The sequence below is a fragment of the Sphingomonas sp. NPDC092440 genome (assembly GCF_044754985.1).
Taxonomy (GTDB): Bacteria; Pseudomonadota; Alphaproteobacteria; order Sphingomonadales; family Sphingomonadaceae; genus Sphingomonas.
On the sequence record NZ_JBIVQA010000010.1, the window covers coordinates 1 to 54253 of the forward strand.

The 54253-nt window shown below is 68.7% G+C and carries 56 protein-coding genes and 1 tRNA gene (1 of these 57 cut by a window edge); 24 read left to right on the forward strand and 33 right to left on the reverse strand.

Going from position 1 to position 54253, the window contains the following annotated elements; translation table 11 throughout:
- Positions 1-185: 185 nt before the first annotated feature.
- The gene (locus ACIQCS_RS16895) at positions 186-1985 is read right to left on the reverse strand and encodes an ABC transporter transmembrane domain-containing protein (protein WP_345848206.1); all 1800 of its coding nucleotides are present in this window, start codon (positions 1983-1985) and stop codon (positions 186-188) included.
- 274 nt (positions 1986-2259) lie between these two features.
- Here ACIQCS_RS16895 and ACIQCS_RS16900 point away from each other — a divergent pair, with 274 nt between their 5' ends.
- Positions 2260-3507, forward strand: coding sequence for a polyhydroxyalkanoate depolymerase (locus tag ACIQCS_RS16900; RefSeq protein WP_345848204.1), 1248 nt, complete (start codon positions 2260-2262; stop codon positions 3505-3507).
- A 285-nt stretch (positions 3508-3792) separates the two neighbouring features.
- Here ACIQCS_RS16900 and ACIQCS_RS16905 read toward each other — a convergent pair whose 3' ends face one another.
- Complete coding sequence (locus ACIQCS_RS16905) at positions 3793-4167, reverse strand: YkvA family protein (protein ID WP_280278993.1); 375 nt, start codon at positions 4165-4167, stop codon at positions 3793-3795.
- Positions 4168-4244: 77 nt separating this feature from the next.
- Positions 4245-5195 (reverse strand): glucokinase, encoded by a 951-nt coding sequence (locus ACIQCS_RS16910; protein WP_345848202.1) that lies wholly within the window; start codon positions 5193-5195, stop codon positions 4245-4247.
- A gap of 241 nt (positions 5196-5436) precedes the next feature.
- Here ACIQCS_RS16910 and ACIQCS_RS16915 point away from each other — a divergent pair, with 241 nt between their 5' ends.
- On the forward strand, positions 5437-5916 hold the full coding sequence (locus ACIQCS_RS16915; protein ID WP_345848200.1) for a hypothetical protein: 480 nt from the start codon (positions 5437-5439) through the stop codon (positions 5914-5916).
- Positions 5917-6257: 341 nt separating this feature from the next.
- On the opposite strand, the gene ACIQCS_RS16920 is transcribed toward ACIQCS_RS16915, so the two are convergent.
- From ACIQCS_RS16920 to ACIQCS_RS16960, 9 genes are all read right to left on the reverse strand, one after another.
- Positions 6258-7436 (reverse strand): acetyl-CoA C-acyltransferase, encoded by a 1179-nt coding sequence (locus tag ACIQCS_RS16920; protein ID WP_294053094.1) that lies wholly within the window; start codon positions 7434-7436, stop codon positions 6258-6260.
- Between the two features lie 14 nt (positions 7437-7450).
- Positions 7451-8002 carry a carboxymuconolactone decarboxylase family protein gene (locus tag ACIQCS_RS16925; RefSeq protein ID WP_345848197.1) on the reverse strand — a complete coding sequence of 184 codons (552 nt, stop codon included), beginning with the start codon at positions 8000-8002 and terminating at the stop codon, positions 7451-7453.
- Positions 7999-8454, reverse strand: a complete 456-nt coding sequence (locus ACIQCS_RS16930) for a MaoC family dehydratase (protein WP_345848194.1) — start codon at positions 8452-8454, stop codon at positions 7999-8001. The genes ACIQCS_RS16925 and ACIQCS_RS16930 overlap by 4 nt, the downstream gene beginning before the upstream one ends.
- A 218-nt stretch (positions 8455-8672) precedes the next feature.
- On the reverse strand, positions 8673-9050 hold the full coding sequence (locus ACIQCS_RS16935; RefSeq protein WP_401531359.1) for a VOC family protein: 378 nt from the start codon (positions 9048-9050) through the stop codon (positions 8673-8675).
- 36 nt (positions 9051-9086) lie between these two features.
- Positions 9087-10235 (reverse strand): mechanosensitive ion channel domain-containing protein, encoded by a 1149-nt coding sequence (locus ACIQCS_RS16940; RefSeq protein ID WP_345848191.1) that lies wholly within the window; start codon positions 10233-10235, stop codon positions 9087-9089.
- A complete protein-coding gene (locus tag ACIQCS_RS16945; RefSeq protein ID WP_345848189.1) occupies positions 10232-11251 on the reverse strand; it encodes a DNA topoisomerase IB in 1020 nt (339 codons plus the stop codon). The genes ACIQCS_RS16940 and ACIQCS_RS16945 overlap by 4 nt, the downstream gene beginning before the upstream one ends.
- Positions 11252-11404: 153 nt before the next feature.
- On the reverse strand, positions 11405-12493 hold the full coding sequence (locus ACIQCS_RS16950) for an acyltransferase (protein ID WP_345848187.1): 1089 nt from the start codon (positions 12491-12493) through the stop codon (positions 11405-11407).
- Positions 12490-13842 carry a putative O-glycosylation ligase, exosortase A system-associated gene (locus tag ACIQCS_RS16955; protein WP_345848185.1) on the reverse strand — a complete coding sequence of 451 codons (1353 nt, stop codon included), beginning with the start codon at positions 13840-13842 and terminating at the stop codon, positions 12490-12492. Before ACIQCS_RS16955 ends, ACIQCS_RS16950 begins: the two co-directional genes overlap by 4 nt.
- Positions 13835-13987 carry a hypothetical protein gene (locus tag ACIQCS_RS16960; protein ID WP_171012629.1) on the reverse strand — a complete coding sequence of 51 codons (153 nt, stop codon included), beginning with the start codon at positions 13985-13987 and terminating at the stop codon, positions 13835-13837. The genes ACIQCS_RS16955 and ACIQCS_RS16960 overlap by 8 nt, the downstream gene beginning before the upstream one ends.
- Before the next feature lie 87 nt (positions 13988-14074).
- On the opposite strand from ACIQCS_RS16960, the gene ACIQCS_RS16965 reads away from it, so the two are divergent.
- Together ACIQCS_RS16965 and ACIQCS_RS16970 are read left to right on the forward strand one after the other, a co-directional pair.
- Positions 14075-15319, forward strand: coding sequence for a TIGR04063 family PEP-CTERM/XrtA system glycosyltransferase (locus ACIQCS_RS16965; RefSeq protein ID WP_345848184.1), 1245 nt, complete (start codon positions 14075-14077; stop codon positions 15317-15319).
- The gene (locus ACIQCS_RS16970; RefSeq protein WP_345848182.1) at positions 15316-16410 is read left to right on the forward strand and encodes a hypothetical protein; all 1095 of its coding nucleotides are present in this window, start codon (positions 15316-15318) and stop codon (positions 16408-16410) included. Before ACIQCS_RS16965 ends, ACIQCS_RS16970 begins: the two co-directional genes overlap by 4 nt.
- A 66-nt stretch (positions 16411-16476) precedes the next feature.
- Here ACIQCS_RS16970 and ACIQCS_RS16975 read toward each other — a convergent pair whose 3' ends face one another.
- Both ACIQCS_RS16975 and ACIQCS_RS16980 read right to left on the reverse strand, forming a co-directional pair.
- Complete coding sequence (locus ACIQCS_RS16975) at positions 16477-16794, reverse strand: hypothetical protein (protein WP_345848181.1); 318 nt, start codon at positions 16792-16794, stop codon at positions 16477-16479.
- Positions 16791-16988 (reverse strand): hypothetical protein, encoded by a 198-nt coding sequence (locus ACIQCS_RS16980; RefSeq protein ID WP_345848179.1) that lies wholly within the window; start codon positions 16986-16988, stop codon positions 16791-16793. Before ACIQCS_RS16980 ends, ACIQCS_RS16975 begins: the two co-directional genes overlap by 4 nt.
- A gap of 94 nt (positions 16989-17082) precedes the next feature.
- Between ACIQCS_RS16980 and ACIQCS_RS16985 the strand changes: the two genes are divergently transcribed.
- Positions 17083-17703 (forward strand): S24 family peptidase, encoded by a 621-nt coding sequence (locus tag ACIQCS_RS16985; protein ID WP_345848177.1) that lies wholly within the window; start codon positions 17083-17085, stop codon positions 17701-17703.
- 28 nt (positions 17704-17731) lie between these two features.
- Here the strand turns inward: ACIQCS_RS16985 and ACIQCS_RS16990 are convergent, their stop codons facing one another.
- Positions 17732-17917 carry a hypothetical protein gene (locus tag ACIQCS_RS16990; protein WP_345848175.1) on the reverse strand — a complete coding sequence of 62 codons (186 nt, stop codon included), beginning with the start codon at positions 17915-17917 and terminating at the stop codon, positions 17732-17734.
- Positions 17918-18075: 158 nt separating this feature from the next.
- Between ACIQCS_RS16990 and ACIQCS_RS16995 the strand changes: the two genes are divergently transcribed.
- The 3 genes from ACIQCS_RS16995 (at position 18076) to ACIQCS_RS17005 (ending at position 21254) form a co-directional block, all read left to right on the forward strand.
- On the forward strand, positions 18076-18288 hold the full coding sequence (locus ACIQCS_RS16995; RefSeq protein WP_179188372.1) for a hypothetical protein: 213 nt from the start codon (positions 18076-18078) through the stop codon (positions 18286-18288).
- Positions 18289-18492: 204 nt separating this feature from the next.
- Positions 18493-20265, forward strand: a complete 1773-nt coding sequence (locus ACIQCS_RS17000) for an SLC13 family permease (protein WP_345848174.1) — start codon at positions 18493-18495, stop codon at positions 20263-20265.
- A 14-nt stretch (positions 20266-20279) separates the two neighbouring features.
- The gene (locus ACIQCS_RS17005) at positions 20280-21254 is read left to right on the forward strand and encodes a quinone oxidoreductase (RefSeq protein WP_345848173.1); all 975 of its coding nucleotides are present in this window, start codon (positions 20280-20282) and stop codon (positions 21252-21254) included.
- A gap of 68 nt (positions 21255-21322) precedes the next feature.
- Here the strand turns inward: ACIQCS_RS17005 and ACIQCS_RS17010 are convergent, their stop codons facing one another.
- Positions 21323-22153 (reverse strand): hypothetical protein, encoded by an 831-nt coding sequence (locus ACIQCS_RS17010; RefSeq protein ID WP_401531363.1) that lies wholly within the window; start codon positions 22151-22153, stop codon positions 21323-21325.
- Positions 22150-23574 (reverse strand): aldehyde dehydrogenase family protein, encoded by a 1425-nt coding sequence (locus ACIQCS_RS17015; protein WP_345848170.1) that lies wholly within the window; start codon positions 23572-23574, stop codon positions 22150-22152. Before ACIQCS_RS17015 ends, ACIQCS_RS17010 begins: the two co-directional genes overlap by 4 nt.
- Positions 23575-23820: 246 nt before the next feature.
- Between ACIQCS_RS17015 and ACIQCS_RS17020 the strand changes: the two genes are divergently transcribed.
- Entirely contained in the window at positions 23821-26388 is a 2568-nt protein-coding gene (locus tag ACIQCS_RS17020) for a TonB-dependent receptor domain-containing protein (RefSeq protein ID WP_345848168.1), read from the forward strand.
- 85 nt (positions 26389-26473) lie between these two features.
- Here the strand turns inward: ACIQCS_RS17020 and ACIQCS_RS17025 are convergent, their stop codons facing one another.
- From ACIQCS_RS17025 to ACIQCS_RS17035, 3 genes are all read right to left on the reverse strand, one after another.
- Positions 26474-26932: a hypothetical protein gene (locus ACIQCS_RS17025; protein ID WP_345848166.1), complete on the reverse strand. Its 459-nt coding sequence runs from the start codon at positions 26930-26932 to the stop codon at positions 26474-26476.
- 158 nt (positions 26933-27090) lie between these two features.
- On the reverse strand, positions 27091-28503 hold the full coding sequence (glnA, locus tag ACIQCS_RS17030; protein WP_345848164.1) for a type I glutamate--ammonia ligase: 1413 nt from the start codon (positions 28501-28503) through the stop codon (positions 27091-27093).
- A gap of 93 nt (positions 28504-28596) precedes the next feature.
- A complete protein-coding gene (locus tag ACIQCS_RS17035) occupies positions 28597-28935 on the reverse strand; it encodes a P-II family nitrogen regulator (protein WP_086131131.1) in 339 nt (112 codons plus the stop codon).
- A gap of 277 nt (positions 28936-29212) precedes the next feature.
- Here ACIQCS_RS17035 and ACIQCS_RS17040 point away from each other — a divergent pair, with 277 nt between their 5' ends.
- Positions 29213-29425 (forward strand): hypothetical protein, encoded by a 213-nt coding sequence (locus ACIQCS_RS17040; protein ID WP_280278968.1) that lies wholly within the window; start codon positions 29213-29215, stop codon positions 29423-29425.
- A 336-nt stretch (positions 29426-29761) separates the two neighbouring features.
- On the opposite strand, the gene map is transcribed toward ACIQCS_RS17040, so the two are convergent.
- Together map and ACIQCS_RS17050 are read right to left on the reverse strand one after the other, a co-directional pair.
- Positions 29762-30586 carry a type I methionyl aminopeptidase gene (map, locus tag ACIQCS_RS17045; RefSeq protein WP_345848159.1) on the reverse strand — a complete coding sequence of 275 codons (825 nt, stop codon included), beginning with the start codon at positions 30584-30586 and terminating at the stop codon, positions 29762-29764.
- Positions 30583-31518 carry an MBL fold metallo-hydrolase gene (locus ACIQCS_RS17050; protein ID WP_345848156.1) on the reverse strand — a complete coding sequence of 312 codons (936 nt, stop codon included), beginning with the start codon at positions 31516-31518 and terminating at the stop codon, positions 30583-30585. The genes map and ACIQCS_RS17050 overlap by 4 nt, the downstream gene beginning before the upstream one ends.
- 46 nt (positions 31519-31564) lie before the next feature.
- Here ACIQCS_RS17050 and ACIQCS_RS17055 point away from each other — a divergent pair, with 46 nt between their 5' ends.
- Entirely contained in the window at positions 31565-32320 is a 756-nt protein-coding gene (locus ACIQCS_RS17055; protein WP_345851997.1) for a molybdopterin-binding protein, read from the forward strand.
- A 19-nt stretch (positions 32321-32339) separates the two neighbouring features.
- On the forward strand, positions 32340-33632 hold the full coding sequence (locus tag ACIQCS_RS17060) for an amino acid permease (RefSeq protein WP_345848155.1): 1293 nt from the start codon (positions 32340-32342) through the stop codon (positions 33630-33632).
- Here the strand turns inward: ACIQCS_RS17060 and ACIQCS_RS17065 are convergent.
- Positions 33594-35183 carry an NAD(P)/FAD-dependent oxidoreductase gene (locus ACIQCS_RS17065; protein WP_345848154.1) on the reverse strand — a complete coding sequence of 530 codons (1590 nt, stop codon included), beginning with the start codon at positions 35181-35183 and terminating at the stop codon, positions 33594-33596. The genes ACIQCS_RS17060 and ACIQCS_RS17065 overlap by 39 nt on opposite strands.
- A gap of 139 nt (positions 35184-35322) precedes the next feature.
- On the opposite strand from ACIQCS_RS17065, the gene ACIQCS_RS17070 reads away from it, so the two are divergent.
- Positions 35323-35733 (forward strand): VOC family protein, encoded by a 411-nt coding sequence (locus ACIQCS_RS17070; RefSeq protein ID WP_345848153.1) that lies wholly within the window; start codon positions 35323-35325, stop codon positions 35731-35733.
- A gap of 132 nt (positions 35734-35865) precedes the next feature.
- Here ACIQCS_RS17070 and ACIQCS_RS17075 read toward each other — a convergent pair whose 3' ends face one another.
- Complete coding sequence (locus ACIQCS_RS17075; protein ID WP_345848152.1) at positions 35866-37251, reverse strand: M20/M25/M40 family metallo-hydrolase; 1386 nt, start codon at positions 37249-37251, stop codon at positions 35866-35868.
- A 119-nt stretch (positions 37252-37370) separates the two neighbouring features.
- Between ACIQCS_RS17075 and lgt the strand changes: the two genes are divergently transcribed.
- Positions 37371-38207, forward strand: coding sequence for a prolipoprotein diacylglyceryl transferase (lgt, locus tag ACIQCS_RS17080; RefSeq protein WP_401531406.1), 837 nt, complete (start codon positions 37371-37373; stop codon positions 38205-38207).
- Here the strand turns inward: lgt and pncB are convergent.
- Positions 38204-39508 (reverse strand): nicotinate phosphoribosyltransferase, encoded by a 1305-nt coding sequence (gene pncB, locus ACIQCS_RS17085; RefSeq protein ID WP_345848150.1) that lies wholly within the window; start codon positions 39506-39508, stop codon positions 38204-38206. The genes lgt and pncB overlap by 4 nt on opposite strands.
- A 46-nt stretch (positions 39509-39554) precedes the next feature.
- Complete coding sequence (locus ACIQCS_RS17090; protein WP_345848149.1) at positions 39555-40292, reverse strand: NrtR DNA-binding winged helix domain-containing protein; 738 nt, start codon at positions 40290-40292, stop codon at positions 39555-39557.
- A 79-nt stretch (positions 40293-40371) separates the two neighbouring features.
- On the opposite strand from ACIQCS_RS17090, the gene ACIQCS_RS17095 reads away from it, so the two are divergent.
- From ACIQCS_RS17095 to ACIQCS_RS17120, 6 genes are all read left to right on the forward strand, one after another.
- Positions 40372-40956 (forward strand): isochorismatase family cysteine hydrolase, encoded by a 585-nt coding sequence (locus ACIQCS_RS17095; RefSeq protein WP_345848148.1) that lies wholly within the window; start codon positions 40372-40374, stop codon positions 40954-40956.
- The gene (locus ACIQCS_RS17100) at positions 40956-41501 is read left to right on the forward strand and encodes an RNA 2'-phosphotransferase (protein WP_345848147.1); all 546 of its coding nucleotides are present in this window, start codon (positions 40956-40958) and stop codon (positions 41499-41501) included. The genes ACIQCS_RS17095 and ACIQCS_RS17100 overlap by 1 nt, the downstream gene beginning before the upstream one ends.
- A gap of 163 nt (positions 41502-41664) precedes the next feature.
- Positions 41665-41738, forward strand: a tRNA-Gly gene (locus ACIQCS_RS17105).
- A gap of 94 nt (positions 41739-41832) precedes the next feature.
- Entirely contained in the window at positions 41833-43284 is a 1452-nt protein-coding gene (locus tag ACIQCS_RS17110; RefSeq protein WP_345848146.1) for a DUF5597 domain-containing protein, read from the forward strand.
- 42 nt (positions 43285-43326) lie between these two features.
- On the forward strand, positions 43327-44163 hold the full coding sequence (locus ACIQCS_RS17115; RefSeq protein WP_345848145.1) for a diacylglycerol kinase family protein: 837 nt from the start codon (positions 43327-43329) through the stop codon (positions 44161-44163).
- Positions 44160-44906, forward strand: coding sequence for a metallophosphoesterase (locus tag ACIQCS_RS17120; RefSeq protein WP_345848144.1), 747 nt, complete (start codon positions 44160-44162; stop codon positions 44904-44906). The genes ACIQCS_RS17115 and ACIQCS_RS17120 overlap by 4 nt, the downstream gene beginning before the upstream one ends.
- Here the strand turns inward: ACIQCS_RS17120 and ACIQCS_RS17125 are convergent, their stop codons facing one another.
- From ACIQCS_RS17125 to ACIQCS_RS17135, 3 genes are all read right to left on the reverse strand, one after another.
- Complete coding sequence (locus tag ACIQCS_RS17125) at positions 44907-45287, reverse strand: VOC family protein (protein WP_280278950.1); 381 nt, start codon at positions 45285-45287, stop codon at positions 44907-44909.
- Between the two features lie 82 nt (positions 45288-45369).
- On the reverse strand, positions 45370-46749 hold the full coding sequence (locus ACIQCS_RS17130; protein ID WP_345848143.1) for a DUF1501 domain-containing protein: 1380 nt from the start codon (positions 46747-46749) through the stop codon (positions 45370-45372).
- 12 nt (positions 46750-46761) lie between these two features.
- Positions 46762-48453 (reverse strand): DUF1800 family protein, encoded by a 1692-nt coding sequence (locus tag ACIQCS_RS17135; protein ID WP_401531370.1) that lies wholly within the window; start codon positions 48451-48453, stop codon positions 46762-46764.
- Positions 48454-48704: 251 nt separating this feature from the next.
- On the opposite strand from ACIQCS_RS17135, the gene ACIQCS_RS17140 reads away from it, so the two are divergent.
- From ACIQCS_RS17140 to ACIQCS_RS17155, 4 genes are read left to right on the forward strand one after another with little or no spacing between them, the layout of a single operon-like run.
- Complete coding sequence (locus ACIQCS_RS17140) at positions 48705-49265, forward strand: MarR family transcriptional regulator (RefSeq protein ID WP_345848139.1); 561 nt, start codon at positions 48705-48707, stop codon at positions 49263-49265.
- 36 nt (positions 49266-49301) lie between these two features.
- Positions 49302-49997 (forward strand): DUF4166 domain-containing protein, encoded by a 696-nt coding sequence (locus ACIQCS_RS17145; RefSeq protein ID WP_345848137.1) that lies wholly within the window; start codon positions 49302-49304, stop codon positions 49995-49997.
- A gap of 26 nt (positions 49998-50023) precedes the next feature.
- A complete protein-coding gene (locus ACIQCS_RS17150) occupies positions 50024-50392 on the forward strand; it encodes a hypothetical protein (protein ID WP_345848135.1) in 369 nt (122 codons plus the stop codon).
- On the forward strand, positions 50389-51996 hold the full coding sequence (locus ACIQCS_RS17155) for a DUF4166 domain-containing protein (protein WP_345848134.1): 1608 nt from the start codon (positions 50389-50391) through the stop codon (positions 51994-51996). Before ACIQCS_RS17150 ends, ACIQCS_RS17155 begins: the two co-directional genes overlap by 4 nt.
- Here ACIQCS_RS17155 and ACIQCS_RS17160 read toward each other — a convergent pair.
- The 4 genes from ACIQCS_RS17160 to ACIQCS_RS17175 form a co-directional block, all read right to left on the reverse strand.
- On the reverse strand, positions 51993-52478 hold the full coding sequence (locus ACIQCS_RS17160) for a hypothetical protein (RefSeq protein WP_345848132.1): 486 nt from the start codon (positions 52476-52478) through the stop codon (positions 51993-51995). The genes ACIQCS_RS17155 and ACIQCS_RS17160 overlap by 4 nt on opposite strands.
- An 83-nt stretch (positions 52479-52561) precedes the next feature.
- Positions 52562-53119 carry a 30S ribosomal protein S9 gene (gene rpsI / locus ACIQCS_RS17165; protein ID WP_345848130.1) on the reverse strand — a complete coding sequence of 186 codons (558 nt, stop codon included), beginning with the start codon at positions 53117-53119 and terminating at the stop codon, positions 52562-52564.
- Positions 53119-53598 (reverse strand): 50S ribosomal protein L13, encoded by a 480-nt coding sequence (gene rplM, locus ACIQCS_RS17170; RefSeq protein ID WP_280278941.1) that lies wholly within the window; start codon positions 53596-53598, stop codon positions 53119-53121. Before rplM ends, rpsI begins: the two co-directional genes overlap by 1 nt.
- A 133-nt stretch (positions 53599-53731) precedes the next feature.
- A protein-coding gene (locus tag ACIQCS_RS17175) for a hypothetical protein (protein ID WP_345848128.1) crosses the window boundary here: on the reverse strand, positions 53732-54253 show its 3' portion. Its footprint extends 237 nt past the window's final position; 522 of the gene's 759 nt are visible here — the last part of the coding sequence; its start codon lies beyond the right edge, outside the window; it ends in the stop codon at positions 53732-53734.

Here is a 54253-nt window from a genome sequence, read left to right on the forward strand (position 1 = left end):
AGATGACGTGACATCCATCCCCTCCGCCAAACTCATCTACCACACATATTACGACAATAACTCAAACAGATATATAGGTTCTCAACCTAGGGTCACGACTCAATCAGCAAACTCCGTCATCCCCGCCTGCGCGGGGATGACGGGTGGGTTTCAAGGACCTGTTTGGGTTCTCGCCCTGGCGCGGGTCAGGCTTCGTGAAACTGCAGCGCGGCCAGCCGGGCGTAGAGGCCGCCCTTCGCGACCAGCTCGGCATGGCTGCCGGTCTCGACGATGCGGCCCTCGTCCATCACGATGATCCGGCCGGCGGCGCGCACCGTGGCGAGGCGATGGGCGATGACGAGCGTGGTGCGGTTCGCCATCAGCCGCTCGAGCGCGTCCTGGACGAGGCGCTCGCTCTCGGCATCGAGCGCGGAGGTGGCTTCGTCGAGCAGCAGGATGGGGGCGTCGCGGAGCAGCGCGCGGGCGATGGCGACGCGCTGGCGCTGGCCGCCGGACAGGCGCGCGCCGCCTTCGCCGAGGAAGGTGTCGAGCCCCTGGGGCAAGTCGCGCAGGAAATCGGCGGCATTGGCGGCGCCGGCGGCGGCCCAGATCTGGTCGTCGGTGGCATCCCAGGCGCCGTAGCGCAGATTGTCGCGGGCCGAGGCGCCGAAGATCACCGTCTCCTGCGGCACCATCGCCATGCGCGCGCGGATATCGGCCGGATCGGCTGCCCGGACCGGTACGCCGTCGACACGGACTTCGCCGGCATCGGGATCGTAGAAGCGCTGGAGCAGCTGGAAGAGCGTCGACTTGCCGGCACCCGAGGGGCCGACCACCGCCACCGTCTCGCCGGGGCGGACGTCGAGCGAGAAGTCGGTGAGCGCGGCGCTGTCCGGACGGGTGGGATAGCGGAAAGTGACTCGGTCGAAGGCGAGCGCGCCCCGGGGCGGCTGGGGAAGCGGCACGGGGCTGGCCGGAGCCGCGATGTCGGGCTCCTGATGAAGCAGCTCGGCAAGGCGGCTGGCCGCGCCCGAGGCCCGCAGCAGGTCGCCATAGACTTCGGTGAGCGCGCCGAACGAGCCGGTGACGAGGCCGGCGGTGAGGACGAACGCCATGATCGATCCGCCCGAGAGCCGGCCGGCGGCGACATCGGCCACCGCGGCCCATACGATCAGCGTGATCGCCGTGAACAGCGAGCCGATCACCAGCGCCGTCATGATCGCGCGCAGGCCGAAGCGGCGCTTGCCCGCCTCGAAGGTGCGGGTGACGGCGCCCTGGAAGCGCTCGGCCTCGCGCTGCTCCTGCCCGAAGGCCTGGACGATGCGCATCGCGCCCAGCGTCTCGGAAGCGATCGCGCCGACATCGGCCACCCGGTCCTGGCTGGTGCGCGAGAATTGCCGCACCCGGCTGCCCAGCCAGACGATCGGCAGGATGGTGACCGGGATGCCGACGACGAGATAGGCGGCGATCTTGGGCGCGAGCGCGAAGAGGTAGATGACGCCGCCCGCGCCGGTGAGCAGGTTCCTGAGCGCGATCGAGACAGTGGAGCCGACCACCTGCTCGACGATCGCGGTGTCCGCGGTGAGGCGCGAGGCGATCTCGGACGGGCGGTTCTCCTCGAACCATTTGGGCGGGAGGCGGAGCAGGTTGCGGTGCACCGCCATGCGCAGGTCGGCGACGGTGCGCTCGGCCAGCCAGGAGACGAAATAGAAGCGGACCGCGGTGAACGCCGCCAGCGCCACGACGACGAGCAGCAGCCCCTGGAAATAGATGCCGATCCGGCTGGTGTCCGCCCCGGCGGCGAAGCCATGGTCGACGATCTTCTGGAAGGTGCGGGGGATCAGCAGCGTCGTCAGCGACGAGCCGACCAGCGCGACGATCGCGACCAGCAGCTGAAGCGGATAGCGCCGCGTGAAGCCCCACACGACCAGGAGATTGGAGATCTTGCGCCGCTGCGCCCCATCGGACGGGGGAAGCGCGGGCGCAGGCGGGACGGGTTCGGCCATGCGCGGCGGACTAGCGCGATTGGAGAGAGAGGGGAACCGTCCTTTGCCGGGACGGGGCGGCCGGATATCCACAGGAATTCCGGAACGGCCAGTTCGTCGTGCATGCAGAGGGGCTTAGCCGGATGCCGGCCGGAATTTCGTGGTTGCGGTATGGGCGCGGGGCATCGTTCCGTCGCATTACGGCCTCGCCTGACGTTGCGCCGCAGCACGGCTCGCCTATAACGCTAACATAGCCGCCGCCGTTTTTGGGGAGGGGGACGGCGGAAGGGACGCAATGCTGTACGACGCTTATGAGATCCAGCGCTCGCTTCTCGCAGGTGCGAGCGCGCTGGCCAATTTTTCCGCCGGCCTGCTGAACAACCCTGCCAATCCGTTCGCCTATTTCGGCGGCGGGCCGGTGCTCGCCTCGGCGCTCGAGGTGTTCGCGCATGCCTCCGCGCCGCGCGGCAAGCCGGAATTCGGGCTCGATCGCACGGTGATCGATGGCCGGCAGGCCGCCGTCCATGAGGAAGTGGTGCTGCGCAAGCCGTTCGGCCAGCTCAAGCGCTTCGTGCGCACCACTGAAGACGGCGCGCGCGTGGCGGGCGGTCCCAAGCTGCTGATCGTCGCGCCGATGTCCGGCCATTATGCCACGCTGCTGCGCGGCACGGTCGAGCGGATGCTGCCGGTGGCGGACATCTACATCACCGACTGGCGCGACGCGAAGCTGGTGTCGCTCGCGCACGGTCGCTTCGACCTGGACGACTATATCGATTACCTGGTCGAGTTCCTCGCCTTTATCGGCAAGGACGGCGATCCGCGGCCGCACGTGCTGGCGGTGTGCCAGCCCTCGGTGCCGGCCTATGCCGCGGTGGCGGTGATGAGCGCCGACGCGCATCCGAACCGTCCGGCGACGCTCACCATGATGGGCGGCCCGATCGACACGCGCGAAGCGCCGACCGCGGTGAACACGCTCGCCACCGAGCGGCCGTTCAGCTGGTTCGAGCAGAATGTCATCGCGACCGTGCCGATGAGCTATGCCGGCGCGGGGCGGAAGGTCTATCCGGGCTTCCTGCAGCTCGCGGGCTTCATGACGATGAACCTCGGCAACCACATGATCTCGCACTGGGAGATGTTCAAGCATCTCGTCCAGGGCGACGACGAGAGCGCCGAGGCGACGATGAAGTTCTACGAGGAATATCGCTCGGTCTGCGACATGACCGCCGAATTCTACCTCCAGACCATCGACACGGTGTTCCAGGCGCATGCGCTGCCCCGGGGCACGATGACGCATCGCGGGCGCAAGGTGGATCCGGCGGCGATCCGCGACGTGGCGATCCTCGCGATCGAGGGCGAGAAGGACGATATCTCGGGCATCGGCCAGACCAAGGCGGCGCTGACCATCGCGACTGCGCTGCCCGAGGAGATGAAGCATTATCACCTTGCCGAGGGCGTGGGTCATTACGGCATCTTCAACGGCTCCAAATGGCGCAACCGCATCGCGCCGATCCTGGAGCAGTGGATGACGGCGCATTCCGCTTAGGTTGAGGGCTCAATTCTTCTTTCGTCGCCCGGCCTTGAGCCGGGCCCCCACTGGCTTGCGGAGGGAAGAAGAAGCGGGATCCCGGCTCGAGGCCGGGATGACGACGGGGTTGAGGACTCATGTTCCTCTCTCGTCATCCCCGCGAAAGCGGGGACCCATCTCCCGGACGTGCCGCAATCTTCACCGGCGTATTTGCGGAGAGCGCACGAGACGGGTCCCCGCTTTCGCGGGGATGACGCGGTTTGCTGATTGAGTCCCCAACCCGGGGCTCGGGGCGACGCTTGCCTAATTATACTCGCTGGTCGCGACCACGCTCCAGATCAGCCACGCCACGCTTGCCCAGATCGCCAGGATGATCAGCACGCCGGGCCAGCTCACCGGCCGCTGCGTCTCGATCTCGGCGCGGGCGCGGTGCTCGGCGAGGAGCGCGGGCGGGATCAGCTTCTCGAACAGCCAGACGCCGATCGGAATGACGATCGCATCGTCGACAAGGCCGAGGACGGGGATGAAATCCGGAATCAGGTCGATCGGCGACAGCGCATAGGCGGCGACCAGCACGCCCACCAGCTTGGCGATCAACGGCGTGCGCGGATCGCGCACCGCGAACCAGATGGCGTGCGCTTCGGTGCGGATGCGGTGCGCTAGCGAGGGGCCGGTCATGGGGATGGGGTGGCTCGGGCGGCCCCCAGCGTCAAGCGCCATCCGTCGCGTGGGGCAACCTCGCGGGGCGGGCGGCGTCAGGCGTTCCCATAGGCTGCCGCCGCGCCGATCAGCTCGAGATCGTTGCGGTTGACCAGCGCTACCGGGACTTCGGCCAGCTGGCGGCGGAACACGGCCTTGCTCTCCATCCGGCGACGGAAGCCGGGGTCCATGAGATGGGGGTGGAGGGCGCGGCTGATCGCGCCGGTGAGATAGATGCCGTCCCAGGCCCCGAATGCGAGCGCGAGATCCCCGGCAAAGGCGCCGAGATGCTCGACGAACATGCGCACCACCGCCGCCGCGACCGGATCGCGCGCGGCGCCGCGCGTGACGTCCTCGGGCGAAGCCACCTTGGTGCCCCCCGACAACGCCGCATAGGCGAGGCACAGTCCAGGTGCGCTGACCAGCGCCTCCACGTCGAGCGCATGGCCGCGCACGCGGCAGAATTCGGCGAACTTGCGCTCGTTCGCCGTCTCGGCCGCGAAGGCGATGTGACCGGCCTCGCTCTGCACCGGGACGAGCCGCCCGCCCGCGCTGATCAGCGCGGCGACGCCAAGCCCGGTGCCGGTGCCGATCACCACATAGTTGCCGCCGGGCTCGACGGCGCGGGGCGGGGGGCCGTGCAGCGCGGTGAAGGCGCTGGGCGGCAGGGTGGTGAGCGCCAGCGCATTGGCGGCGCATTCGTTGAGCGCGCGGGGCGGCGCGCGCAGCACCGCCTCGACGCCGGAGAGCGAGATATACCAGCGGCTGCCGGTCAGGTTGATCAGGTCGCCGCGCGCCGCGCCGGCCACTGCCAGCACGCTCGGCAATCGCGCATCCTGCAGGCCAAGCCCGCTAAGATAGGAAACCAAGGCGCTGGTGAAGGTCGGATGCTCGCTGGTCGAGAAGCGGCGGATGTCGCGCGGTGCCGGCCCGGCTTCGCCGCCGGTCAGCCCAAATCGCACCGACTGGCGGCCGATATCGGCCACCAACGCCAAGTCTTCGCCCATGGGCGCACCCCCTGTCCTGTCGGCCCCGCTTTGCGAGGTCCGGATGCCGCTATCGATAGCCGTTGTCGTATGAGCAACAAGATTACGATTGGCAGCGTTGTCAGAGCGTAAAACGAACAGGGCCGCCCATGCAAGCGGCTTTGTTACAGCCGGATTTACATCGTTACATGGGAGTTACAGCAGGACTGCGCGTCGACCTTCGGCATATCCTCTCGCCGGATCCACTATGGGAGAGAGATGGATGAAGGCGTTTTTCGCGATTCTGCTGGCGGCCGGCCTGAGCCATGCCGCGCCTGCCCTGGCCCAGCAGGCGCCGCCATCGCCGCTGCTCGGCAGCTGGGCGGTCGATCTCGAGCGCCTGCCCATGCCGCCCGAGGCGCGGCCGAAGAGCGTGACGATCACCTATGGCGCGCTGGCCGACGGCCGGTGGCAGACCAGGGTCGACATCATCGGCAAGGATTATGAGAACCATACGGCCGGCACCTATACGCCCGACGGCACGCCCTATGTGGTGGAGGGCAGCCCGGAAGCCGATATCGCGGCGGTCAAGCTGCCGGCGCCCAATGTGCTGGTGATGGTGCTGGGCAAGGGCGGCGTTCCCGCCTCGACGCGGATCTACACGGTCGCGCCGGACGGGAAGACCATGATCGAGACCGCCGGCTATATCGGCGCGGACGGCAAGCCGGTGATGCGGACGAACTATTTCAACCGGGTTCGGTAGACGCGTCCGTTACGGGCCAGTCTCGGCGCACGCCACCGCGCCACGTGTAGGCTCCGGCGCGGCGGCAATCCCGCCGCCATCAACGGAGAATGCATAATGTCGCTTGCCGAATTGTGCCTGATCCTTGCGGCGTTGTTCGCCTTTGCGACCTTGATCCTCAAGGTCGTCGAGGTGGCGCGCTCCAAGTAAGCACGACGGGAGGGGCTCGGTCTGGCAGCCGGGCCCCGAACGATTTGGGCCCCGGTCGCTGGCACGACCGAGGCCCATATCAACGGGACGAACCCAATGACGCTTGCAACACCTCTATAGCATTGCAGGTGCCCTTCTTCAACGAAGGGCGATCACAGCACCTCGAACAGGCCGGCCGCGCCCATGCCGCCGCCGATGCACATGGTGACGACGACATATTTCGCGCCGCGGCGCTTGCCTTCGATCAGCGCATGGCCGGTCATGCGGGCGCCCGACATGCCATAGGGATGGCCGATCGAGATCGCGCCGCCATTGACGTTGAGCAGCTCGTTCGGGATGCCCAGCTGGTCCTGGCAATAGAGTACCTGCACCGCGAACGCCTCGTTCAGCTCCCACAGGCCGATATCGTCCATCTTGAGGTTGTAGCGCTCGAGCAGCTTCGGGATCGCGAAGACCGGGCCGATGCCCATCTCGTCCGGCTTGGTGCCGGCGACGGCCATGCCGACATAGCGGCCGAGCGGCGTGAGGCCGCGCTTCTCCGCCACCTTCTCCTCCATCAGCACGCTGGCCGAGGACCCGTCCGACAGCTGCGAGGCGTTGCCGGCGGTGACGGTGCCGTTCGGCAGCACCGGCTGGAGCGACTGCAGGCCCTCGAGCGTGGTCTCGGGGCGGTTGCCCTCGTCCTTGGCGAGCGTGATCTCCTTCTGGGAGACTTCCTTGGTCTCCTTGTTGACCACGTTCATCGTCGCGGTGACCGGCACGATCTCGTCGTCGAACTTGCCCGCGGCCTGCGCGGCGGCGGTCCGCTGCTGCGACTGGAGGGCATAGGCGTCGCAGCGGTCGCGGCCGATGCCGTAGCGGGCGGCGACCACTTCGGCGGTCTGCAGCATCGGCATGTAGATGTCGCCATGCATTGCGAGCAGCTCGCGATCGGGCTCGACGCGCATCTGCGGGGTCTGGACCAGGCTGATCGATTCGACGCCGCCGCCGATGGCGATGTCCATATTGTCGACGATGATCTCCTTCGCGGCCGTCGCGATCGCCATCAGGCCCGAGGCGCACTGGCGATCGACCGACATGCCGGCGACGGTGACGGGCAGGCCGGCGCGCAGCAGCGCGGTGCGCGCGATGTTGCCGGCCTGGCTGCCCTGCTGGAGCGCGGCGCCGAACACGACGTCCTGTACTTCCGCCGGATCGATGCCGGCGCGCTCGACTGCGGCCTTGATCGAATGCGCGCCGAGCGTCGGCGCCGGCGTGGCGTTGAACGCGCCGCGATAGGCGCGGCCGATGCCGGTGCGGGCGGTGGAGACGATGACTGCGGAGCGAGACATGGGCTTATTCTCCTTCAGGCGGCGGGAAAGCGTGCCGCTTGGGTTTCGAGTGGAAGATCGAGCGCGCCGCAGATGAGCGCCACGCCGTGGTAGAAAGCGACGAGCTGGACGATCTCGAATGCCTGCTCGTCGCTGAAATGCGCCTTGAGGTCGGCCCAGGCGCCGTCGCCCAGCCGGCGATCATCGAGCAGGGCATCGACCGTGGCGAGGAGCACGCGCTCCGCGGGGCTCCAGATCGGGGCGTCGGCGGGGCCGTGCACCGTGGCGTGGAGCTGGGCCGCGTCCAGCGCCACGGCCGCCGCGAAAATCGCCGCATGGACGCCCCACTCATATTCGCAGCCGCATCGCGCCGTCGTGCGGTGAATGACGATCTCACGCTGCCGCAGCGGGAGCGGGCCGTCGCGGTCGAGCAGCGAGCCGGCCGAGAATTTCGTCCAGGCACGCTCCGATTTCGCCAGCGTGGTGAACAGCCGCAGCGGCTCGGCACCGCGCATTAGCGCCTGCATCTGGGCATCGAACGCGGGCGGGAACGGCCTTTCGAGGGGAGCGATGCGCGTGCCGCTCATACATACACCAGCGCGATCCACTCGGCGATCAGCGCGGGCTTCGCCTCGCCTTCGACCTCGAGCGCATATTCCTGGACCTGTTCCCAGACGCCGGGCTTGCGCTCGGTGAACTTCAGCAGCTTGAAACGGCCGCGGACGCGCTTGCCCGAGCGTACCGGCTGCATGAAACGGACTTTGTTGCCGCCATAATTGACGCCCATCTTCGCGCCCGCGATCGCCGGCGCATCGGTGCGCGCGGCGAGCATCGGCATCAGCGAGAGCGTCAGGAAACCATGGGCAATGGTGCCGCCGAACGGCGTCTGCGCGGCGCGCACGGGATCGACATGGATGAACTGATGGTCGCCGGTCGCTTCGGCGAACTGGTCGATCATCGCCTGGGTGACTTCCACCCAGTCGGAAACGCGTTCGGTGCCGATGCTCTCGGCCATCTCCTGCACGGTGATCGTCGCCAAGATAGCAGTCCTCTCGCCCTGTTCTGCGCCCATCTAGTGGCGAGGCGGTGGCTCCCGCAAGCCTCAGCCGACCGGAAATTTGAAATTCGCGGCTTACGTAGCGTCGGCCAGGGTCGAAACGCCGCGACGGGATAGGGCGCGTGCAAACCTGATATTCGAAAATGGGTGTTCCCGAGTCGGTTCAAGCCGGAGAACCGGCGTCCCCGAAGCCCAGACGGTCACCCGCCGCTGTTGGCGTGGAGGATGTTGCCGTCGGGATCCTTGAACCAGATCGCGCGGAAATCGCCGATTATATGGACGCCGTCCTCCACCCGGTCGAAGCCGCCCGGATATTCCTCCAGCCGCACGCCCTTGGCGCGCAGATCGGCGGCGATCGCCTCCAGGTCGTCGTGCACGTCGAAGACGACCGCATTGGCCTGGTTGGTGCCGGCGAAGTCGCTGCGATAGACGTTGAGCAGCGTGGTGCCGGTGCGGAGCAGGAACACCTCGCCATGATCCGCGGCCAGCGGCAGGCCGAGCGTGCCGGTGTAGAAGGCCTTGGCGATGGCGATGTCCCGGCAGGGGAGGATCGCGTGGCTGCTATGGTCCTTGAGCATGGGATCTTCACTCCAGATTGTCACCGGCGCGGGCGCTCAGGCCTTCGCGCCCTCCGGATAGGGGAGGACGAACCTGCCGTCGGGCGCGGCGGTATAGCTGGTCTGGGTCGGGTAGGGGATCGAGATGCCCTCGGCGGCGAACCGGCGCAGGATCGCGAACATGATCCTGTCGCGCACGATCTGGGCGTGCGGCACGTCGTCGCCCTCGACGTCGAACTCGATCACGAAATCGATCGAGCTGGCGCCGAAGCCTTCGGTGCTGGCGCGCGAGAGCGTGCCGCCGGCCTGCTCGACGATCTCCCGGAACATCGCCGGCAGCGCCTCGAGCTTCTCGACGGGAGTTTCATAGGCGACGCCGATCGGCAGCTTGGTGCGGGTGTGGTGGCGCAGCGAGAGATTCTCGATCAGCTTGTCGAGCAGCTGCTTGTTCGAGAAGACCAGCTCCTCGCCGATGAAGGAGCGGATGCGCGTGCTCATCAGGCCGATCGACACCACGGTGCCGCTGTTGCGATCGAAGCGGATCTTGTCGCCGACGCGGAAAGGGCGGTCGAAGATGATGGTCAATGCCGCGAAGAGATTGGCAAAGATGCCCTGGGCGGCGAGGCCGATGGCGATGCCGCCGACGCCGAGGCCGGCGATCAGGCCGGTGACGTTGACGCCCAGATTGCCGAGCACCATCACCGCTGCAATGGCGAACAGCACCACGGTGATCAGGATGCGGATGATGCCGAGCGCGCTGGCCAGGCCGGAGCCGTGATAATTGTCGGCGCTGGTCCTGTGCTCGATCGCGCCGAAGATCAGCTCGCGCAGCCAGATCGCGCACTGGAAGGCGGCCGAGATGGTGAAGAGGAACTCGACCGTGCTCTCGACCATGCGCGGGGGACCGGCATAGCCGGTGACCAGCCGGATCGAAGCCATGAGGATGAAGAAATTGCCGGTCTTGGCGACTGCGCGGCCGATGACCGCGTACCAGTTGGCCACGCCCTCGCCCTTCTTGCACACCCGCGCGCCCCAGCCCTTGATCGCCTGGAGCAGGAAGAACACCGCGATGGCGATGCCGGTGGCGATCAGGATCTGGAGCCAGTGCGACTGGGCCCATGTCCAGCTGTCATTGGCGAAGACCTCGGCCTGGATCTGGAGGTCCTCGCTCTGCGGGAAGCCGGTGGCGGTGCGGTTGATGATCATGCGGCCTTTCGGGGCTGTTGGTGCGCGGCGAGATCGTCGAGAAAGGCGATCAGGCCGCGTTCGTAACGATTGAGCCAGCGCGTGGCGCGGGGCAAGCGGAGAGCGGCGCGCCACGCCGCCTGCGCCTCGCGATCCTTGGCGAGATCGACCAGCGCGGGATGGACATAGGATTTGCGGGCGATGGCGGGCGTGTTGCCCAGCGCCTCGGTCACCGGCTCGAGCATCGCCTTGAGGCCGAGATGCGCGCGCGCGCCGGCCAATGCGCGGAAGGCGAGCACGCTGGCGCCCCAGGTGCGGAAATGCTTGGCGGTGAAATCCTCGGCCATGGCCGCGCGGATATAGGCGTTGACGTCGGTCGAGGTGACCGGGTGCGCTTCCCCCGCCTCGTCGAGCCAGCGGAACAGGTGCTGCCCGGGCAGGTCCTGGCATTTCCGGACGAAACGGCTGAGCGAGCCGTCGGTGATCGTCAGCACCCGCAGCTTGCCCGACTTGGCGCGGAACTGGAGGCGGAGCGTGCGGCCCTTCACCCGGGCGTGGCGCTTGCGGAGCGTGGTGGCGCCGAAGCTCCTGTTCGCCTGGACATATTGTTCGTTGCCCACGCGGATGCTGCCGAGATCGAGCAGGCGCACCACGGCGGCGATCGCCTTCTCCCGGCACAGGCCGCGCAGGCCGAGATCGTGCGCCACCCGGGCGCGGAGCTTGGCCAGGTGCGCTCCGAAATCGGCGCAGCGATCATATTTCGCGGCCTCCTGCGCCTCGCGGAAGGCGGTGTGGTAGCGATATTGCTTGCGGCCCTTCTCGTCATGGCCGGTCGCCTGGATATGGCCGTGCGGATCCGGGCAGAACCAGGCATCCGCATAGGCCGGGGGCAGGCCGATCGCGTTCAGCCGGTCGATCGTGTCGCGATCGCCGATGCGCGTGCCGTCGCTGTCCCAATAGCCCCAGCCGTGGCGCACCTTGCGCCGGGTGATGCCGGGCTGCTGGTCGTCGACATAGACGATCTCGGGTTCGGGCATGGTCCTCCTCGCGATGCCCGGTCAATGCGCGGCCTTTCGCTTCGTTCCGGGCGCGGGGCCAGGTTGGGGACTCATGTTCCCCCAGCCGTCATCCCGGTCATTCCTTCAACCGTCACCCCTGCGCCGGCGGGGATGACGGAAATGGTCCCCAACCTAGCGCAGCGCCCGTTTCGGCGCGCTCCGGGGGAGCCGGGCGGCGTTCACCCAGCGCTGCGCCGGCCGCTCGACCAGATGGTAGAGCGCGATCGAGGCGAGCAGCACCAGCAGCAGGAAGCCGCCGACCAGCGGCCAGGGCACGGCATGCTCGTTCTCGACAAAGGCGAGCTTGAACGCGAACCAGAGGAGATAGTGGGAGAGATAGGTCGCATAGCTGATCTCGCCCAGATAATGGATCCAGCCCGCCTCGAGCGGATTGCCGCGGCGCGCGGCGGTGAGCCCCAGTGCCAGCAGCAGCGCGGCGAAGGTGGCGGGCGCGGCGAGGGTCTCGGGCAGGCCCAGCGCCCAGCCGGCGGCCAAGGCGAGGGCAAGCGCGGCGGCGGCCAGCGCGGGCGCGTGCCACCGTTCGCGCCAGCGCAGCCAGAGCGCGGCGATTGCGGTGCCGGCGGCGAACTCGATCACGCAGCGGACCAGGCCGAGGCTGGTGATCTCCTGGCCGAGCGCCCAGGCGCCGCGGCTGGCAAAGATCGCGTGGAGCAGGCCGAGCAGCGCGGCGAGGGCGGCGATCACCGCCCAGCTGGGCACGCGCCGCCAGTCGATCGCGAGGGCGAGCAGCGGGAAGAGCAGATAGGCGGCCAGCTCGCACGAGATCGACCAGGCCGGATCGTTCCAGGTCAGATGCCCGGTGAAGCCCCAGTTCTGGAGCAGCAGCACGTGGAGCGGCAGCTCGTGCCAGGGGAATTGGTCGCTGCCCCGCCCGGTGAGCTCCAGCGCCGCCGCGATCGCCACGCCGACCCCGAGCATGAACAGGTGCAGCGGCCAGACCCGGGCGACCCGCCGCCGCAGGAAGCCCGGCACCGCGGCCGGCCCGCCGGCGCGGATGCGCTCGCTCCAGGTCATCCAGATGACGAAGCCGGAGAGCAGGAAGAAGAAGTCGACTGCCAGATAGCCCTTGGCGAGCAGGTGCAGCTCCGGATCGGGCAGGCCCAATGCGAAGCGGATATGGAAGAACACCACGAACCAGGCCGCGATGCCGCGGACGCTGGTCAGCGCCCGGAGTTCCTCCCTGGCTTGCGCGTCCTTCATGCCAGCGCCGGCCTTGCCTTGCGCAGCGGCCGCCAGCTCGCCTCCTCGCGCTTGCGGGCCATATAGGTGTCGAGCCCGATCTGGGCGCCGATCAGCATGTAGACAAAGGGCTGGAAGGCGATGGCGATGAAAGTGGCCCCCAGCATGTAGACGATGTGCGCGGTCTGCAGCGCCGAGGCGAGCGGCGCGACCCATTCCTGCCCCGGCTCGGGCTTGCGATAGCGCTGGCGCAGCACTTCCATGCGGAAGATGCCGAGCAGGTTGATCGTCAGCCACAGCGCCAGGCCGGGATAGCCCTGCTCGCCGAGCATCTCGAAATAGGCGCTGTGATAGGCGCGGGCCTTGTCCACCTCGAGGCTGCGGCCGACGGTGGCCTGGCCGGCGCCGTCGCTCTCCACGGCTACCTTCTCGTAGCGGATATGGTTCTGGCGATAGGCCTCGAACCCGCCGCCCATCGGATGGGTCTTGGCATAGTCCATCGTCCATTGCCACACGGCGAGGCGGGTGGAGGCCGAGGCATCGGCCTTGTAGGTCTTGATCGTGCCCATGCGCTCGGTGAAGGCCGAGGGCAGGAAAGGCACGGCGACGAGGCCGAGGCAGCCGAGCGCGGCCAGATAGACGAACTTGCGCCTGGTGTCGCGGAGCATCAGCAGCGCGACCAGGCCGATGCAGAGCAGGCCGGTGCGCGTCGAGGTGCCGATCGGGATCAGCAGGCAGGCGAAGATGAGGGCGGCGCAGAAGCCCTTCACCTTCCAGTCGGGCGGGAAGATGGTTCCAAACCGCATGAACCACACGATCAGCGGGATGATCGCGATCGCGACGGTGGAGATGGTCGAGCCTTCGTACAGGCCCGAATTATTGGCGACCATCAGGTTCAGCTCGCCATAGCCGCCGCCCGAGCCGAGCGTCTTGATCCCGCCGACGATGATGATCGACGCGGCGGAGAGGATCATGAACAGCAACAGGCTCTCGATGCGCAGCTTGGTGCGCAGGGTCAGCGGCAGGAAGGCGGCGAAGGCGAGCGCCTTCCAGACCCAGTCCCATTTGTCCAGGGCCTCGACTTTGAAGTCGGCGTTCCTGGTGGTGTAGAAGCAATAGGCGAGCAGCAGGACGATCATCAGCTGGCGCGGCGCGACGCGCACGTCGCGCTTGTCGTCGATCGCCAGCCAGCCGAGCACCGACAGGCCCACCGCGATCAGCGAGATCGGCACCGAGTTGAGCAGGAGATAGGTGAGCCGCTGCGGCGAGACGATGTCGATATAGGCGTAGACGAGCACGAAGAGGAACGGCTTGCGGAAGCCCATCCCGAAAAAGGCCAGCAGGAAGGCGACGAAGACGAGATCACGCACCGGGCTTGCCCCATCGGCTGGGCTTGGCCTTGGACGGCTGGTCGCCGGGGCCGGGTTCATGGTCCAGATCGGGGCGGCGCAGCAGCAGGAAGGCCGCGAGCAGCATCAGCCCGTGCGAGATCGCGAGCGATAGATTGTCGATCATGTGCCCGTCGGCGCTCCTGCTTCGAACCGCCGGTGTAGCGGGATGCGGTTGACGCGGCGTTAAGTGCTCCTGTGCCAATGCGCGGCCATGCGGATCCTCCATATCCTCGATCACGGCCTGCCGCTGCACAGCGGCTATACGTTCCGGACCCGCGCGATCCTGAAGGCACAGATGGCGCGCGGCTGGGAAGTCGCCGCCGTGACCAGCCCGCGCCATGGCAAGTTCGACACCGACGAGGAGACGATCGACGGCATCCGCTTCTACCGGACGCCGCGGGTGAATTCCGGGCCGCCGGTGATCGGCGAGCTGCGCGAGGTCGCGGCGTTCGCGCGGCGGATCGAAGCGGTGGCGCGCCGGTGGCGGCCGGACGTGCTGCACGCCCATTCGCCGGTGCTGGGCGCGATGGCGGCGCAGCGCGTGGCCGACCGGCTCGGCCTGCCGCTGGTCTATGAGATCCGCGCCTTCTGGGAAGACGCGGCCGTGGGCAACGGCACCGGGACCGAGGGCAGCTGGAAATACCGGGCGATCCGCTGGCTGGAGACCAGGGCGGTGCGCAGGGCCGATGCCGTGGCAGTGATCTGCGAAGGGCTGAAGAACGATCTGGTCGCCCGGGGCGGGATCGATCCGGGCAAGATCCTGATCTCGCCCAACGGCGTCGACCTGGGGCTGTTCGGCGAACCCCTGTCTTATGACCGGGCGCTGGCCAGGGAGCTGGGGATCGAGGGTGCCGAGACGATCGGCTTCATCGGCAGCTTCTACGACTATGAGGGGCTCGACGTGCTGATCGACGCGATGCCCGCATTGGTCGCCGCGCGGCCGAAGCTGCACCTGGTGCTGGTCGGCGGCGGGCCGTGCGACGCGGCGCTGACCGCGCAGGCGGCGGCCTCGCCGGTCGCCGATCGCATCCATTTCGTCGGCCGGGTGCCGCACCAGCAGGTCGAGCGTTACTACAGCGTGATCGACGTGCTCGTCTATCCGCGCAAGCATATGCGCCTCACCGACCTGGTGACGCCGCTGAAGCCGCTCGAGGCGATGGCGCAGCGCCGGCTGGTCGCGGCATCGGACGTGGGCGGGCACCGCGAGCTGATCCGCGACGGCGATACCGGCACGCTGTTCCGGCCCGACGATCCCGTAGCGCTCGCCCAGGCCGTGGCCCGGCTCTTCGCCGAGCGCGACGGATGGGACGCGCGGCGCGAGCGCGGCCGTGCCTTTGTCGAGGCGGAGCGCAGCTGGGCGATCAATGTCGGCCGTTATGACTCCGTTTACCAAAGACTCGCCAAGATCGGGGCCATGGAAGACTCGTGGTCGCACACGCCCATGGTGAGCGCATGAACCTGCCGCTGGCGCCCTTGATCGCCGCGGTCGCGGGGGGGCTTGCCGCGCTTGGCGTGGCGATGATCCCCGTGCCCGCGCTCGAGGCGCTGGTGATGGATTCCGGTCTTCCCTCCATCCTCGCCGCGGCCGAGCCGCCGCTGGGCACCACTGCCCGCCTTGCGGTGGCGCTGGGCACCGGGGCGTTCGTCGGCGCGTTCATGTGGCTCTCCGCCTTCATCCTGCTCGGCTCGCGCGGGCTGACCATCGGCGAGGCGGAAGGCGTCGCGCTCGACCCGGAAGAGGTGCCGCTGCCGGTGCTCCGCCGCGCCGATGCGCATCCCGATGCGCCGCCGCGCCCGCCGCTGCTCGCCACTCGCGACCTGGGCCGGCCGTTCCTCGAGATCCGTGCCGCCGCGCCCGCGCCGGCCGCGCCCGAGGACGAGCATATCGATTTCGACGCGATCTTCCCGCCGCGCACGATCACGCCGCCCAAGGCGCCGGAGCCGGTGGTGCAGGCGCCCGGGCCCGCCGCCGCGGCCCCGGTGCCGCCGCCGGCGATGACCACCGCGCCCGTGATCGCGGCGCCGGAAGTTTCCGAAGTTTACGCCACGGGGGCCCCGATTCCCGCTCCCGAGCCGGCCGCCGCGGCGCCGGAAGGTCCCGAAAGTCGCGACATCCACGCGCGCGGCTCCCAGCCGCTTGCCGAGCAGGACCTGCCGGCCGATTTCGACCAGCCGCTCTCGGCCTTCGATCCGCAGGCGATTCCGGCCGTGCCCAAGCCCGCGCCGGTGCCGCTCGCCCCGCTGCGCCGCACGCCGCGCCCGTCGATCTTCGACGAGAGCGAGCGGTTCGAGATCTTCGAGCTGACCCCGGCGGTGCGCCGCCCCGTGCCGGAACCCGCCGCCGAAGCCCCGACGCCGCTGCCCCCGCGCGAGCGGATCATGCGGCCGGAGACCGATGCCTCGATCCATGCGCTGCTCGAGCGGCTGGAGCGCGGCGTGGCCGACAAGGGCCTGGCGCCCGCGGCCCAGCCGCAGCCGAAGCAGCAGGAGCGCGGGCTGGAAGAGGCGCTGGTCACGCTGCGCAACCTGGCACGCCGGACGGCCTGATACCGCACCGGATCGTCTCTTTCGGCATCCCCGCTTTCGCGGGGAGGACATATCCTGGGTGAATGCTCACCGCCCTTCCTCCACCGTCAGCACCTCGAGCGAGACCGTCACCCGATCGTCCGTGCGGCGGACATGCTCGACTGCCAGGTCCGCCACCAGATGGCCGCGCAGGCGCAGTTCCGCATCGGGCAGGCCGGCGATCCAGGCATCGAACGCCCCCGAGGGCGGGGCGGCGAGCGCGAAGAGGTGGCGCGCGCCGGTGAAGGTGGCGCTGGCCCAGCGCGTCCAGTCCGACTCGACCAGCGCGACCGGGCAGCCCGCCGCTTCCGCGCTCGCCTCCAGCGCACGGCGGAGCAGCGTTTCCGCATCGGGGCCGCGGCTCATTGCCCGGCCTCGCGCCGCGGGGGCTGCTGGGCGGCCAGGAACGCCTCGACCCGCGCGACGATGCGTGGGCCGGGTTCCCGGCCGCGGCGCAGGTCGAGCACGAAGCGCGGATCGCGCACCGCCAGCCGGCCGAACTTGGTGGGCGGCATGTCCGTCGCCCGAAGGAATTTCTCGATCTTGCGATGTACCGACATCCGCTTGTCTCCCGTCCGATTCGCTCAAGATCGTTCCTAATTTGTTCTCTATTTCCTACTTGTCTAGGAAAAATCCTACGGGTATGGAGACACTATGGGACCCGAGGCGCAACGAGCCGCGCTGGCGGCGCTGGTGGCGGAGAATGGCGCGAGCCTTTCCGAGCTTTCGCGGCTGCTCGGGCGCAATCTGGCCTATCTCCAGCAATATCTGGTGCGCGGCACGCCGCGGTTGCTGGCGGAGGCGGATCGCGCGTTGCTCGCGCGCTATTTCGGGGTAGCCGAGGCGCGGCTGGGCGGGCCCGAGGCGGCGGGGATGGTCGCGGTGGCGCGGCTCGACGTCGGCGCTTCGGCCGGCCCCGGCGGCCTGGTGGAGGGCGAGGCGCGGCGGCGGCCGGGGAGCTTCGCGCCTGAATTGCTGCGCGCGCTGGGCGTGCGCGCCGAGGCCGCCTCGATGATCCGGGTGAAGGGCGATTCGATGGCGCCGACGCTGGAGGACGGCGACGAGATACTGGTGGACCGCGATCGCCGCCGGATCGAGGGGCGGGGCGGGGTGTTCGTGATCCGGCTCGACGGCGAGCTGATGGTGAAGCGGCTGCGCGCGGGCGTGGGCGGGATCGAAGTGATCTCGGACAATCCGGCCTGGGAAGCGCGGATCGTGCCGGCGGCGCTGGTCGACGTGGTGGGGCGGGTGGCCTGGCTGGGCCGGGCGATCTGATCCTCTCTCTTCGGAAGGAGGGCCCGAACTACCGCCCCGTCCGCATCCGATCGACCAGCCACACCGCGATCAGCAGCGCGATGCCGACGCCCAGGCCGACGACGAAGCCGAACGAGGCCTCGCCGCGGGCGATGCCGGCGAACACGCCGACGATCAGGCTGAGCGCGAGCAGGAAGCCGCCGGCCATCGGCGTCTTGGAGGGGGTCTTGGTCATGATCGCCCCTCTGCCACGTCCCGGGCCGGGACGCCACCTGTGCCGAACCGGGGCAGGCGATACGGCGATTCCGGCATGGTTAGCGGAAATTCAGCATCGCATGGCGCGCGAAGCGGGGCGTTCCGCGAAACTGGCACGATGCGTGATTCCGCACGCGCATGGACATGATGCCTTATCTCGGCGATCGCCGCGAAATCGCCGACGCCAACGAACTCATCGCCCGGTTCGGCGAGCTTGCCGGCAGCGAGGCGGCGGCACTTGCCGACCGCAGCCGCGACCTTGGCAACCACATCCATTTCTGCCGCTGGCGCCAGATCGAGCGGCTGATCGTGCTGATGTCGGTCGGCCGCGCGGTGGGGACGGTGCACTGACGATCCAGGTCCTCCCCCAGCTTGTCTGGGGGAGGGGGACCGCGACGCGAAGCGGCGTGGTGGAGGGGCGGCGGTGGCACACCGCCGACTTCGCCGGCGGCCCCTCCACCATTCGCTGACGCGAACGGTCCCCCTCCCCGAGGCGAGCTCGGGGAGGAATTACCTGGCACGGACCCGAAACCATCGCGCGGCGTTCCTTGCGCGATGAACGCGCCCCAATTGCTTTCCGTCGGCGTGCTCGCCGGCATGATGCTGCTCTTCATCTGGGGGCGTTTCCGCTACGACATGGTCGCGGTGATCGCGCTGCTCGCCGCGCTGGCGCTGGGCATCGTCAGCCCCAAACAGGCCTTTACCGGCTTTTCCGACGACATCGTGATCATCGTCGCCAGCGCGCTCGTGCTCTCGGGTGCGGTGCAGCGCTCGGGCGTGATCGAGCGCGCGATGCTGGTGCTGCAGCGGCGGGTGACGCGGATCCGCTCGCAGCTGCTGCTGCTCTGCGCCTCGGTCGGCTTCGCCTCGGCCCTGGTCAAGAATATCGGGGCGCTGGCGATGATGATGCCGGTCGCCTTCCAGATGGCGAAGCGCTCGAACACCTCGCCCGCCGTCTATCTGATGCCGATGTCCTTCGCCTCGCTGCTCGGCGGGCTGATCACGCTGATCGGCACTTCGCCCAACATCATCGTCAGCCGCGTGCGCGAGGAGATGACCGGGCAGCCCTTCGGCATGTTCGACTATGCGCCGGTCGGGCTGGGGCTGACGCTGATGGGGCTGGTCTTCCTGCGCTTCGCCTATCGGCTGCTGCCGCGCGACCGGCGGGCCGCGCCGACCCTGGGCGAGGCGATCGACATCCAGGACTATGTGACCGAGGCGGAGATTCCCGCCGGATCGCCGGCGGTGGACGAGACCGTCGCCGCGTTTCGCGCGCGCCACGACCAGGAAGTGACGGTCACCGCGATCCTGCGCGCCGGCATCCGCGCGACGCCTTTTCCCGACACGGCGCTGCGGGCCGAGGACCGGCTGATCCTCACCGGCGCGCCCGACAGCCTGGAGCGCGTGATCGCCGGCGACCGGCTGGAGCTGGAGGGCTCGCAGCGCGAGCGGCCGGAGGGCGCCGAGGGCGAGGTGGGGGTGATCGAGGCGGTGATCGGCACCGACAGCCCGCTGATCGGGCGCAGCGCCGGGCGGCTGGGCCTGCACGAGCGCTTCGGCGTGAACCTGATCGCCGTCTCGCGCCAGGGCGAGCGGCTGGCGAGCCGGCTGGGCGCGATCGTGCTGCAGGCGGGCGACGTGATCGTGCTGCAGGGCCCGCTCGAGCTGCTGTTCGAGCGGCTGGGCGAGCTGGGCTGCCTGCCGCTCGCCCAGCGGACGCTGCGGCTGGGCAGTGCCCGCAAGGGGCTGCTGCCCGTCGCCATCCTGGCCGCGGCGATGGCGGCGACCGCACTCGGCTATGTGCCGGTGGCGGTGGCCTTCTTCGCGGCCGCCGGGCTCACCATCCTGCTCGGCGCGCTGCCGGTGCGCGAGGCGTACGACCATATCGAATGGCCGATCCTGGTGATGCTGGGCGCGCTGATCCCGGTCTCCGATTCGCTGCGGACCACGGGCGCGAGCCAGATCATCGGCGACTGGCTGGGGCAGCTCGCCGCGACGCTGCCGCCCTGGGGCGCGGTGGCGCTGATCCTGGCGGCGGCGATGGCGGTGACACCGTTCCTCAACAACGCCGCGACCGTGCTGGTGATGGCGCCGATCGCCGCCACTTTCGCGGGGCAGCTCGGCTATCGCCCCGAGGCGTTCCTGATGGCGACCGCGGTGGGCGCGGGCTGCGACTTCCTCACGCCGATCGGCCATCAGTGCAACACGCTGGTGATGGGGCCGGGGGGCTATCGGTTCGGCGACTATGCCCGGCTGGGTGCGCCGCTTTCGGTGTTGGTGCTGGTGGTGGGGACGCCGCTGATCCTATGGGTATGGCCGGTATTCTGACGGGAGTCGCACAGATGGAACGGATGGCGCGGATCGAGCGGACGGGCGGGCCCGAGGTGATCGGGTGGAGCGATGTCGCGCTGGCGCCGCCGGGCCCGGGCGAAGTGCGGATGCGCAACACCGCGGTGGGGCTCAATTTCATCGACACCTATCACCGCTCGGGCCTGTACCCGGTGCCGCTGCCGAGCGGGCTGGGCGGCGAGGCGGCGGGCGTGGTCGAGGCGGTGGGCGAGGGCGTGACCGACTTCGCGGTCGGCGACCGGGTGGCGACCTTCGGGCCGGGGCTGGGCGCCTATGCGACCGCGCGCAACGTGCCGGCGAAGATCCTGTTCGCGCTGCCCGACGATATCGGCGACGAGACTGCGGCGGCGGCCCTGCTCAAGGGCGGCACGGTGGAGTTCCTGGTCGAGCGCTGCGCCCGGGTCGAGCCCGGCTGGACGGTGCTCGTCCATGCCGCGGCGGGCGGCGTGGGGCAGATCGCCGTGCGCTGGCTGAAGGCGATCGGCGCGACGGTGATCGCGACGGTGGGGCATGGCGACAAGGTCGCGCCGGCGCGCGCGGCGGGGGCGGACCATGTGCTGCTCGCGCGCGAGGACGACATCGCGGCGCGGGTGCGCGAGATCACCGGCGGCGCGGGCGTGGAAGTGGTGCTCGACGGCGTCGGCAAGGCGACCTGGGAGGCGTCGCTGGCGTCGGCCCGGCGGCGCGGGCTGGTGGTGAGTTTCGGCAATGCCAGCGGGCCGGTGGAGGGCGTGGCGCTGGGCGCGCTGGCCCGGGCGGGCTCGCTCTACGTGACCCGGCCGACGATGTTCGACTATTATGTGACGCCGGAGGAGCGCGCCGCGGGCAGCGCCCGGCTGTTCCAGATGCTGCGCTCGGGCGCGGTGCGGGTGGACGTCAACCAGCGGTTCGCGCTGGAAGACGCGGCCGAGGCCCACCGGGCGCTGGAGGCGGGCCGGACGACGGGATCGACGATCCTGCTGCCCTGAGAGAGGGGAGGCTATACTGGGGCTTCCCGATGATCTCCCTCTCTCCGCTTGCGGGGAGAGGGAGGAGGTCAGATGCTGTTCGGATCGACGCGCTGCTGGATCGGGCGGCGCTCGACTCTTTCGGTGGTGGTGCGCGTCTCGGTCTGGCCGCCCCGGGTGATCGTCCAGGCGACGACGCGGGTGCGGCGGCTGACGGTGCCGGCCAGGTCGATCGTCACCTTGATCGTGCCTGAGACCTGGTCGCCCGCATGCGCCTTGCGGGCGGCGTCCAGGCCGAGCGCCTGCCCGCTGAGCTCGGCCGCCGCGACATCGGCCCGGGCCAGCTCGTCGCGGATGGTCGCGGGGTCGACCGCCAGCTCGGCGGTGAAGCCCTTGCCGTCGGGCCTGGCCCTGAGCGGTGCCGGGCGCGCCGCCTGGGCATCGGCATAGGGAGCGCCGTCGACGAGCTTCAGCTGGCCGATCGCGAAGGCATCCACCGTGCGCAGCGCCACGTCGGGGTCGCACTCGACGCGAAAGGCCGTCCAGCCGGCGACCCAATGGCCGCATGCCGCGCGCGTCAGGCCGGCGTCCTTCAGCCATTTGTCGATCCGCCCCTCCAGCTCGGCGCGGTCGCGCAGCTGGCGCGGACCGTCCTGGGGCTGGAGCACGCGGACCGGGAAGGTCCAGTCGCCTCCCTGGCTGCCGGGCGGCAGGCTGAATTCGAGCTCGGCCCCGGCCGGCGTCACCGCGACGATGCGCTCGATCAGCGCGTCGCTGTTCTGCGTGCTGCGCATCGTGCCGGGGCCGCGCTGCTCGACCAGGGTGGTGCGGACGAGCTGGAACCGGTCGCCGGCCTGCTGCGCCGCCGCGAGGGACGGCGCGAGCAGCGCGAGCGGGAGGAGGAAGGCCGCGCGCATCACGCCAGCGCGCCGACCATCGCCTTCACTTCCATGAACTCGGCCAGGCCGAACTTGCCGTGCTCGCGGCCATTGCCCGATTGCTTGTAGCCGCCAAAGGGCAGGTTCGGATCCGGCTGGCCGCCATTCACATAGACCATGCCGGCGCGCAGCCGCGGCGCGACGCGCTTCACGGCGGCAGCGTCGCCGAAGACGACCGCGGACAGGCCGTAATCGGTGTCGTTGGCGATGCGGACCGCGTCTTCCTCGTCCTCATAGGGGATGATCGTCACCACCGGGCCGAAAATCTCCTCGCGGGCGATCGTCATGTCGTTCCGCACGCCCGAGAAGAGCGTCGGGCGGACGAAATAGCCGGTCTCGACGCCGTCCGGCCGGCCGGGGCCGCCGGCCTCCAGCCTGGCGCCTTCCTCCATGCCCCGGGCGATCAGGCCCTGGACCTTCTCCCACTGGGTCTTGTTGACCAGCGGGCCGATATGGCGGCCTTCCTCGGCCGGGTCGCCGGTATGGGTGGCCTTCATCACTTCGGCGGCGGCGGCGGCGACCTGTTCCTGCATGCCCTTGGGCACGAGCAGCCGGGTGGGGGCGATGCAGCTCTGCCCCGAATTCATCAGCACGCTGAACAAGGTGGTCTGCACCGCGCGGCCGAGATCGGCGCCCTCGAGCATCAGCGAGGGCGACTTGCCGCCCAGCTCCTGATGCACGCGCTTGACTGTCTCCGCGGCATTCTTCGCGACGAGCACCCCGGCCCGGGTGGAGCCGGTGAAGCTCACCATGTCGACGCCCTTGTGGCGCGAAAGCGCGGTGCCGACGCCGGGCCCGTCGCCATTGACGAGGTTGAACACGCCCGCGGGCACCCCGGCGGCGGCGAGCACCTCGGCGAAGATCATCGCGCAGCGCGGCGCTTCCTCGCTGGGCTTGAGCACCATGGTGCAGCCGGCGGCGAGCGCGGGCGCGACCTTGGAGACGATCTGGTTGAGCGGCCAGTTCCAGGGCGTGATCATCGCGACGACGCCGATGGGCTCGTGCACGACCAGGCTGTTGCCGATCTGCTCCTCGAACTGGAATTCCTGGAGCGCCTTGGCGGCGGACATCAGATGGCCGAGGCCGGAGCCGACCTGCGCGGTCCGGGCCAGGCTGATCGGGGCGCCCATTTCCTGGCTGATCGCCTCGGCCATGTCGCCGGCGCGCGCCTTGTATTCGGCGAGGATCGCCTCGATCAGCGCCACCCGCTCGTCGACGCTGGTGCGCGAGAAGCTCTCGAACGCCTTGCGCGCCGCGGCGACGGCGCGGTCGACATCGGCCGGCGAGCCCAGTGTGATCTCGGTCACGGCTTCCTCGGTGGCGGGGTTGATCACTTCGTGCCGGGTGCCGCCCTGGCTCTCGACCCACTCGCCCCCGATGAACTGCTTAAGATAGCTGCGCATCACTCGCCTCTCCGATTCGAATTTAAGGTATGGAAATGGCGAGTGCGCGCGGGGCTTGCAAGGCGGAAGCGTGCGCCGGCCGAAGCGAAGCCTCGCCATGGCCGCGGAAACCGGGCCAGTTCGCCTGGCCGGACGGGCAGTCTCCACACAAAATTCGCTGCGCCGCAACAAGGATGTCATGAATGGCGGCCAACGGCTTCGCGACGGGGGGAAGGGGATCGCTCCCCCGCAAACAGGGAGCTCATCATGTCCATCCGCTACGCGTTGCTCGCGCTTGCCAGTCCGATCGCCCTGCTCGCCGCCACCGATGCGGCCGCGCAGGAAGCCGCCAGGACCCAGCCGGAAGCCGCCGCGGCGGCGGAGGACAGGGCCGGCGACAGCGAGATCGTCGTCACCGCGCAGCTGGTCGAGCAGCGGCCGATGGACGTGCCGTTCGCGCTCACCGCGCTGCAGGGCAAGTTCCTCGACGACCTGGGCATCACCGAGTTCGACCGGCTCGGCCAGTTCGTGCCCGGCTTCGACGTGCAGAACCAGAGCCCGAACAATCCCGGCTTCGTGATGCGCGGCATCACCTCGGATTCGGGCAGCGCTTTCAACGAGCCGCGCGTCTCGGTCTTCCAGGACGGCGTGTCGATCTCCAAGTCGCGCGGTTCCTATGTCGAGCTGTTCGACATGGAGCGGGTGGAGGTGGCCAAGGGCCCGCAATCGACGCTCTACGGCCGCGGCGCGCTGATCGGCGCAGTCAACCTGGTCCAGGCCAAGGCCGATCCGCACAATGCCTATGGCTATGTCTATGGCCAATATTCGAACTTCAACGGCTATCGGATCGACGAGACGGTGAACCTGCCGCTCGGCGGCGATGTCGGCATCCGGGTCGCCAGCCGGATCAAGCAGCGCGACGGCTATGTCGCCAACCTGCTCGGCGGCGAGGCTTTCAACGGCATCAAGTCCGAAGCGGTGCGCGGTTCGTTGCGCTGGGCGCTGGGCGCCTTCACGTTCGATCTGATCGGCAACTACCAGCACGACAAGGCGAGCGGCACGTCGTTCAAGTCGATCGCCTACAACCCGACCGACCCGGTCACCGGCGCGGTGATCGGCGATCGCGGGCGCAATTCGGGCGCGGCGCTGGCGAGCCCGGGCAGCTTCGAGCGCGGCCGTCCGCTCGGCCTCGACCGCGATGTGTGGGGCGTCACCGGCATCGCCAATTATGATTTCTCGCCCAACCTCTCGCTCAACGCGATCGGCTCGTACCGCAAGTTCGCCGGCATCGAGATCTTCGACGCGGACGGCATCTCGCTTCCCGCGCTGACCGCGGCGGAGGATGCGCAGGGCAACCAGACCATGGGCACGCTGCGCCTCACCTGGAAGAACGACCGGTTCACGGCGTTCGTCGGCGGCACCTATTTCCGCGAGAACGGCTTCCAGCGCACGCCGTCGCAGTTCGACGAGCGGGTGGCGCTGGCACGGCTCACCAACGCGCTGAACGGCGGCGGTGCCATTCCGGGCCGGCCGGCGAGCGACCCGGCACCGCTGGCGCTGTTCTCGAACACCGCCTTTACCGGCCAGCTGCTCCAGGGCGTGGCGGGTGCCTATGGCGTGGCGCTGTCGAGCGCGCAGGCCCAGGCGATCGCGGCGAACCTCAAGTCCGGCCACCAGGAGACCAGCACCAATTACGGCCGCACCGAGAGCTGGGACCTGTTCGGCGACGTGACCTTCAACGTCGCCGAGGGGCTCGAGATCGGCGGCGGCATCCGCTGGAGCCATGACGCGAAGACCACCGGCTTCTCCTCCGCGGTGAGCAACGGGCGCTCGATCCTGGGCGGGTTCATCGGCGCGCTCGCCCAGCCCGCGGCGACGCGCACCGCTCTGCTCGGCGCGCTGGCCGTGCCGGGCGCCGCGAACATCCCGACCTCGGCGCTCTATCCGGTGCCGCTGTTCGGCCTGGGCCTGCAGCCCAGCGGCTCCAACGGCCAGCTCTACAGCGCCGACCATAAGGACAGCGGCTTCACCTGGCGCGCCACCGCCAAGTACGAGATCTCGCCCGAGGCCAATGTCTACGCCACCTATGCGCGCGGCCGGCGCCCCGAGATACTGAGCGTGAGCGCGCCCGCCGCGCCGGGCGGCGCGGCCCGGTTCAGCGTGCTGCCTTCGGAAACGGTGGACAGCTACGAGGCCGGCCTGAAGACGGCGCTCGCCGACCGCACGCTCTTCATCGACGGTTCGGTGTTCTATTATCGCTACTCGAACTTCCAGACGACCGAGCAGCAGGGGACGGTGTTCGTCACCGTCAATGCCGGCCGGGCCGAGAGCTATGGCTTCGAGGGGCAGGTGAGCTGGCGTCCGGCGCGCTGGGTCAATCTGTTCGGCAGCTATGCCTATAACCATAGCCGCTTCGCGCGCGGCGCGCGCGACGGCAACCGCTTCCGCCTCTCGCCCGATCACAGCGCCGCGCTGGCGGTGCAGTTCAAGGTTCCGGCGGGGCCTGTGACGATCGACTTCACGCCGAGCGTCACCTGGCAGTCCAAGGTGTTCTTCGACGACGACAACGACCTGCCGGCGCTGCAGCGGAACAATCTGGTGCCGGACCTGGTGCAGGACGAAGTGCAGGGCGGCTATGCGCTGGCCGATGCGCGGCTCGGCCTGGAGACCGCGGATGGCCGCTGGCGGTTCGAGGGCTTCGTCACCAACGCCTTCAACCGCAAGTATATCAAGGATGCCGGCAATACCGGCGACGCGCTGGGCATGCCGACCTTCATCGCGGGCGAGCCGCGCATCTATGGCATCGCCGCGAGCCTGCGGATCGGCAAGCGCTAAGCTGTACCAGGGTTAAAAGGGGGATGCGCCCGGTCCCTCGGGGCCGGGCGTATTTTGGCTCGGCGCCTCGCGCGTTCGGGCGGCATCAGGAAGGCGGCGGGTCGTCCTTGTCCGGCGCGGCCGGCGCGGCTCCGGGCACGCCTCCGGGGATCGGAGCGGCGGAGAAGGGGAGGAGGGAGCCGATCTGGCCCGCCACGTTCCCGATCTGGATACCCGGCCCCATCTGGATACCTAGCCCTGGCTGCGAGTCGGGATGGATGGCGAGCGCACTGCCCAGCGGAGCGCCGAGCTTGCCGATGGCATGCCCGAAAATGCCCTGCGGCGCAGCTTGGGGCGAGATGGGCAGGAACGGCAGGCCGATGCCGGGGAATTGCACCGCGAGGCCCTTGATGCCCAGGCCTTCGGCGATCACGTCTCCGGACGGGAGGCCGAGGGGAATGGGCAGCGCGCCGATGGGTGAAATCGGGTCCGGCCCCGGAATTCCGGGCAGCGTCGCGGGGCCCGGCGCCCGCTCCGTGTCGGCGGGGCGATCATCCTCGTCCATCTCGGCTCCTTGTTGCGGGTGGGGCGGATCGGGCCAGCCTAATGCGCGCAGGCGGGGCCCGTCGAGTCCGGCGGCGGCGCGCGAGGCTCCCGAAACGGAAAAGGGGCGCCCGGACAAGCTCCGGACGCCCCCTTGTCCCTTGCCCGAAGGCGCGGCGCTCAGGCCGAATAGTACATGTCGTACTCGACCGGCGACGGCGTCATCTCCCAGCGGGCGACCTCGCCGCGCTTGATCTCGACATAGGCCTCGATCTGGTCCTTCGAGAACACGTCGCCCTTGAGCAGGAAGTCCATATCGGCTTCCAGGCTGTCGAGCGCCTCGCGGAGCGAGCCGCACACCGTCGGCACCTGCGACAGCTCGGCCGGCGGCAGGTCGTACAGGTTCTTGTCCATCGGGTCGCCCGGGTGGATCTTGTTCTGGATGCCGTCCAGGCCGGCCATCAGCAGCGCCGCATAGCAGAGATACGGGTTGGCCAGCGCGTCCGGGAAGCGGAACTCGACGCGCTTCGCCTTGGTGCCCGCGCCGTACGGGATGCGGCACGAAGCCGAGCGGTTGCGCGACGAATAGGCGAGGAGCACGGGGGCTTCATAGCCCGGCACCAGGCGCTTGTAGCTGTTGGTGGTCGGGTTGGTGAAGGCGTTGAGTGCCTTGGCATGCTTGATCACGCCGCCGATGAAATAGAGGCAGGCGTCCGACAGGCCGGCATAGCCGTTGCCCGCAAAGGTGTTGGCGCCCTTCTCCCAGATCGAGATATGGGTGTGCATGCCCGAGCCATTATCTTCCTTGATCGGCTTCGGCATGAAGGTCGCGGTCTTGCCGTACGCATGCGCGACCTGGTGCACGACATATTTGTAGATCTGCATGCGGTCGGCGGTCTGGACCAGCGTGCCATAGGTCAGGCCCAGCTCGTGCTGCGCCGCGGCGACCTCGTGGTGATGCTTGTCGCAGGGCAGGCCCATCTCGAGCATCGTCGCGACCATCTCGCCGCGGATGTCGACGGCCGAGTCGACCGGCGCGACGGGGAAATAGCCGCCCTTGGCGCGCGGGCGGTGGCCGAGATTGCCGGCCTCATATTCCTTGCCCGAATTGCCCGGCAGCTCGATGTCGTCGATCGCGTAGTAGCTGGTCGAATAGCTGTTCTCGAAGCGGACGTCGTCGAACATGAAGAACTCGGCCTCGGGGCCGACATATACCGTGTCGCCGATGCCGAGCGACTGGAGATAGGCTTCCGAGCGCTTCGCGGTGCTGCGCGGGTCGCGGGCATAGAGCTCGCCGGTCGAGGGCTCGACGATGTCGCAGACCAGGATCAGCATCGGGGTGGCCGAGAAGGGATCGATCCACACCGCGTCCAGATCCGGCTTCAGGATCATGTCGGACTCGTTGATCGCCTTCCAGCCCTCGATCGAGGAGCCGTCGAACATCAGGCCGTCGGTCAGCTCGTCCTCGCCGATCACCTTGGCGACCATGGTGAGGTGCTGCCACTTGCCCTTGGGATCGGTGAAGCGGAGATCGATCCACTCGATCTCGTTGTCCTTCACCATCTTCAGAACGTCGCTGGCCGAATTCGCCATTGTTAAGCCCTTTCGCTCGCTTTCGTTGACCCGACGAATCGGGAAAGAATCTTGCCCAAAACGGGCGCTACATCGACGCTATGTTGCGGCGCGTCAAATCGCGTTTTCGTTGCGCTCGCCGGTGCGGATGCGGAGTGCCGTCTCGACGGGGATCACGAAGATCTTGCCGTCGCCGATCCGGCCGGTCTGCGCCGCGGCGGCGACCGCTTCGACCACGCGGTCGGCAAGCGAATCCTCGACCACTACCTCGAGCTTCACCTTGGGAAGGAAGTCCACGACATATTCAGCGCCGCGATAGAGCTCGGTATGGCCCTTCTGGCGGCCGAAGCCCTTGGCCTCGGTGACGGTGATGCCGGAGACGCCGACTTCGTGCAGCGCTTCCTTCACTTCGTCGAGCTTGAACGGCTTGATGATCGCTTCGATCTTTTTCACGGTTTCCCCCGAGGCACATGAGGCTTGCCTGTCCGCGCGTCTGGCAAACTTCGTGCCAGAGGCGGGACTCGGCTCGTCCTCTCGGTTGCACGCGCCGCGCCGCTTTAACAAGTGCCTATCAAATGGGCAGCGCGCCACGAGGTGCCGGATTTGGCGGCAGCAGCGAAAGCGTTGCCCGGCGGCAACAAATTGTCGGTGATCGGTTTGTGGAACCGTTTCGGCGGAATCGCGTTGGGGCGACGAGCGTACCGGGGTGCGATGTATGCAGCCTATGCCCATGGACCTGCCTGCCGAACTGCATCGGCGCGGGAGCGATCTGCCGGATGGCGACGTGATCGTCGCCACGGGGCCGCTCGTCATCATGGCGCACGGGTTGCTGGCGCTCGATCCCGAGGCGCGGAAAACATGCTGGATTCACAGCGAGATCGGCGATCTGGACGCGGCGGGAGCCGAGGAACAGCTATCGTTCTGGTCGGGCACGCCGCATTGAAGGCGCGCCGTTCCCGGCAAATTCCATAATTTACGTAATGCCGTTTACTATTCCCGTGAAGTATTAGTGTCCAAAATGGGAGTAATGTCTCCGGAAAGTCGCATTGACTCCCCAGTCGATATGGGGATTCATCATGCGAATTGTTCGAATCGGCTCGTGCTTGACTGTGCACGGGCGAGCGAGCCCCGGCGGCGGTGCGGCCCACTCCCTCCACCCGCCGCATGCGTCCGCCCGGCCCTCCAGCCGCTGGCGGACGCACCCGTTGCGGAGACTATTGGCCGTATGCGGGCCTTCAACAGGCCGTGGCGGAGCGCTTCGACAAGGCGGCCGGGTGATTCAATAAGGCGGGTTGTCGAGGCCCTTGGGGCTCTTGGTGAAGATCTCGCAGCCGGTCTCGGTGATGCCGATCGAATGCTCGAACTGCGCCGAAAGCGAGCGGTCGCGCGTCACCGCGGTCCAGCCGTCATCGAGCAGCTTCACGTCCGGCCGGCCGATGTTGATCATCGGCTCGACGGTGAAGAACATGCCGGGGCGCAGCTCCGGGCCGGTGCCGGGGCGGCCGACATGGACGACTTCGGGCGCGTCGTGGAAGATCTGGCCCAGGCCATGCCCGCAGAAATCGCGGACCACGCCGTAGCGATGCTTCTCGGCATGGCGCTGGATGGCATGGGCGACGTCGCCGAGATGGTTGCCGGGCCTGGCCTGTTCGAGCCCGAGCATCAGGCACTCATAGGTGACGTCGACCAGCCGGCGTGCCTTGATGCCGACATCGCCGACCAGGAACATGCGGCTGGTGTCGCCGTGCCACCCGTCGAGCATCGGCGTCACGTCGATATTGACGATATCGCCGTCCTTCAGCGTCTTGTCGCTCGGGATGCCGTGGCAGACGACATGGTTGATCGAGATGCAGCAGCTGTGCGTATAGCCGCGATAGCCGAGCGTGGCGGGGACGCCGCCGGCGGCGACGGTCATCTCGCGGACGATGTCGTCCAGCTCGGCAGTGGCGACGCCCGGCACGACATGGGGGACGAGCGCGTCGAGGATCTCGGCGCCGAGGCGGCCGGCGCGGCGCATGCCCTCGAAGCCTGCCGGGCCGTGGAGCTTGATCGCGCCATCGCGGGCCTGGAGCATGTCGGCGGTAACGGTCACATATTCGGTCATCGGGGGGATATAGGCCGGTCGGCGCCGTTTTTCGAGAGGCAGAAACGCTCGCCGAGCCGGGCGAATGCCGCGCCGCCGCTCTCCGCCGCGCGACGCTTCGCCGCATCGGGGAAGCGCGCCGGGTTGGTGTGGTTCAGATGGATGAATCGGACCTTGGCGGCTAGCGCGGGCGGCAGGCGGCGGATCGTGTCGGCGATGCGAGGGTGGGGAACGCTCTTCATCCGCGCGGGGTCGCCGAGCTCGGTATCGTCGAAGAAGGTGCCGTCGAGATAGGCGACGTCCACCCGGGCCAGCATGTCCTCGAGCCGCTGGTCCCATTTGTCCCAGCCGTCGATGTCCGGGAGGTAGAGCGCGCTTCGCCCGCGGCCGGCGATGACGAAGCCCACCGTTTCCGAATATTCGTCGCGGTGCGGGACGAGATAGGGGGTGACGGTGATGCCGTCGGGCAGCCGGGTGGCGGCGCCGGCGGCGAGCGGCCGGAGCGCGATATTGTCCAGGCTGACGAGCTGGCTCCAGGGGCCGTTGTTCCGCAGGAACTCGGCCATGCGCGGCATGGCGTGGACGGGAACGCCCCGGCTGTTCGCCGATTCCCGGCCGAGGAACATCAGCCCGGCATAATGGCCGATATGCGCATGGGTGAGGAAGATGCCGTCGATGCCGAGGCCCGGCGTGCGCTTCGGGTCGTGCATGTCGAGCCATTCCAGCTGCTCGCGCAGGTCCGGCGTGGCGTCGAACAGATAGCGCGCGCCGCTGGCGTGATCGACCAGGGCGAGCGAGGCGGCCCAGGCCCGCAGGCTCGGGTCTCGCCAGGCGGGATCTTCGGGATGGCCGATCTGGGGCGTGCCGGCATCCTGCGAGGTGCCGAGCACCACCAGCTCGGCCTGGCAGGGAGCGGCGGCGGCAAGCGCGAGCGCGGCGAGCGTCGAAAGCATGATCGGAACGCTAGGCGCGGACGGCGCATGCGTCTATGCCGGTCCCATGGGCGAACGCATCTGGACGGCTGGGCTGGCGGTGATCGGCGACGAGATCCTCTCGGGCCGCACGCAGGACAAGAACATCGCCCAGATCGCGAGCTGGCTGAACGTGCAGGGCATCCGCCTGGCCGAGGTGCGGGTAGTGCCGGATGTCGAGGCGCGGATCGTCGAGGCGGTGAACGCCCTGCGCGAGCGCTACGATTATTGCTTCACGACCGGCGGGATCGGGCCGACGCACGACGACATCACCGTCGATGCCATTGCGGCGGCCCTGGGCGTCGGCGTGGTGATCCACCCCCAGGCCCGGGCGGTGCTGGAGCGCTATTACGAGACACGCGGCGGGCTGACCGACGCGCGGCTGCGCATGGCGCGAGTGCCGGAGGGCGCCGAGCTGATCCCGAATCGCATGTCCGGCGCGCCGGGCATCCGTCTGGGCAATCTCTTCATCCTGGCGGGGGTGCCGCACATCACGGCGGGCATGCTCGACGCGCTGACCGGGACGCTGGAGGGCGGGCGACCGGTGCTTTCGCGCACGATCGGCACCTGGGTGGCGGAGAGCGAGATCGCCGAGTTCCTGGGCGAGACCGAGCGCGCGCACGAAGGCGTGGCGATCGGCAGCTATCCTTTTTTCCGCGACGGCCGCACCGGCGCGAACTTCGTGGTCCGCGCGACCGAGCAGGCGCTGCTCGACGCGTGCGGAGACGCGCTGATCCAGGGGCTGGCGGAGCGGGGGCTGGAGGCGGTTGAGGGCGGGATCTGACTTTCCGGGGGGATGGGGCATGACGGAATCGAAGCGGCCATTCGGCTTCTGGACGGCGACCGCGCTGGTGATCGGCAACATGATCGGTTCGGGCTTCTTCGCGTTGCCCGCCCAGCTCGCGCCCTATGGCTTCACCAGCGTGGCGGCCTGGATCGCGGCGATCGCGGGGGCGCTGGTGATCGCCTGGGTGATCGCCGGCCTCTCGCGTGCGATGCCCGAGGCGACGGGAACGCTGGCGATCTGCGCGCGTGCGCTCGGGCCGCTCCCCGGCGTGCTGATCGCCTGGACGATGTGGGTGGGCGTGTGGGCGGCGAACGCGTTCATCGCGCTCACCGCGGTGCGCTATCTGGCGGTGTTCTGGCCGCCCCTGGCCGAGTCTTCGCTCAGCCTGGTGCTGGCGGCGGTGGCGCTGCTCTGGGGGATCACCCTGCTCAACCTGCGCGGGGCGCGGGCCGCCGGCGAGTTCCAGGTCGTGACGACCTTGGTCAAGCTCGTGCCGCTCGCCGCGATCGTGCTGCTGCTCGCCCAGCTCGGTGCCAAGGGCGACCTTGCCGCCAGCGCGCATCCGCACACGCCGTTCGATGCCGGCCAGCTGGCATCGGCGGTGACGCTCGCCTTCTTCGCGATGGTCGGGTTCGAATGCGCCGGGGTCGCCGCCGAGCGGGTGCGCGATCCGGGCCGGATCATCCCGCGCGCCACGCTGACCGGCGTGGGGCTGACCGGGCTGCTGTACCTGATCGCCTGTTCGGGGATCATCTTCGCGATGCCGCAGGGATCGGTGGCGGGCGCCAATGCGCCGGTGGCGCTGTTCGTCGAGACCTTCTGGGGGCATTGGGCCGGGCTGGCAGTGGCCGGCTTCGCCGCGGTGGCCGCGATCGGCGCGCTCAACGGCTGGGTGCTCCTGCAGGGCGAGGTGCCGCTGGGCATGGCGCGCGCGGGCGTGATCCCCGCCCGGATCGGCCGGACCAGCGGGCGTGACGTGCCGGTGGCGGCGCTGCTCGCGTCGAGCCTGCTCGCCAGCGTGCTGGTGCTCAGCAACGTCTCGCGCGATACCGCCGCCATCTACGACTTCATGCTGCGGGTGACGACGGCGGCGACGCTGTGGTTCTATGCCGGCACCTGCCTGTCCGCGCTGGTGCTGGGCGTGGTGCGGCCCGCCGCCGCCATCGGGCTGGTCTTCGCGCTCTGGGCGATCTGGGGCGCGGGCTATGAGGCGATCGGGCTCAGCCTGTTGCTGATGGCGACGGCGATCCCGCTCTATCTGATGCGCGGCTCAGCCGAGCAGGCGGCCGAGGAGGCTGCGATCCCTTAGGATCTCGTGCGCGGCATTGTGCCCCGGCGCGCCGGTGACGCCGCCGCCGGGATGGGTGCCGGCGCCGCACATGTAGAGCCCCCGGATCGGCCCGCGATAGTCGCCATGGCCCAGCACCGGCCGGGCGGCCCAGAGCTGGTCGAGCGACATGTGGCCGTGCATGATGTCGCCGCCGACCAGGCCGAACTTGCGCTCCAGGTCGAGCGGCGAGTGGATCTGGCGCGCGATCACCGATGCCTTGAAGTTGGGTGCGTGCCTGGTGACGGTATCGATGATGCGGTCGGCGGCGGCCTCGCGGTGCCAGTCCCAGTCCAGGCCGGGCGCGAATTGCTGGCAGAACAGTGCGGCGACATGCTGCCCCGGCGGGGCGAGGCTGTCGTCCACGGTGGAGGGGATGGTCATCTCGACGATCGGCTCGTCGGACATGCCCCTGGCCCGCGCGCTCGTATAGGCGCGGTCCATATAGTCGAGCGTCGGGCAGATCATGATGCCGGCGGTGTGATGCTCGCCGGGGCCGGGCAGCACCGTGAAGTCCGGCAGCTCGGAGAGCGCGACGTTCATCCGGAAGGTGCCGGAGCCGGCCTTGTACCGGTCCATCCGCCGGGCGAAGTCGGCGGGCAGGTCGGCGCGGTCGACCAGCCGGCGATAGAGCAGGGCGGGGCCGATATTGGCGGCGACGGTGCCGGCGGCGATCTCCTCGCCGCTCTCCAGCCGCACGCCGGAAACCCTGTTCCCATCGACCAGCAGCTTCGCGACCGGGGCTTCCAGGCTGATCTCGACCCCGGCCTCGGCACAGGCTTCGGCCATCAGCCGGGTGATCATGCCCATCCCGCCGATCGAATGGCCCCAGGCGCCCTTCTTGCCGTTCACTTCGCCGAAGACATGGTGGAGCAGCACATAGGCGCTGCCGGGCGTATCGGGGCTGGCATAGTTGCCGACCACGGCGTCGAAGCCGAAGGCCGCCTTGACATAGTCGTTCTCGAACCAGCCATCCAGGAAGTCGCGCGCCGACTTGACGAACAGGTCCATCGCGTCACGCTGCGCCTCGATCGGCATGCCCGCCAGCTTGCGGCCCTGCGCGGCGGCGGCGAGCAGCGCGCGGATGCCGCCGCCGGCATTGGGCGGTGTCCTGAGCGCCATGTCGCGCAGCACCGCGGCGACGCGCTCCAGCGCTTCCTCGTAGCGGGGCAATGCCTCGGCATCCCGGGCCGAGAAGCGGGCGAACTCGGCGCGGGTGCGCGCATGCCCGCCGCCCAGCTTCAGATAGCCGCCATCGTGCGGCAGGAAATTGGAGATCTGCCGCTCGACCACGCGCCAACCGCGCGCCGGGAGCTTCATGTCGGCGATCACTTTGGGGCGGAGCAGGCTGACCGTGTAGCTGGCGGTGGAGTTGCGGAAGCCGGGGTGGAATTCCTCGGTCACCGCCGCGCCGCCGACGATGTGGCGCCGCTCCAGCACCCGGACCTTCAGGCCGGCGCGGGCAAGGTAGAAGGCGCAGACGAGTCCATTATGCCCGCCCCCGATGATCAGGGCGTCGTATCTGGCGGTCATCGGCTCCCTCTTCACTGTTGCATGGGCTTACAATGCGAACGGGATATCCGCCATCGCCGCGTATGGCCGAAAGCCAGGACCTGCATGCATATGATATGGGCGCATGCGAAGGATTGTCTCGAAAGCAAGGAGAAGCACGATGCCGATCCCCGCGACAGTGGGCGCGTTCGCTATAGTTCCGCATAACGACCTTGCCGCCGCGATCCCATTCTGGGAGCGGCTGGGCTTCACTCGGGTCGGGGGCGATGCCGCCTATGCGATCATGACCGGCTGGGGCTGCGAGGTGAACCTCACCCAGGCGGGGTCCGGCCCATGGCGGGTGCCGGAAGAGCACAACCCGTTCGGCGTCTTCATCCGCACGCCCGAAGTGGAGGCGATCGCCGCCCTGGTGGACGATCTGGTCATCCGCCCCGGCGGCGTGCTGCGCCACCGGGAATGGGGCCTGTACGAAGTGGGCATCGCCGGCCCGGACGGCATGCTGATCCGCATCGGCTGGCCGTCCCGGCTGATGGAGCAGCCGCCGTCCCCCGATGGCGGCGACCCGGCCTGAACCGCCGGGAAGTGCCGCTGCGGCTGGCCGTTGGCCCGCTGGGATCGCGCTTCTTCCTGTGCCGGCAAGATAGCGGGCCCCCGGCTCAAGGCTGGGGTGACGAAGGAAGAAAGCTGAATCCTCGATTCGGGTTCATTGCGTCAGGCCCTTGAGCAGGAACTTGTAGTACACGATCGACGGCGCGATCTCGCTGAGCGGCGTGCGCTCGTTGAGGCCATGGGCGAAGCTGTCCGAACCCTTCATGAAGATCGGGCTGACGCCGTAGCTCGGCACGCCCTTGGCGCGGAACCACATCGAATCGCTGGCGCCCGCCGACATCGCCGGCACGATCGGCACGCCGGGGAAGCGGGCGTGGATGCCGTCCGCGACCAGCTTCATCAGGTCGGGCCGCAGCGGCGAGGCGGGGCTGGCGACGGTGCCGCTGTCGAGCGTCCTGAGCTTGAGCTCGGGATCGCCGACCACCTTCGTCAGCGTCGCCGCGACGGCCGCGACCGAGGTACCCGGGAAGATGCGGCAATTGATGTTGGCGGTGGCGCGCTGGGGCAGCGCGTTGGTCGCATGGCCGGCATTGACCATGGTGGCCACGCAGGTGGTGCCGGTCTGGCCGATCAGCCCGGGCTCCGAGCGCAGCACGGCAAGCGCCTTGGCGTCGCGCTGGTTGGCCATGAACGCGCGCATCGCCGCGGCCATGTCCGGATCGGCGGTCTTCGCGCCCTGGACGAAGCCGGCGCGGGTGATGGCGTTGATCTCGCCGGGGAACTGATATGCCTCGATCTTCGCCAGCGCATGGGCGAGCGAATAGATGGCGTTGCTCCTGGTCGGCGCGCTCGAATGGCCGCCGGGATTGGTGAAGGTCAGCTCGTAATCGGCATAGGTCTTCTCGGCGCCCTGCAGGCCGAAGATCTCGGGCTTGCCGTGCTCGTCGAGCGCGCCGCCGCCGCCGTCGATGTTCAAGAGCAGCTCGCCGTCATGATATTGCTCGGCCATCGCGGCGGTGGTCTTCATGCTGGTCTCCTCGTCGCCCGAGGCGAGGAGAATGATGTCGCGCGACGGCCGGTAGCCTTCGCGCTTCAGCTGGATCAGCGTGGCGACCATGGTCGAGAGGTCGTATTTCATGTCGGTCGCGCCGCGGCCGAAGATATAGCCGTTCTCGACGATCGGCGTGAACGGATCGCGGGTCCAGTCCTCGGGCCTGGCCTCGACCACGTCCATATGGCCGGAGATGTAGATCGGCTTGGCGGCCTTGTCGGCACCCGGATAGCGGGCCGCGAGCCAGGCGGTGTCGCCGATCCGCTCGATGCGGATGTCGGCGGGATCGAAGCCTCCGGCGACGAGCTGGGCCTTCAGATAGGCGGCATAGTCGGGCGTCTGGTTGCCCGGCCCGGCGACGGTGCGGAAGGCGATGCCGCGCTTGAGCAGCTCGAGCGCCTGGGCTTCCGCCTGGGGGTTTTGCTGCGCCCGGGCGACGGATCCGGTGAACGCCATCGCGACCAGCGCCGCACCTGCCAGAACCCGCATCTCGATCTCCTTGCTGTCCGGTCACGCTAGCGGGCGCAGGGGGGAGGTCAATTGCGGGGTTCCGCTTTTCTTTTTGCGATCCCGGGAGGCTCGATTAGGGAGCGGCAACGGGACGGGGGATTTCGATGCTTGCATTTGCCGGTGCTGCGGCCGCGATTCATTTCGACCGGCTGGGCCTTTCGCCCGTCGCGCTGGATCTCGGCTTCTTCCAGCTGCGCTGGTACGCGCTCAGCTATCTCGCGGCGATGCTGCTCGGCTGGTGGTACATGCTCCGGCTGATCCGCCAGCCCGGCGCGCCGCTCGACCGGCAGCAGGTCGACGATCTCGTCTATTACATCTTCGCCGGCGTGATCCTGGGCGGCCGGCTCGGCTATTGCCTGATCTATCGGCCGGAGATCTGGGCGCATCCGCTCGACGTGCTCAAATTATGGGAAGGCGGCATGTCGTTCCATGGCGGCTTCGTCGGCGTGATCGCGGCGCTGTGGCTGTTCACCAGGCGCCAGGGCCTGTCGATGCTGCGCGTGTGCGACTATGTCGCCTGCACCACGCCGTTCGGGCTGATCCTGGTCCGGATCGCCAATTTCGTGAACGGGGAACTATGGGGTCGGCCGAGCAGCCTGCCCTGGGCGATGGTGTTTCCCGGCACGCGAGACGGCATCCCGCGCCATCCGAGCCAGCTCTACGAGGCGGCGCTGGAAGGCGGTGTGACGATGCTGGTGCTGGCCTGGCTGTTCTGGCGGACCGATGCCCGGCTCGTCCCTGGCCGCCTGGTCGGCGCGGGGCTGGTGCTATACGGCTCCGCCCGCTTCCTGCTGGAATTCCTGCGCCAGCCCGACGCCGGGCTCGAGCATCTCTGGTGGGGCCTGACCATGGGGCAGACGCTGAGCCTGCCCATGGTCCTGGCCGGCCTCTGGCTGGTCGCCCGCCCGGCCGTGCGGATGCCTGCCGCTTCCTAGACGGCCACTTCCTGCGCCGTCCGGCCTTCGCCGCCGAAGATGCGCAGATAGCGGGCGATCTCGGCCGGGTCGCCGGTGGCCTTGGACGGGTTGTCGGAGAGCTTGACCGCCGGGCGGCCGTTGGCGCTGGTAACCTTGGCGACGAGCGAGATCGGCTCGAGGTCGTGGCCGCCGGCGGGATCGCAGCCGCGGAAATCGTTGGTCAGGTTGGTGCCCCAGCCGAAGCTCATCCGCACCCGGCCGTGGAAGTGGCGATAGGTCGCCTCGATGCTGTCGACGTCCATGCCGTCCGAGAAGATCAGCAGCTTGGTGCGCGGATCGCGGCCGCGTGCCTGCCACCAGGCGATGATCTGCTCGCCGCCTTCGATCGGCGGCATCGAATCGGGGCGGAAGCCGGTCCAGTCGGCAACCCAGTCCGGCGCGTCGCGCAGGAAGGCAGTGGTGCCGAAGGCATCGGGCAGGGCGACCAGCAGGTTGCCGTCATAATGGGCGCGCCATTCCTCCAGCACGCGATAGGGGGCGGTGGCGACTTCCGCGTCGGTCTCCGCGAGCGCGGCGAGGACCATCGGCAGCTCGTGCGCATTGGTGCCGATCGCCTCCAGGTCGTTGTCCATCGCGAGCAGCACGTTCGAGCTGCCGATGAAGCGGCTGCCCAGGCCTTCCTTCAGCGCCTCCACGCACCAGCGCTGCCACAGAAAGCCATGGCGGCGGCGCGTGCCGAAGTCCGAGATCACCAGATCGGGAAGCTGGCGCAGGCGCTCGACCTTGTCCCACATCTTCGCCTTGGCGCGGGCATAGAGCACATCGAGCTCGAACCGGCCCTTGCCCTTCAGGGCGGCACGCGAGCGGAGCTCGTTGACGATGGCCAGCGCGGGGATCTCCCACATCATCGTGTGGGTCCAGGGGCCGGCGAAGTGCAGCTCGAACTGGCCGTCGACCCGATGCAGGTCATATTCGGGCAGCTCGAAATCGGCGAGCCAGGCGATGAAGTCGGGCGCGAACATGCGCTGCTTGCCATAGAAGCTGTTGCCCGCGAGCCAGATGAGCTCCTTCTTCGAGAAGCGCACGGTGCGGGCATGATCGAGCTGGGCGCGCAGCTCGGCCTCGTCGATCACCTCGGCCAGGCGGACGCTCTTCGTGCGGTTGATCAGCGAGAAGGTCGCCTGCACGTCCGGGTGCAGATGGCGGATCATCTGCAGCATCAGCAGCTTGTAGAAATCGGTGTCGAGCAGGCTGCGGACGATCGGATCGAGCCGCCAGCCATGATTATAGACGCGCGTGGCGATGTCGGTGACGGGCAAGGCTTCCTCCGGATATGGCCGGTGACGATAGACGCGACGGCGGGGCTCAGCGAGGGGCTTCGCCGGGCGGGCGGTAACGATAGAGCTCGGCGGGGCGGAACGAGGCACCGGTCTCGCGCTCGCCGGTCGGCTCCAGCCAGCCGCGATCGAGCATGCGGCGGCGGAAGGCGGGCTTGTTCAGCCGCATGTCGAGGATCGCTTCGTACACGTCCTGCAGCGCGCGCAGCGTGAAGCGCTCGGGCAGCAGGGCGAAGGCGATGCCGGAATAATCGAGCTTGCCGCGCAGCCGCAGCATCGCGACGCCGAGCATCTCGCCATGGTCGAAGGCGAGGGCGAGCGGCGCTCCCTCGGCGGGCCGGACCTCGACCGGGCCGCCGGCCTCGCCTCGCCAGGGGACGGTCAACTCGGCCAGCGCCAGCCCGGGCGCCGCCTTGAGCGCGGCGGCGAAGGCGGTGGCCGGGATCAGCGCGAAATAGGCGACGCTGATGATCCGCATGCGGGGATCGCGGTCGACCGCGCCGAAGGTGTAGAGTTGCTCGACCCAGGCATCGGCCATGTGCGCCTTTTCGGCGAGGATGCGGCGCGCGGCCGCGTCCAGGCTCTCGCCGATGCCGACGAACCCGCCGGGCAGCGCCCAGCTGTGTTGGAACGGATGCTGGTCGCGGCGGGTGAGCAGCACGGCGGGCGCGCCGTCGACTACGCTCATCAGGATCAGGTCGACCGCCACCGACGGGCGCTCGAACGCCGCCGGATCATAGCTTTCGAGAAAGGCCGCTTCGTCCATTGGCGCTACCTTATATTCACTATGCGCTTTACTTATGCGTGTATCGGATATATGTCAAATACGGAACCGGAGACGGGTGATGAAGAAATTTGTGATCGTCGTGGACATGCAGCGGGATTTCGTGGCGGCGGACGGGGCGCTGCCGGTGCCGGGTGCCGGGGATATCGTCGCGCCGATGCGGGACTGGCTGGCCGGGCTGCGGCCGGAGGAGACCGAGGGTGTTCTGTTCACCTTCGATACGCATGTGCCCGAAATCTACGCGGCGTCCGAAGAGGCTAAGCAGTTCCCGCCGCATTGCGTGAAAGGCACGCCGGGCTGGCAGCTGGTGGTCGATCCGGGCGCGGTCGATCCGGCGATCCCGACCTGGCGGCTGGAAAAGGGCGTGTTCGACATGTGGGCCGAGGAGGGGATCGGGATCGCGCCGATCGACGGCGACCGGCTCCGGTCACGCAACCGGTTCTTCGGCGATCTCGCTCGGGCCGGGATAGAGGAAGTGACGGTGGTCGGTGTCGCGGCGGACTATTGCGTGCGCTGGGCAGTGGAAGGGCTGCTCGAGCGGGCCTTCAACGTGACGGTGCCGTCGACGCTGACGCGCGGCATCGAACGCCAGATCGACAGGGTTGCCGTGGAGCAGTGGCCGGACCTGCCGGTGGAGATCGGGTGATGGGCGACATTCGCAAATCGAAGATGTTGTCGCTGTGGCTGCGGCACGACCCAGGGGCGGGCGGGCTGGTGCTCGATGCGCAGGGCTGGACCGAAGTGGACGCAGTGCTGGCGGGGTTCGCCCGGGCGGACGTAGCCTGCAGCTGGGACGAACTGCTCCGCCTGGTCGAGGAAAGCGACAAGCAGCGCTTCGAGCTTTCCGGCGATGCGGCGCGGATCCGGGCGCGGCAGGGGCATTCGGTGGCGGTGGCGCTCGACTGGCCCCGCACCGCGCCGCCGGCCCTGCTGTGGCATGGCACCGTCGCGCCTTTCCTGCCGGCGATCCTGGCGGAGGGGCTGAAGCCGATGCGGCGCCATCACGTCCACCTCTCGGGCGATCGCGATACCGCGACGCGCGTGGGGCAACGGCGCGGGGCGCCGGTGCTCCTGGCCGTGCGGGCGGCGGCGCTTGCCGAGACCGGCCGGGATTTCTTCCTGACCAGCAACGGGGTGTGGCTTACCGAGGCGGTGCCGCCCGCGTTCCTCGAACCCTGGGAGCCGAAATGATGCGTGCCGATCGTGTGCCTTCGCTATGGGAGTGGTTGCTGCTCTGGGTGTGCCTGAAGCTGCTGTTCCGCAAGCGCCGGCCGCCGCCGCATCACCTGAAGCTCCGGCACTGAGCAGAGCGGCTTGACAGAATCGGCAAAAGCGAGGATTTCGGCGGGCCCGAGCGGGTATGGTGAAATGGTATCACAGGAGCTTCCCAAGCTTCTAGCGCGGGTTCGATTCCCGCTACCCGCTCCAGCTTCCCCTTGATTCCGAAGCCGTTGCCGCGAATCGCGGGCGATGCGTCATGCGTGGTTCCCACGCGCGATTAAATCAGACTATTGTGCAGGCCATGCTCCGCTGGCTCTCCGCGCTCGCCCTTTTCCTCGCCGCTCCCGCTTTCGCCCAGGCGCCGCATCTGGAAGGCGGGCGGCTGATCGTCGACGGGAAGCCGTTCCTGATCCGCGGGGGCGAGCTGGGCAATTCCTCGGCCACCGATCGCGCCTGGCTGGCGCCGCACTGGCCGCGGCTGAAGGCGCTGCATCTCAACACGGTGCTGGCGCCGGTGACCTGGGAGGCGATCGAGCCGGAGGAGGGCAGGTTCGACTTCGCCAGCCTCGACTGGCTGATCGAGGATGCGCGGGCCCATGACATGCGGCTGGTGCTGCTCTGGTTCGGCACCTGGAAGAACAGCATGTCGACCTATGTGCCCGCCTGGGTGAAGCGTGACGGCAAGCGCTTTCCGCGCTCGACCGGCAAGGATGGGCAGCCGCAGGACATATTGTCGGTGTTCGGCGTGGCGACGCGCGACGCCGATGCGCGGGCCTTTGCCGCGCTGATGCGGCATCTGAAGGCGATCGACGGCGACCGGCACACGGTGCTGATGGCGCAGGTGGAGAATGAGATCGGCTTCCTGCCGACCGCGCGCGAGCACGGCCCGCTGGCGGACGCCGCCTTCGCGAAGTGGCGGGGCGGCGAGGAGGCGTTCACCGCGCATCATTATGCGCGCTGGGCCAATGCGGTGGCCGAGGCCGGCAAGCGCGAATATCGGCTGCCGATGTACGTCAACGGCGCGCAGGGGCGGCCGGGCAAGCTGCCGGGCGACTATCCGAGCGGCGGGCCGCTGGCGCACCTGATGCGGACATGGAAGGAAGCGGCGCCCGCGATCGACATGCTCTCGCCCGATATCTACTTCCCGAACTTCGCCGGCATCGCCGACGGCTATGCCGTGCCGGGCAATCCCCTGTTCGTGCCCGAGGCCAATCAGGCGGGCGACCCGCGCGCGCCGGCCAATGCGATGCGCGTGATCGGCAAGCATGGCGCGATCGGTTTCAGCCCCTTCGCGATCGAGAATATCGCCGACCGGGACCGGCTGGGCAGTTTCTACGCGATGCTCGAGCAACTGACCCCGGCGCTGTTCGCGGCCCCGGCGCGCGCGGGGTTCGCGCCGCCCGTCAGCTTCGAGGGCGTGGTCGACAGCGCACCGCAGGCGGCAACGCTCGGCGGCTATGCGCTGACCATCGGGTTCGTCGATCCCTGGACGCCGAAGGACAAGCAGGAGCCGGGCGAGCATGGCGGGATCCTGCTCTGGCTGGGCGGCGAGGACTATCTGGTCGCGGGCAGCGGGATCACGGTGACCTTCGGGCCGCGCGTGGGCCTGGATTTCGTCGAGGAAGGTCGGTTCGTCGACGGGAAATGGGTGGCCGGCCGGAAGCTCAACGGCGACGAGACGCATCAGGGCCGGCACGTCCGCCTGCCGCCCGGGCAGTTCGGCATTCAGAAGATGCGGCTCTATCGTTATTGAGACCCGAGTGAGCCAAATCATATCCCGAGCGTTACGATCCTGATGGAAAGACTCTGGTTCATTACCAATCCCGGCTCGGGATCGACCACCAAGGCCAAGTGCGATGCGCTCGAAGCCGTGTTCGCGGAGCGCGGGCTGACGCTTGTCGGCCGCACTGCGTTTCCCGCACAGGCGATGCCCGACGGGGCGGAGCTCGACCGGGACAAGGTCGACACGGTGGTGCTGTTCGCGGGCGACGGGACGATCAACGCCGCGCTCACGGCGCTGCGGGCCTGGGAGGGCAGCTTCCTGATCCTGCCGGGCGGGACCATGAACCTGCTCGCCAAGTCGCTGCACAGCACGCTCGATCCCCAGGCGATCATCCAGGCCGCGCATGACGAGACGACACGGATCGCCTTGCCCTATATCCAGGCGGCCGGGAATCGCGCGTTCGTCGGGCTGATCATGGGGCCGGCCACCGCCTGGTTCCGTGCGCGCGAGGCAGTGCGCAAGGGCGCGTTCAGGCGGCTGTTCCAGGCCGCGCACGTCGCGTGGAGCCGTACCTTTGGCGGCAGCGGCATCCGCATCTCGGGCGTGTCGGCGCTTGCGGGCCGCTATCAGGCGGTGTTCGTCCGGCCCGAGCGGGGCGAACTGCACGTGGCGGCGGTGGATGCGCGCGACTGGAGCGCGATCGTGCAGCTGGGCTGGGAATGGCTCACGGGCGACTGGGTCGCGGCGCATGCGGTGAGCGAGAGCCTTACCCGCGAGCTCGCCGCCCGTGGGAAGAAGCCGGTGCTGGCGCTGTTCGACGGCGAGCCGGTGTCGCTCGCGTCGGGGACCCCGATCACGGCGGGGATGAGCCGCAAGGCCTTCATCGCGACGCGCACCGGGCTGGGATGACGCGGCTCTTCCATGTCAGCGACGTCCATTTCGGGCGCGAGGACCGCGCCGCGGTCGACTGGTTCGCGGCGCGGGTCCGCGAGGAGCAGCCCGACGCGGTGATCGTGACCGGCGACCTGACGATGCAGGCGCGGGCAAGGGAATTCTCGGCCGCGGCGCAGTGGCTCAAGGGCCTTGGCCGGCCGGTGACGGTGGAGGTGGGCAATCACGACCTGCCCTGGTTCAACCTCTGGGCGCGATTCGTCACGCCCTACAAGCGCTACCATGCGCTCGAACGGATGATCGAGCGGCCGCTCGACGCCAAGGGCGTGGCGGTGGTGCCGCTCAAGACCACCGCGCGCTTCCAATGGCGGCTCAACTGGTCGAAGGGCTATGTCAGCACCCGGGCGCTGCGGGCATCGCTGGCGCTGGTCGAAGCGGTGCCGCCGGGCGGCCTGGTGTTCGTCGCCTGCCACCATCCGCTGGTGGAGGGCGGCACCCGGATGACTTCGGAGACGCATCGGGGGCCGGAAGCCCTGGGCGCGCTGGCCCAGGCGGGGGTGGACGCGGTGCTGACGGGCCATGTCCATGACCCGTTCGACATCGAGCAGCGGATCGGCGAGCGCACGGTGCGGCTGATCGGGGCGGGCACCCTGTCCGAGCGCGTGCGGGCGCGGCCGCCTTCGTTCAACGAGATCAGCGTGGCGGGCACGGGCTTCTCCACCCGGGCGCGGTTCATGGGGGAGGGGAGCGTTCCCCTCTGATCACCGTTTCGAGATGTCCTGCCCGAACACCAGCAGATTGCCGTCCGGCGCCACCACCATCAACTCGCGCTGGCCATAGATCTGGTCGACCGGCCCATGGATGTCGCCATCGTTGAGCAGGGACGCCTTGGGCTTCAGCTCCGCGGCGATCGCCTCCACATCCTCCACGTCGACATAATAGCAGAAGCGGCGATTGCCCGGCGGAGCGCCGTCGTCGCCGACATTCTCCAGCAGGCGGAACCCCGCCTGCTCGCGCTGGACATAGGCATAGTTGGACGTGCGGAAATAAAGCGTGAAGCCCAGCACCTCGGTGAAGAACCAGACGGCCTTCTCGAAGTCCGGCACATGCATGAACGGTGTAACGCGATAGAGATTGGCCATCGTCCGCCTCCCCGAAAGGCGCGCCCCATTACCGGAGCGGAACGATAGCGCAATCCCGATACGCAGTTAAGCGCGGGAGAACCTAAGTTCGGAACAGGCCCAGCGGCCCGCGCCCGCCCGTGCTCCAGGTCGACCAGTTGGGGAAGACATAGGGCATGTCCGCATCGTTGACGCCGTGCCAGCGGGCGATCGCGCCGATATATTCCTCCTGCGCCACGGCGGGCACGAAGCGGCCCTCGCTGCTCACATCGGTCGCGCCGCCGAGCACCGGGTCCGGATAGGCGCCGAAGATGCCGCCGGGCGCGACATTGCCGCCCACCACCAGGTGATTGCTGCCCCAGGCATGATCGGTGCCGTTCTGGGCGTTGCCGCGATAGGTGCGGCCGAAGTCGCTCATCGTGAAGCTGGTGACGTTCTCGGCCATGCCGATCGCCTGCATCGCGCGGTGGAAGCCGGCCAGCGCCATGGCGAGGTCGCCGAGCAGGCCCGCATGGGTGCCGGTGTCGTTGTTGCCGCCATTGGTCTGGCCCGAATGATTGTCGTACCCGCCCTGGCTGACGAAGAAGGTCTGGCGGCCATGGCCCAGGCTGCCGCGCGCATCGATCATCCGGGCGACGCGCATCAGCTGGCGCGCGACATCGCTGGTGAGCGCGGCACCGGTCGCCGGATTGACGAAATAGCCGTCGAGCGAACTGTTCGCCGAGATGATCGTGTTGGCGGTGGTCGCCTGGTCATAGCTGGCATTGATGTCGCGCGCGCTTGCCTCCGCGACGTCGCCCAGGCCGGCGGCGGAGGAGAAGCTGGCGAGCGCGGCGTTCTTGGCGTTGTTCGCCGCGTTGCTCATGGTCGAATAGCCCGAGCGGGTGAGCGTGCCGGTGGACGGCAGCACCAGCGCCGAGCTGGTCTTGCCGATCACCGCCAGGTTCGAGCCGGCGATCGAGATCATCGACGGGACCGCGCTCGTGCCCATGCGGTCGGTCAGTCGCCCCATGAAGCCGTCGGTCGCGAAGTCGCGGGCGCGCAGGCCCTGCCAGTGCGCCTGCTCGTCCGAATGGCTGAGCAGGTTCATCGGGCGCAGATCGGCGCGCGACTGGTAGGTGGCCTTGGTGAGCGGTGCATAGAGCGTGCCGGCATTGAGGACGAGCGCCAGGCTGCCCTCGTCCCAGAGCGGACGCAGTGCCGCCATCGCCGGATGGAGCGCATAGGGCGCGCCGGTCAGCGCGGTGAGCTGGCTCGCCTTGATGCCCACGGTGCCGCGCGAGGCCAGATACTGGGTATGCCGGGCATCGGTGGGGATCACCATGTTCCAGCCGTCATTGCCGCCGAACAGGAACACGCCCACCATCGCGCGATAGCTGCCGCTCGGCGCCGCGATGGCGGTGGTGCGGCCGAGCTGGCCGATCGCGGCGAGCGCGCCGGTGCCGGCAGTGACCTTGAGGAAGTCGCGTCGGGAAATCGTCATTGGTCCGGCTCCTCAGCGGTCGACCAGGAACATCGGGCTGGTGGCCGCGACGTAGAGCATCATCTGGGCGCGGCGGCGCGCCTGGACATTCGCATCGGCGTTGGTGATCGGCGTGACGGCGGCCTTGAGCGCGTCCTTCTGCGCCTGGTTCAGCGTATTGGCGAACAGGGTCAGGTCGATGCGGGAGACCATTGCGTCGAGATCGGTGCCATAGGCTTCCCAGCTCGCCCATAGCGGCTGGGTGAGCGAGGACATGGGCAGGCCGGAATCGAGCGCATATTCGCTGCGATTGGCGTCGCCCGAGATGGTCCAGTCATAGACGAAATTGTGCCAGCGCAGCACGTTGGAGGTGTTGAGCAGCTTCGAGGCCGGGCTCTTCAGCACGGTCGATCCGGGAAGCGGGAAATCGTCCGGATAGAAGTTGAACACCGAGGGCGCGCGGAACACCGGCTGGCCGAGATTGCTGTCGCGGGTGGTGAAGACATAGCCGTCGGTCGCGAAGCCGATCGCGCGGGCGAGCGCGGTCATCAGCAGCACCGGTTCCTTGAGCTTGCCGCTGGTGCCGGTGGGCGCCGCGCGCGCCTCGCCGTCGAGCAGGGCGGCACGGACCACTGCCTTCATGTCGCCGCGCACGCCCTTGCCATTGTCGGCGAACACCGCCGCCACGCGGCCGATATAGGCCGGGCTCGGATTGGCGGTGACGAGGTGGACGATCATGTGGCGCGCGACGAAGGGCGCGGTGGAGGCGTTGTTGAACGCGGCATCGACCACCGCCGCGACACTGGCTTCCTGCGTGGCACCTGCGGCGACGGTGGCGCCGAGGAATTTCTTCTCCGTCGTGTCGTAGCGCGATGCGACCTGGATCATCGGCTTGGCATAGTCGCGGGCATTGCCGTCGGTGATCGCGGCGCCGCCGACCCGGGCATAGGTCCAGCCGGTCAATGCCCTGGCGACGCCCTTGATGTCGTCGGTCGCGTAGTTGGGAACGGCCGCGCCGCTGCCGTCGCGCTTCAGGCTGCCGTCCATGTTCAGCTGGTCCGGCCCCATTGAGAACAGCTGGAGCAGCTCGCGGGCGTAATTCTCCGACGGGCCCGACTTGTTGCTGTCGGCCATGTCGAGATAGTCGCCCATATAGCCGCTCATCGTCACCTGCTGGAGGATGTCGCGGTAATTGCCGAAGGCGTTGGCGAGGAAGATCTGGTTGAATGCGGCGATGCCCGCAGTCGAGTTCACCTCGGCTTCGGAGGCGACGATCATCTGGCCGAGCGCGAAGGCGGTGCGCTGGCGCAGCTGGTCGGAACCGGCGACGGCGTTGGCATAGAAGCGCATCGCCACCGGCGTGCGGCTGAAATGCGCGCGCGAGCAGACCGTGTCGTTGCTCGCGCAAAAATCGCGACGCACTTCGGTGGCGAGATCGGCATAGGAGCTGCTGGATGCGGCGAGTTGCTCGTCGACCCAGGCGGTAGCGCCGAGCTGCCTGATCCGCGCGACCAGATCGGGGGTGGGGCCGAAGCTTGCCTGCTTGGCGAGGCGCGCGGCATCACCCTCGGTGAAGACGGCGGGCGAGGGTGTCGGCGCGGGTGCCGCGACCACGCCGCCGCCACCTCCGCCCGAAGCCCCGCCACCACCGCCCGAATCGCAACCCGCGAGCGCGAGCAAGCCAAGCGCCGCGCCAAGCACGGCCGGTTTTCTTTGCCGGAACACCAATTTCCCCCGCCCGCCGCGAGAAGCCGCGACCTGCACGGGCCTGCATAGTTTGCCGGCGGATTCCCAACAACCTGCAGAAATACCTAAGGCGGAGTTCAGTGCGATTGCAAAGGGCGCAATGCCGCAGGCCTGGCCGATGGTTGCGCTGTCGTAATGGTGCAACCGGCGACGAGGCGAGCCGAATGCGGGATGGAACGCCCGATGCGGAGGCAGTTGACTCCAAGGCAATCGTGTCTCATATTTCTGTTATGACAGAAATTACGGACAACGCTGTTCAGTTGCCGATCGCGGTGCAGCAGTTCGTGCTGCACTGGGGCGAGATGGGCGGGCAATGGGGCGTCAACCGCTCGGTCGCGCAGATCCACGCGCTGCTCTATCTCTCCGATCGCCCGCTCAATGCGGAGGAGATCAGCGACACGCTGCGCATCGCGCGGAGCAACACGTCGAACAGCCTGAAGGAGTTGCTCGGCTGGAAGCTGATCCGCCGGGTGCCCGTGATGGGCGACCGGCGCGACCATTACGAGGCCGAGGTCGATCTCATGCAGATGCTGACCCGCATCGCCCAGGGTCGCAAGGAGCGCGAGATCGATCCGGCGGTGGCGGCGCTGCGCGTATGCACCGAGGAGGCCAGGCGCGACGGCCGCATCTCCGGCATCGCGCGCCAGCGGATCGAGGCGATGCAGGATTTCGTCGTCACGATCGACGATTGGTACCAGCAGATGATGAGCGTGCCGCCGGGGCGGCTGATGATGCTGATCCGGCTGGGCAAGCGAATCCTGGCCTTTCTGCCGAAGGGCAAGGCGGAATAGCGGCCCGTGCGGCTGCGGAAAGGGTGGCATATGGGCATGGCGGTCGGAGCAGCGGCGCAAGGCTATGCGCCGGGTTCGCTGGCCCGCTACGCCGCCTGGCATCGCAGGCCGGCGCCATGCCGCGACGACGCGGAGAGCCCCTTTGCCCGGCTGCTCGGTGCGCGCTGGCTGTTCCTGCCGCCCGCGACGCGCCGCCGCTTCCTGCGCAAGATCGAGGCGGGGGCCTGTGTTTCCTATCTCGGTGAAGTCGCCGAATGCCGGATGAGCCGGGCGGGATGGGTGCTGGCGCAAGCCGCGCGGCTGATCGGCGCGCCGCTGCCGCTCGGCACGGATGTGGGCATGTCGGCCAGCGTGAGCGTGACGGCGGATGCCGATGGCCAGGGGCAATATTGGACGCGGCAATATGGCCGTGCACAGGGTTTTCCACAGGTTATCCACAGCGCCAAGCGCTTTGCCGGGCCGACGGGAATCGAGGAATATCTGGGGCTTGGCGTCGGCATCGCGCTCAGGCTCGAGGAGGCGGGCGGGGCGCTGCTGTTCGTCAGCGATCACTATTTCCTGAAGCTGGGCGGACTGCGTGTCCGATTGCCTGGCTGGGCGATGCCGGGGGCGTTGACGGTGGGGCATATGGACCTGGGCGGCGGACGGTTCCTGTTCAGCCTCGACCTGGTGCATCCCTGGCTCGGCGAGCTGGTCCACCAGCTCTGCGTGTTCGCGGATCCGGCGGAGTGAACGGGCGTGGTCCTCTCGCCGGCTGCGTGGCCATCCTCGCCGCTGCCTTGGCCGGTTCGATCGGTTTCATGTTCCTTGCGGGCAGCTTCGATAGCGGCCTGTTCCTGCTCTGTCTGTTCCCTGCCGTGATACTCGCATCCGGCCACATGGTTTTCATCGCGCTCCCGGTTTACCTGATGCTGGTCGATCGATGGCCGCTGCGCTGGTGGAATGCCGGTTTGGCCGGCTTCCTGATCGGCGCGATACCCATATCGCTGCTCAGCCTCGGTGGCGGCCCGGATGCGAAAGCGCTGCTTTCAGCGATATTGTGGTTCGGCGGTGCGGGACTCGTCGATGGGCTGGCCTTTGGTGTGGTCCGCGGCGAAGACATCGTGATGCAAGACGACACCGAATGAGCCGCATCCTCGTCATCGGTGGCTATGGCGGGTTCGGGGCGCGGCTGAGCCGGCGGCTGCTCCGCGCCGGGCACCGGGTGCTGGTGGCGGGGCGGCGCTTCGACCGGGCGGCGGCCTTTTGCGCGGGGCTGGAGGGCGCCGAGCCCGTGGTGGCGGACCGGACCAGCGGCATCGGCATGGTGCTGGCGCGCGAGCGGCCCGATCTGGTGATCGATGCCGCCGGCCCTTTCCAGGGCAGCGGCTATACCGTGCCCGAAGCGTGCATCGCGATGCGCATCCCCTATCTCGACCTGGCGGATTCGCGCGACTTCGTGACCGGGATCGCGGCGCTGAACAAGGGGGCCGCGGTGACGGTGCCGATCGTCAGCGGCGCCTCGAGCGTGCCGGCGCTATCCGGCGCCGTCGCGCGTGCGCTGGCGGAGGGGCTGGCGCGGGTCGAGCGTGTCGATATCGCGATCAGCGCTTCGAACCGGGCCGTGGCCGGCCCCTCGGTGGCGGCCGCGATACTTTCCTATGTCGGCAGGCCGGTGCGCGTCTGGTGCGGCCAGCGCTGGACGCGGGCGACGGGCTGGCAGGAGCTGCGCCGCGAGTGTTTCGCCATCGGCGAAGGGAGAAGGGCGCTCCGCCGCTGGATCGCGCTCGCCGAAGTGCCGGACCTCTCGCTGCTGCCGGAACTGTTGCCGGGCCGCCCGGCCACGACTTTCCGTGCCGGCACTGAGCTCGGCTTCCAGATGCTTGCCCTGTGGTTGCTGAGCTGGCCGGTCCGCTGGGGCTGGCCCGGGACGCTGCGCGGCGCGGCACCCTGGCTACACAAGCTCCAGCGGATCACCGGCTGGGCGGGGAGCGACCGATCGGCCATGTCGGTGACCCTGGTCGGGACGGGCGTCCGCCGGCGCTGGACGCTGATCGCGGAGAAGGGAGACGGGCCCGAAATTCCCACGCTGGCGGCGGAACTGCTCGCCGGCGACATTCTGGCCGGTCGCGTGCCGCCGGGCGCACGGGATGCGAGCCGGCTGCTGACGCTCGACCGGTTCGAGCCGCTCTTCGCCGGCCTGGCCATCCGCCATGCGGTGCGCGAGTACGCGGTCGATCCGCTCTACCTACGGGCCATGGGTACGCGCTTCGCGCGGCTGCCGGAGCAGGTGCGTGCGATGCACGCGCTATGTGGCGATGCCGGTGCAGAGGGTGAGGGCGCGGTGCGCCGGGGCAGGGGCCTGGCCTGGCTGGTCGGGCGGGGGATGGGGTTCCCGCCGAGCGGCAGCTATCCGCTCCGCGTCGCCTTCGCGGCCAGCGGTGGCAAGGAACGCTGGACGCGGGATTTCGGCGGCCATGCGTTTTCGAGCGAACTCAGCCAGGCGGGGCAGGGCGTCGCGGAGCGCTTCGGCCCGCTGCGCTTCGCCTTCGACCTCCCGTCGGACGGCAAGGGGCTGCGGATGGTGTTGCGGCGCTGGAGCGCGTTCGGCGTGCCGATGCCGCGCTTGCTGGGGCCCCGCATCATCGCGCGCGAATGGCAGGAGGATGGGCGCTTCCGCTTCGAAGTGGGGGTGGCCCTGCCGCTGCTCGGCGAGGTGGTCCATTATACCGGCTGGCTGGCGCGCCGCTAGCGCAGCCAGCGTGCCATTTGCGGATAGGCGGGGAGGCCGAGCTTCGCGGCCTGATGCGGCTCGGCGGCCATGCCGAAATATTGCAGCATCGGCGGCCCCGGGCCCGCGCCGCTGTCGAAGGCGAGCGCCAATGCCTCGCCGCCGCCGAGATAGCCATCGGGATGGAACAGCGTGCGCGTGTCGAGCCCGATCGCGCGGGCGGCGGCATAGGACCAGGCGATGGCCGCCATCTCCTCGCCGGGATCGTCGCGGACCGCGCACAGCGTCGGGCGATCGGCGGGATCGGTGACGGCGACATGGCCGGCCTCGTGGAGCAGGTCGCCGGGATGGAAGGGGCGGGCGGGATCGAGCACCAGCCCGCCGCTTCGAACCTCGATGCCGGGCAGGAAGCTGTCGCCCGCGATCCTGCCCCGAGAAACCGGGATCCCGATCTCGGCCAGAAAATCCAGGATACGGATCGTGTCGGGGTGATCGAGCGACATGGCGCCAAACTAGCGGCTTGGGGCAGGTACGAAAAGGGCGGCCCGTCGCCGGACCGCCCCTTCGTTGTTCCGTGAAGAACCGCTTAGCGCTTCGAGAACTGGAAGCTGCGGCGAGCCTTGGCCCGGCCGTACTTCTTGCGCTCGACCGTGCGGCTGTCGCGGGTCAGGAAGCCCGCGCGCTTCACCGGGGTGCGCAGCGCCGGCTCGTACTTGGTGAGCGCCTGGCTGATGCCATGCTTCACCGCGCCGGCCTGGCCCGAAAGGCCACCGCCCTTGACGGTGCAGACCACGTCATACTGGCCCTCGCGCTCGGTGATGCCGAACACCTGGTTGATGACGAGACGCAGCGTCGGACGCGCGAAATAGACTTCCTGGTCACGGCCGTTGATCGTGATCTTGCCGGTGCCCGGCTTCAGCCACACGCGGGCGACGGCGTCCTTGCGGCGGCCGGTCGCATAGGCGCGGCCGAACTTGTCGAGCTCCTGCTGGCGCAGCACGGCCGGGGTCGACGGCTCGTCCAGCTGGCCGGCGAGATACGCCTCGGCGCGGTTGTCGGACGAAGCCTGGGCCTCGGCGGCCACAGCCTGCTCGCCGGCGGCGATGGCGCCGAGATCGGAAAGGGACTGGCGGTTGTCGGACATTATGCGCCCACCTTGTTCTTGCGGCTCATGCCGGCGATGTCGAGGACCTGCGGGTTCTGCGCTTCGTGCGGATGCTCAGCACCGTTGTAGATGCGCAGGTTGCGCATCTGCTGGCGGCCCAGCGGACCGCGCGGGATCATGCGCTCCACGGCCTTTTCGAGCACGCGCTCCGGGAAACGGCCCTCGAGCACCTTACCCGCGGTGATCCCCTTGATGCCGCCCGCATAGCCGGTGTGCTTGTAATACACCTTCTGCGCCAGCTTCTTGCCGGTGAACCTGATCTTGTCCGCGTTGATGACGATGACATTGTCACCGCAATCGACGTGCGGGGTGAAGCTCGTCTTGTGCTTGCCGCGCAGGACGTTGGCGATCACGACGGCAGCGCGGCCGACGATCAGGCCGTCGGCATCGACGATGTGCCACTTCTTCTCCACCTCGGCCGGCTTGGCCGACTTGGTGGTCTTCATCAGCGCCTTCATGGGCGAGACCTTTCGAGTATGAAACGCAAGCGCGCCACCCTTCCGGGCAGCGCGGTTGATGGCCCTCTGACGATTCGCGCGGAGAAAGTCAAGAAAAGCGCGGGTTTGCTGACGGGTATTGGAATACCTTGGACTATTCCGCGGCCGGATCCACGGTGAGCAGCGTGACGCTGACCTTCTCCACGCCGCCCGCCCGGATGCGCAGCGTCCTGCTGTTGCGCGCGATCAGCCCGGTGCGGGGATCCATGTCGGTCACACGCTCGAGCGTCACGTCGGCCGCCTCGGCGCGGACGGTGCTGCGAACCAGGCCGCCGGGCAGGACGACCACGGTGCGCAGCCCCTCGAGCGGTGTCGCCTCGCCATAGGCCGAGCTGCCGGGCAGGCGGACCGGCGTGGTGCCGGGCGCCACCGCCGCGTCCGCGATCACCGCCTGGACGAGCGAGCCGAGCATCGCGCGCTGGCGCTCGATCGGCAGCGCGCGGAGCGGGGCGGCGATGCGCGCGGCGAGCTTCTCGCGTTCGGCCGGTGCCAGGGTGCGCCGGGCCGCGGCGATCTCGGCGACGCGCCGGCAGAAACGCTCCCACAGCGCCGGCATGTCGTCGATCGCGACGATGGCGCCCTGCGGATCGAGATGGAAGACGAGCGTGCTGCCGGC

Coding starts and splice junctions, on each gene's coding strand:
- ACIQCS_RS17055 (WP_345851997.1), top strand. CDS start 31,565: ATGGGCGAACGCATCTGGACGGCTGGGCTGGCGGTGATCGGCGACGAG.
- ACIQCS_RS17110 (WP_345848146.1), top strand. CDS start 41,833: ATGCTCCGCTGGCTCTCCGCGCTCGCCCTTTTCCTCGCCGCTCCCGCT.
- ACIQCS_RS17140 (WP_345848139.1), top strand. CDS start 48,705: ATGACAGAAATTACGGACAACGCTGTTCAGTTGCCGATCGCGGTGCAG.
- ACIQCS_RS17000 (WP_345848174.1), top strand. CDS start 18,493: ATGAACGCGCCCCAATTGCTTTCCGTCGGCGTGCTCGCCGGCATGATG.
- ACIQCS_RS16995 (WP_179188372.1), top strand. CDS start 18,076: ATGGACATGATGCCTTATCTCGGCGATCGCCGCGAAATCGCCGACGCC.
- ACIQCS_RS17070 (WP_345848153.1), top strand. CDS start 35,323: ATGCCGATCCCCGCGACAGTGGGCGCGTTCGCTATAGTTCCGCATAAC.
- ACIQCS_RS17090 (WP_345848149.1), bottom strand. CDS start 40,292: ATGGACGAAGCGGCCTTTCTCGAAAGCTATGATCCGGCGGCGTTCGAG.
- ACIQCS_RS16975 (WP_345848181.1), bottom strand. CDS start 16,794: ATGAGCCGCGGCCCCGATGCGGAAACGCTGCTCCGCCGTGCGCTGGAG.
- ACIQCS_RS16905 (WP_280278993.1), bottom strand. CDS start 4,167: ATGACCGGCCCCTCGCTAGCGCACCGCATCCGCACCGAAGCGCACGCC.
- ACIQCS_RS16965 (WP_345848184.1), top strand. CDS start 14,075: ATGCGGATCCTCCATATCCTCGATCACGGCCTGCCGCTGCACAGCGGC.
- ACIQCS_RS17075 (WP_345848152.1), bottom strand. CDS start 37,251: ATGCGGGTTCTGGCAGGTGCGGCGCTGGTCGCGATGGCGTTCACCGGA.
- ACIQCS_RS17050 (WP_345848156.1), bottom strand. CDS start 31,518: ATGCTTTCGACGCTCGCCGCGCTCGCGCTTGCCGCCGCCGCTCCCTGC.
- ACIQCS_RS16900 (WP_345848204.1), top strand. CDS start 2,260: ATGCTGTACGACGCTTATGAGATCCAGCGCTCGCTTCTCGCAGGTGCG.
- ACIQCS_RS17040 (WP_280278968.1), top strand. CDS start 29,213: ATGGACCTGCCTGCCGAACTGCATCGGCGCGGGAGCGATCTGCCGGAT.
- ACIQCS_RS17100 (WP_345848147.1), top strand. CDS start 40,956: ATGGGCGACATTCGCAAATCGAAGATGTTGTCGCTGTGGCTGCGGCAC.
- ACIQCS_RS16945 (WP_345848189.1), bottom strand. CDS start 11,251: ATGCCCGAACCCGAGATCGTCTATGTCGACGACCAGCAGCCCGGCATC.
- ACIQCS_RS17145 (WP_345848137.1), top strand. CDS start 49,302: ATGGCGGTCGGAGCAGCGGCGCAAGGCTATGCGCCGGGTTCGCTGGCC.
- ACIQCS_RS16940 (WP_345848191.1), bottom strand. CDS start 10,235: ATGATCATCAACCGCACCGCCACCGGCTTCCCGCAGAGCGAGGACCTC.
- ACIQCS_RS16960 (WP_171012629.1), bottom strand. CDS start 13,987: ATGATCGACAATCTATCGCTCGCGATCTCGCACGGGCTGATGCTGCTC.
- ACIQCS_RS16915 (WP_345848200.1), top strand. CDS start 5,437: ATGAAGGCGTTTTTCGCGATTCTGCTGGCGGCCGGCCTGAGCCATGCC.
- ACIQCS_RS16935 (WP_401531359.1), bottom strand. CDS start 9,050: ATGCTCAAGGACCATAGCAGCCACGCGATCCTCCCCTGCCGGGACATC.
- ACIQCS_RS17120 (WP_345848144.1), top strand. CDS start 44,160: ATGACGCGGCTCTTCCATGTCAGCGACGTCCATTTCGGGCGCGAGGAC.
- ACIQCS_RS16970 (WP_345848182.1), top strand. CDS start 15,316: ATGAACCTGCCGCTGGCGCCCTTGATCGCCGCGGTCGCGGGGGGGCTT.
- ACIQCS_RS17015 (WP_345848170.1), bottom strand. CDS start 23,574: ATGCGCAGCTATCTTAAGCAGTTCATCGGGGGCGAGTGGGTCGAGAGC.
- ACIQCS_RS16990 (WP_345848175.1), bottom strand. CDS start 17,917: ATGACCAAGACCCCCTCCAAGACGCCGATGGCCGGCGGCTTCCTGCTC.
- ACIQCS_RS17025 (WP_345848166.1), bottom strand. CDS start 26,932: ATGGACGAGGATGATCGCCCCGCCGACACGGAGCGGGCGCCGGGCCCC.
- ACIQCS_RS17125 (WP_280278950.1), bottom strand. CDS start 45,287: ATGGCCAATCTCTATCGCGTTACACCGTTCATGCATGTGCCGGACTTC.
- ACIQCS_RS16895 (WP_345848206.1), bottom strand. CDS start 1,985: ATGGCCGAACCCGTCCCGCCTGCGCCCGCGCTTCCCCCGTCCGATGGG.
- rpsI (WP_345848130.1), bottom strand. CDS start 53,119: ATGTCCGACAACCGCCAGTCCCTTTCCGATCTCGGCGCCATCGCCGCC.
- ACIQCS_RS17005 (WP_345848173.1), top strand. CDS start 20,280: ATGGAACGGATGGCGCGGATCGAGCGGACGGGCGGGCCCGAGGTGATC.
- glnA (WP_345848164.1), bottom strand. CDS start 28,503: ATGGCGAATTCGGCCAGCGACGTTCTGAAGATGGTGAAGGACAACGAG.
- ACIQCS_RS16985 (WP_345848177.1), top strand. CDS start 17,083: ATGGGACCCGAGGCGCAACGAGCCGCGCTGGCGGCGCTGGTGGCGGAG.
- ACIQCS_RS17160 (WP_345848132.1), bottom strand. CDS start 52,478: ATGTCGCTCGATCACCCCGACACGATCCGTATCCTGGATTTTCTGGCC.
- ACIQCS_RS17065 (WP_345848154.1), bottom strand. CDS start 35,183: ATGACCGCCAGATACGACGCCCTGATCATCGGGGGCGGGCATAATGGA.
- ACIQCS_RS16950 (WP_345848187.1), bottom strand. CDS start 12,493: ATGAAGGACGCGCAAGCCAGGGAGGAACTCCGGGCGCTGACCAGCGTC.
- ACIQCS_RS17130 (WP_345848143.1), bottom strand. CDS start 46,749: ATGACGATTTCCCGACGCGACTTCCTCAAGGTCACTGCCGGCACCGGC.
- ACIQCS_RS17095 (WP_345848148.1), top strand. CDS start 40,372: ATGAAGAAATTTGTGATCGTCGTGGACATGCAGCGGGATTTCGTGGCG.
- rplM (WP_280278941.1), bottom strand. CDS start 53,598: ATGAAGGCGCTGATGAAGACCACCAAGTCGGCCAAGCCGGCCGAGGTG.
- ACIQCS_RS17020 (WP_345848168.1), top strand. CDS start 23,821: ATGTCCATCCGCTACGCGTTGCTCGCGCTTGCCAGTCCGATCGCCCTG.
- ACIQCS_RS16980 (WP_345848179.1), bottom strand. CDS start 16,988: ATGTCGGTACATCGCAAGATCGAGAAATTCCTTCGGGCGACGGACATG.
- ACIQCS_RS17155 (WP_345848134.1), top strand. CDS start 50,389: ATGAGCCGCATCCTCGTCATCGGTGGCTATGGCGGGTTCGGGGCGCGG.
- ACIQCS_RS17115 (WP_345848145.1), top strand. CDS start 43,327: ATGGAAAGACTCTGGTTCATTACCAATCCCGGCTCGGGATCGACCACC.
- ACIQCS_RS16910 (WP_345848202.1), bottom strand. CDS start 5,195: ATGGGCGAAGACTTGGCGTTGGTGGCCGATATCGGCCGCCAGTCGGTG.
- ACIQCS_RS16920 (WP_294053094.1), bottom strand. CDS start 7,436: ATGTCTCGCTCCGCAGTCATCGTCTCCACCGCCCGCACCGGCATCGGC.
- map (WP_345848159.1), bottom strand. CDS start 30,586: ATGACCGAATATGTGACCGTTACCGCCGACATGCTCCAGGCCCGCGAT.
- ACIQCS_RS16925 (WP_345848197.1), bottom strand. CDS start 8,002: ATGAGCGGCACGCGCATCGCTCCCCTCGAAAGGCCGTTCCCGCCCGCG.
- ACIQCS_RS17060 (WP_345848155.1), top strand. CDS start 32,340: ATGACGGAATCGAAGCGGCCATTCGGCTTCTGGACGGCGACCGCGCTG.